The 45,062-nt window shown below is 69.9% G+C and carries 44 protein-coding genes and 2 tRNA genes; 33 read left to right on the forward strand and 13 right to left on the reverse strand.

The window, feature by feature from the left end:
- Positions 1-83: 83 nt before the first annotated feature.
- Complete coding sequence (locus tag FS532_RS00005) at positions 84-1,412, reverse strand: glycosyltransferase (protein WP_144749268.1); 1,329 nt, start codon at positions 1,410-1,412, stop codon at positions 84-86.
- A gap of 286 nt (positions 1,413-1,698) precedes the next feature.
- On the opposite strand from FS532_RS00005, the gene FS532_RS00010 reads away from it, so the two are divergent.
- The 6 genes from FS532_RS00010 to FS532_RS00035 all read left to right on the forward strand — a co-directional run bounded on the left by FS532_RS00010 (position 1,699) and on the right by FS532_RS00035 (position 7,187).
- Positions 1,699-2,982 carry an ABC transporter substrate-binding protein gene (locus FS532_RS00010; protein ID WP_144749270.1) on the forward strand — a complete coding sequence of 428 codons (1,284 nt, stop codon included), beginning with the start codon at positions 1,699-1,701 and terminating at the stop codon, positions 2,980-2,982.
- A gap of 159 nt (positions 2,983-3,141) precedes the next feature.
- Positions 3,142-4,116, forward strand: a complete 975-nt coding sequence (locus FS532_RS00015) for a carbohydrate ABC transporter permease (RefSeq protein WP_079236366.1) — start codon at positions 3,142-3,144, stop codon at positions 4,114-4,116.
- A 44-nt stretch (positions 4,117-4,160) separates the two neighbouring features.
- Positions 4,161-5,024 (forward strand): carbohydrate ABC transporter permease, encoded by an 864-nt coding sequence (locus tag FS532_RS00020; protein WP_260852552.1) that lies wholly within the window; start codon positions 4,161-4,163, stop codon positions 5,022-5,024.
- 5 nt (positions 5,025-5,029) lie between these two features.
- Positions 5,030-5,476 carry a hypothetical protein gene (locus FS532_RS00025; RefSeq protein ID WP_144749274.1) on the forward strand — a complete coding sequence of 149 codons (447 nt, stop codon included), beginning with the start codon at positions 5,030-5,032 and terminating at the stop codon, positions 5,474-5,476.
- 20 nt (positions 5,477-5,496) lie between these two features.
- Entirely contained in the window at positions 5,497-6,498 is a 1,002-nt protein-coding gene (locus FS532_RS00030; RefSeq protein ID WP_144749276.1) for a LacI family DNA-binding transcriptional regulator, read from the forward strand.
- A gap of 53 nt (positions 6,499-6,551) precedes the next feature.
- Positions 6,552-7,187 (forward strand): MBL fold metallo-hydrolase, encoded by a 636-nt coding sequence (locus tag FS532_RS00035; protein WP_144749278.1) that lies wholly within the window; start codon positions 6,552-6,554, stop codon positions 7,185-7,187.
- A 31-nt stretch (positions 7,188-7,218) separates the two neighbouring features.
- Here the strand turns inward: FS532_RS00035 and FS532_RS00040 are convergent, their stop codons facing one another.
- Positions 7,219-8,058, reverse strand: coding sequence for a DUF72 domain-containing protein (locus tag FS532_RS00040; RefSeq protein ID WP_144749280.1), 840 nt, complete (start codon positions 8,056-8,058; stop codon positions 7,219-7,221).
- Positions 8,059-8,160: 102 nt separating this feature from the next.
- Between FS532_RS00040 and FS532_RS00045 the strand changes: the two genes are divergently transcribed.
- The 3 genes from FS532_RS00045 to FS532_RS00055 all read left to right on the forward strand — a co-directional run bounded on the left by FS532_RS00045 (position 8,161) and on the right by FS532_RS00055 (position 8,860).
- Positions 8,161-8,236: transfer RNA gene (locus FS532_RS00045), tRNA-Glu, on the forward strand.
- Between the two features lie 73 nt (positions 8,237-8,309).
- Positions 8,310-8,382: transfer RNA gene (locus FS532_RS00050), tRNA-Glu, on the forward strand.
- 64 nt (positions 8,383-8,446) lie between these two features.
- Entirely contained in the window at positions 8,447-8,860 is a 414-nt protein-coding gene (locus FS532_RS00055; RefSeq protein WP_144749281.1) for a hypothetical protein, read from the forward strand.
- A 7-nt stretch (positions 8,861-8,867) separates the two neighbouring features.
- Here the strand turns inward: FS532_RS00055 and FS532_RS00060 are convergent, their stop codons facing one another.
- The 5 genes from FS532_RS00060 to FS532_RS00080 form a co-directional block, all read right to left on the reverse strand.
- A complete protein-coding gene (locus FS532_RS00060) occupies positions 8,868-10,334 on the reverse strand; it encodes an SDR family NAD(P)-dependent oxidoreductase (RefSeq protein WP_144749283.1) in 1,467 nt (488 codons plus the stop codon).
- 17 nt (positions 10,335-10,351) lie between these two features.
- Positions 10,352-11,425 carry a threonine aldolase family protein gene (locus FS532_RS00065; RefSeq protein ID WP_144749285.1) on the reverse strand — a complete coding sequence of 358 codons (1,074 nt, stop codon included), beginning with the start codon at positions 11,423-11,425 and terminating at the stop codon, positions 10,352-10,354.
- Positions 11,426-11,429: 4 nt separating this feature from the next.
- Complete coding sequence (locus FS532_RS00070; RefSeq protein ID WP_260852422.1) at positions 11,430-12,101, reverse strand: SDR family NAD(P)-dependent oxidoreductase; 672 nt, start codon at positions 12,099-12,101, stop codon at positions 11,430-11,432.
- Positions 12,098-13,555, reverse strand: coding sequence for a DUF6421 family protein (locus FS532_RS00075; RefSeq protein ID WP_144749287.1), 1,458 nt, complete (start codon positions 13,553-13,555; stop codon positions 12,098-12,100). Before FS532_RS00075 ends, FS532_RS00070 begins: the two co-directional genes overlap by 4 nt.
- A gap of 144 nt (positions 13,556-13,699) precedes the next feature.
- The gene (locus FS532_RS00080; protein ID WP_144749289.1) at positions 13,700-14,707 is read right to left on the reverse strand and encodes a TerC family protein; all 1,008 of its coding nucleotides are present in this window, start codon (positions 14,705-14,707) and stop codon (positions 13,700-13,702) included.
- A 111-nt stretch (positions 14,708-14,818) separates the two neighbouring features.
- On the opposite strand from FS532_RS00080, the gene FS532_RS00085 reads away from it, so the two are divergent.
- From FS532_RS00085 to FS532_RS00100, 4 genes are all read left to right on the forward strand, one after another.
- Positions 14,819-15,226, forward strand: a complete 408-nt coding sequence (locus FS532_RS00085) for a RidA family protein (protein WP_144749291.1) — start codon at positions 14,819-14,821, stop codon at positions 15,224-15,226.
- Positions 15,227-15,385: 159 nt separating this feature from the next.
- Positions 15,386-15,850, forward strand: a complete 465-nt coding sequence (locus FS532_RS00090; protein WP_260852424.1) for a fluoride efflux transporter FluC — start codon at positions 15,386-15,388, stop codon at positions 15,848-15,850.
- Positions 15,847-16,221: a fluoride efflux transporter CrcB gene (crcB, locus tag FS532_RS00095; RefSeq protein WP_144749293.1), complete on the forward strand. Its 375-nt coding sequence runs from the start codon at positions 15,847-15,849 to the stop codon at positions 16,219-16,221. The genes FS532_RS00090 and crcB overlap by 4 nt, the downstream gene beginning before the upstream one ends.
- Complete coding sequence (locus tag FS532_RS00100) at positions 16,218-16,823, forward strand: histidine phosphatase family protein (RefSeq protein WP_144749295.1); 606 nt, start codon at positions 16,218-16,220, stop codon at positions 16,821-16,823. The genes crcB and FS532_RS00100 overlap by 4 nt, the downstream gene beginning before the upstream one ends.
- A 336-nt stretch (positions 16,824-17,159) precedes the next feature.
- On the opposite strand, the gene FS532_RS00105 is transcribed toward FS532_RS00100, so the two are convergent.
- The gene (locus FS532_RS00105; RefSeq protein ID WP_144749297.1) at positions 17,160-18,227 is read right to left on the reverse strand and encodes an FUSC family protein; all 1,068 of its coding nucleotides are present in this window, start codon (positions 18,225-18,227) and stop codon (positions 17,160-17,162) included.
- Positions 18,228-18,386: 159 nt separating this feature from the next.
- Between FS532_RS00105 and leuC the strand changes: the two genes are divergently transcribed.
- The 6 genes from leuC to FS532_RS00135 all read left to right on the forward strand — a co-directional run bounded on the left by leuC (position 18,387) and on the right by FS532_RS00135 (position 24,875).
- Positions 18,387-19,826: a 3-isopropylmalate dehydratase large subunit gene (leuC, locus tag FS532_RS00110; RefSeq protein WP_144749299.1), complete on the forward strand. Its 1,440-nt coding sequence runs from the start codon at positions 18,387-18,389 to the stop codon at positions 19,824-19,826.
- Entirely contained in the window at positions 19,826-20,422 is a 597-nt protein-coding gene (gene leuD / locus FS532_RS00115; protein ID WP_144749301.1) for a 3-isopropylmalate dehydratase small subunit, read from the forward strand. Before leuC ends, leuD begins: the two co-directional genes overlap by 1 nt.
- Complete coding sequence (gene murA, locus FS532_RS00120) at positions 20,422-21,789, forward strand: UDP-N-acetylglucosamine 1-carboxyvinyltransferase (protein ID WP_144749303.1); 1,368 nt, start codon at positions 20,422-20,424, stop codon at positions 21,787-21,789. The genes leuD and murA overlap by 1 nt, the downstream gene beginning before the upstream one ends.
- Positions 21,790-21,890: 101 nt before the next feature.
- The gene (locus tag FS532_RS00125; RefSeq protein WP_260852426.1) at positions 21,891-22,640 is read left to right on the forward strand and encodes a lysophospholipid acyltransferase family protein; all 750 of its coding nucleotides are present in this window, start codon (positions 21,891-21,893) and stop codon (positions 22,638-22,640) included.
- A gap of 91 nt (positions 22,641-22,731) precedes the next feature.
- On the forward strand, positions 22,732-23,745 hold the full coding sequence (locus FS532_RS00130; RefSeq protein WP_144750690.1) for an NAD(P)H-dependent glycerol-3-phosphate dehydrogenase: 1,014 nt from the start codon (positions 22,732-22,734) through the stop codon (positions 23,743-23,745).
- Between the two features lie 32 nt (positions 23,746-23,777).
- On the forward strand, positions 23,778-24,875 hold the full coding sequence (locus FS532_RS00135) for a D-alanine--D-alanine ligase family protein (RefSeq protein ID WP_144749305.1): 1,098 nt from the start codon (positions 23,778-23,780) through the stop codon (positions 24,873-24,875).
- Between the two features lie 39 nt (positions 24,876-24,914).
- Here FS532_RS00135 and FS532_RS00140 read toward each other — a convergent pair whose 3' ends face one another.
- Positions 24,915-25,400: a DUF3515 family protein gene (locus FS532_RS00140; protein WP_144749307.1), complete on the reverse strand. Its 486-nt coding sequence runs from the start codon at positions 25,398-25,400 to the stop codon at positions 24,915-24,917.
- A 24-nt stretch (positions 25,401-25,424) separates the two neighbouring features.
- On the opposite strand from FS532_RS00140, the gene thiL reads away from it, so the two are divergent.
- The gene (gene thiL / locus FS532_RS00145; protein WP_144749309.1) at positions 25,425-26,429 is read left to right on the forward strand and encodes a thiamine-phosphate kinase; all 1,005 of its coding nucleotides are present in this window, start codon (positions 25,425-25,427) and stop codon (positions 26,427-26,429) included.
- Between the two features lie 204 nt (positions 26,430-26,633).
- On the opposite strand, the gene FS532_RS00150 is transcribed toward thiL, so the two are convergent.
- The gene (locus tag FS532_RS00150; protein ID WP_144749311.1) at positions 26,634-27,197 is read right to left on the reverse strand and encodes an RsmD family RNA methyltransferase; all 564 of its coding nucleotides are present in this window, start codon (positions 27,195-27,197) and stop codon (positions 26,634-26,636) included.
- Positions 27,198-27,326: 129 nt separating this feature from the next.
- On the opposite strand from FS532_RS00150, the gene FS532_RS00155 reads away from it, so the two are divergent.
- From FS532_RS00155 to FS532_RS00195, 9 genes are all read left to right on the forward strand, one after another.
- Positions 27,327-29,516: an ATP-dependent DNA helicase RecG gene (locus FS532_RS00155; protein WP_144750692.1), complete on the forward strand. Its 2,190-nt coding sequence runs from the start codon at positions 27,327-27,329 to the stop codon at positions 29,514-29,516.
- Positions 29,517-29,556: 40 nt separating this feature from the next.
- Positions 29,557-30,051: a pantetheine-phosphate adenylyltransferase gene (gene coaD / locus FS532_RS00160; RefSeq protein ID WP_144749313.1), complete on the forward strand. Its 495-nt coding sequence runs from the start codon at positions 29,557-29,559 to the stop codon at positions 30,049-30,051.
- A 41-nt stretch (positions 30,052-30,092) separates the two neighbouring features.
- Positions 30,093-30,698: a YceD family protein gene (locus FS532_RS00165; RefSeq protein ID WP_313957225.1), complete on the forward strand. Its 606-nt coding sequence runs from the start codon at positions 30,093-30,095 to the stop codon at positions 30,696-30,698.
- A gap of 48 nt (positions 30,699-30,746) precedes the next feature.
- Complete coding sequence (rpmF, locus tag FS532_RS00170) at positions 30,747-30,950, forward strand: 50S ribosomal protein L32 (protein WP_022905230.1); 204 nt, start codon at positions 30,747-30,749, stop codon at positions 30,948-30,950.
- A 13-nt stretch (positions 30,951-30,963) separates the two neighbouring features.
- The gene (gene rnc, locus FS532_RS00175) at positions 30,964-31,689 is read left to right on the forward strand and encodes a ribonuclease III (protein WP_260852428.1); all 726 of its coding nucleotides are present in this window, start codon (positions 30,964-30,966) and stop codon (positions 31,687-31,689) included.
- 4 nt (positions 31,690-31,693) lie between these two features.
- On the forward strand, positions 31,694-32,665 hold the full coding sequence (gene mutM, locus FS532_RS00180) for a bifunctional DNA-formamidopyrimidine glycosylase/DNA-(apurinic or apyrimidinic site) lyase (RefSeq protein ID WP_144749315.1): 972 nt from the start codon (positions 31,694-31,696) through the stop codon (positions 32,663-32,665).
- A gap of 194 nt (positions 32,666-32,859) precedes the next feature.
- A complete protein-coding gene (locus tag FS532_RS00185) occupies positions 32,860-33,402 on the forward strand; it encodes a hypothetical protein (RefSeq protein WP_222121912.1) in 543 nt (180 codons plus the stop codon).
- A 10-nt stretch (positions 33,403-33,412) separates the two neighbouring features.
- The gene (locus FS532_RS00190; RefSeq protein WP_186321844.1) at positions 33,413-34,228 is read left to right on the forward strand and encodes an ATP F0F1 synthase synthase; all 816 of its coding nucleotides are present in this window, start codon (positions 33,413-33,415) and stop codon (positions 34,226-34,228) included.
- Between the two features lie 154 nt (positions 34,229-34,382).
- Positions 34,383-38,186, forward strand: coding sequence for an AAA family ATPase (locus FS532_RS00195; RefSeq protein ID WP_144749319.1), 3,804 nt, complete (start codon positions 34,383-34,385; stop codon positions 38,184-38,186).
- Between the two features lie 193 nt (positions 38,187-38,379).
- Here FS532_RS00195 and FS532_RS00200 read toward each other — a convergent pair whose 3' ends face one another.
- Positions 38,380-39,405, reverse strand: a complete 1,026-nt coding sequence (locus FS532_RS00200; RefSeq protein ID WP_144749321.1) for a TerC family protein — start codon at positions 39,403-39,405, stop codon at positions 38,380-38,382.
- Positions 39,406-39,620: 215 nt separating this feature from the next.
- Here FS532_RS00200 and ftsY point away from each other — a divergent pair, with 215 nt between their 5' ends.
- Together ftsY and FS532_RS00210 are read left to right on the forward strand one after the other, a co-directional pair.
- Positions 39,621-40,490, forward strand: a complete 870-nt coding sequence (gene ftsY, locus FS532_RS00205) for a signal recognition particle-docking protein FtsY (RefSeq protein ID WP_144749323.1) — start codon at positions 39,621-39,623, stop codon at positions 40,488-40,490.
- Positions 40,491-40,555: 65 nt separating this feature from the next.
- On the forward strand, positions 40,556-40,714 hold the full coding sequence (locus FS532_RS00210; RefSeq protein ID WP_137767577.1) for a DUF4175 domain-containing protein: 159 nt from the start codon (positions 40,556-40,558) through the stop codon (positions 40,712-40,714).
- A gap of 113 nt (positions 40,715-40,827) precedes the next feature.
- Here FS532_RS00210 and lipA read toward each other — a convergent pair whose 3' ends face one another.
- The gene (gene lipA, locus FS532_RS00215) at positions 40,828-41,811 is read right to left on the reverse strand and encodes a lipoyl synthase (protein ID WP_144749325.1); all 984 of its coding nucleotides are present in this window, start codon (positions 41,809-41,811) and stop codon (positions 40,828-40,830) included.
- Positions 41,808-42,524 (reverse strand): lipoyl(octanoyl) transferase LipB, encoded by a 717-nt coding sequence (gene lipB / locus FS532_RS00220; protein ID WP_144749326.1) that lies wholly within the window; start codon positions 42,522-42,524, stop codon positions 41,808-41,810. Before lipB ends, lipA begins: the two co-directional genes overlap by 4 nt.
- 222 nt (positions 42,525-42,746) lie before the next feature.
- Between lipB and FS532_RS00225 the strand changes: the two genes are divergently transcribed.
- On the forward strand, positions 42,747-43,394 hold the full coding sequence (locus FS532_RS00225; protein WP_144749328.1) for a VOC family protein: 648 nt from the start codon (positions 42,747-42,749) through the stop codon (positions 43,392-43,394).
- A gap of 32 nt (positions 43,395-43,426) precedes the next feature.
- Positions 43,427-44,983, forward strand: a complete 1,557-nt coding sequence (ffh, locus tag FS532_RS00230) for a signal recognition particle protein (RefSeq protein WP_144749330.1) — start codon at positions 43,427-43,429, stop codon at positions 44,981-44,983.
- Positions 44,984-45,062 lie beyond the last annotated feature (79 nt).

Below are 45,062 nucleotides of genomic sequence, written 5' to 3' on the forward strand. Positions count from 1 at the left end.
GCCCCGACCCACACGCACCCGCCGGCGGACGGGAGGCCCGCGGCGACACTGCCACGGGCCTCCCGTCCGTCGGACGGACGCGTCTAGGGCCGGAAGCGCCCCTCCTCGACGTCCCGCCAGAACCGACGGCTCCGGAAGTACGCCGCCGGGCCAGCCGGGAAGCCACGGAACTCGTGGTACGCCAGCGAGCGGGGGATCTGGGTCGTCGACGCCTCGGTGATGGTCTCCGCCGCCGCGTCCCGCTTCCCGCGCAACCGGGACACCAGCTGGGCGAGCTTGATCTTGCCGGCACGCGGCATCAGGCGCGCGAGCACGAGCGCGTGCCGCCGGTCCTTCGCGATCAGCTCGCACATCAGCGCCGTGAAGCCGACGCCGTTCGAGTGCAGCTGACCGTGCAGCCCCTCGAGGTCCTGGCGGTGCCGGTGGTGCACGACCGCCCTTGGTTCGAAGCCGATCCGGCCGCCGCCCCAGAGGATATCGATGAAGATCGCCAGGTCCTCGCCCCCACGTGCGGGCACGCCGGCACCGAGCACGGGGTCGAACCCGCCGACGGCGTCGAACGCGGAGCGGCGGACCGCCCAGTTCGCGCCGGCTCCGTAGCCGCCGATGCCGTAGATCGCGAAGTGCTTGCGGACGGTGCCGTCCGGTGCGATCGCGGAGGCCTGCGCGTGCCGCATCACGCCGGGGACGTCGTCCGGGACGATCGTCACCGGGTCGAAGGTGCGCTCGCCGCTGAAGCCGCCGTAGTAGGCCTCGTACCAGATCTGCGCGGGCGTCTCGAGCTCGACGGGCAGGATCATGCCCGTGACCGCCTGGACCTCGGGCTCGCGGACGAACCGGGTGCCGATCGAGCGGAGCCACTGCGGGTCCACGCGGACGTCGTCGTCGGTGAACGCGATGATCTCGCCCTTCGCCGCGGCGACGCCGGAGTTCCGGCCGACCGAGCAACCGGGGCGTCGCTCGGTGACGAGCCGCACGTTCCGCCCCTCGAGCAGCCCCGGGAGCGCGTCGATGTCGGGCACCTTCACGCGGTTGTCGACGAGGACGACCTCGTAGTCCGGGTAGTCCAGGTGCTCGAGGAAGTCGAGCAGCTTCCCGATGTCCTCCACACGGGCGACGATGGTCGACACGACGATCGAGATCATCGGCAGGTCCGCGTCCGGCACGTGGGCCGGGAAGGCGTCGACCGCGCCCGGGTGTCCGTCGACGAGCGGTGCGAGCGCGCGGGCTGCATCGGCCGGGTCCGCCGTGAGCAGCACGTCGAGGGTCGTGACCGGGAAGCCGTCGCGGTAGCCGACGACCAGCGCTGAGTCGCCGGTCTCGTCGGCGACGAGGGTCGGCAGCGGAGCGTCGAGGTCGACGCTGACGACCCGGCGTGGGCCGGGGACGGTGACGGGGGAGAGCAGGGCCATGCAGCGGACGCTACGGGGCCGGATCAGCGCGGACAACGGCGGGCTGACCCCGTGGCGGGGATCGTGCGGGGTTCCGCACTCGGTCGCCTCGACCGTCGTGAGCGCTCACCCAGGAAGTCACCGGAACTCCGAAGGTCACGCTCAGGTCACGGAATCTTTGCAACCGGTTGCGAAACGCCATGAGCGGGCGTAGCTTCCTCCACCAGCAGGCAGCGTCGCCTGCTCCAGGCAGCGTCGTCGACACCCGATCGACGTCACCTGGTGATCTCATCGAGGAGACATCGCTGTGAAGACAACACGCGCCAAGGTGCGGTTCGCGTCGGTAGCGGGGGTCGCGGTCATCGGCCTCGTACTCACCGGCTGCTCGAGCGGGAGCTCGGCATCGAACGACGCCCAGAACGGGCAGGACAGCCGCGGCCCGATCACGTACGTGCAGGGCAAGGACAACTCGAACGTCGTCCGACCGCTCATCGCGAAGTGGAACAAGGCACACAAGGACGAGAAGGTCACCTTCAAGGAGCAGTCCGACCAGGCCGACCAGCAGCACGACGACCTCGTGCAGCACTTCCAGGCGAAGGACGCCAACTACGACGTGGTCGACGTCGACGTCGTGTGGACGGCGGAGTTCGCCGCGAAGGGCTGGCTCACCCCGCTCACCGGCAAGATGAAGATCGACACGTCGAAGCTCCTGCCGGCGACCGTCAAGACGGCGACGTACAACGACACGCTGTACGCGGCACCGCAGACCTCCGACGGCGCGCTGCTCTACTACCGCAAGGACCTCGTCAAGACGCCCCCGACCACGTGGGCCGACATGATGAAGGACTGCGACATCGCGAAGCAGGCCGGCATCGGCTGCTACGCCGGACAGTTCGCCAAGTACGAGGGCCTGACCGTGAACGCCTCCGAGGCGATCAACGGCTCGGGTGGCTCGGTCCTCAACAAGGGCGGCACCCCGGACGTCGACACGTCCGACGCGAAGGCCGGTCTGCAGAACCTGGTCGACGCCTTCAAGGACGGGAACATCCCCGCCGAGGCGATCACCTACCAGGAGGAGCAGGGCCGCACCGCCTTCGAGGCCGGCAAGCTGCTGTTCCTCCGCAACTGGCCGTACGTGTACAGCCTCGCGAAGACCGACGGCTCGTCGAAGGTCAAGGACACCTTCGGCATCGCTCCGATCCCCGGCAAGGACGGCACCGGCGCCTCGACGCTCGGTGGTCACAACGCGGCGATCAGCGTGTACTCGAAGCACAAGGCGACCGCGCACGACTTCCTCGAGTACCTGGAGTCGAACGAGACGCAGAAGTTCTTCGCGACCCAGGGCTCGCTGGCCCCGGTCGTCGGTGACCTCTACACCGACTCCGAGCTCACCGCGAAGCTGCCCTACCTGCCCACGCTGCTCAAGTCGATCGAGTCGGCCGAGCCGCGCCCGGTCACGCCGTTCTACCCGGCCGTGACGAAGGCCGTCCAGGACAACACGTACGCCGCCCTCAAGGGATCGAAGAGCGTCGACGAGGCCCTGAAGGACATGCAGGCGGCCCTCAAGACCGCCACCAGCAGCGGCAGTTAGCCCGGAAGTACGCGGCGTTCGCCGCATCGGACTGGAGGCGCGGGTCGACCCCGCCCCGCGCCTCCAGTCCGCCCCATCCTGCGTTCCGACACCCGGCAAGGAGGCCGTCACGTGTCAGCAGCAACCGAGATCCCCGCAGCCATCCCCAACCCGACGGGGATGGAGCCGCAGAAGCGGCGCAAGGGCGGACTCAACGCCGAGCACGGCCGGTGGGCCGTGTACCTCATCGGCCCGACGATCGTGCTCCTCGCCATCGTCATCGGCTACCCGGTGGTCAGCGCGATCATCCAGTCGTTCCAGCTCGACGCCGGACTCGACAAGGCGACCGGCCTGTTCGTGCAGGGCGGCTTCGCCGGCGTCACGAACTACGTGCACTGGCTCGCCCAGCAGTGCGGCAACACGACGTGCCCGCCCGGCAGCATCGGCAGCCAGTTCTGGGTGTCGATGGGCAACACGTTCTTCTTCACCGTCGTGACGGTGCTCGCCGAGACGCTCATCGGCGTCTGGATGGCGATCATCATGAACCGCAACTTCAAGGGCCGCGCGCTCGTCCGTGCCGCGATCCTCGTGCCGTGGGCCATCCCGACCGCCGTGACCGCGAAGCTCTGGTACTTCATCTTCGACGCGAACGGTGTCCTCAACCACGTGCTCGGTCAGCAGATCCTCTGGACGAGCGGCGAGTGGGCGTCCCGGTGGGCGGTCATCATCGCGGACACGTGGAAGACCACGCCGTTCATGGCGCTGCTCATCCTGGCGGGCCTGCAGCTCATCCCGGAAGAGGTCTACGAGGCCGGCAAGATGGACGGAGCCTCCACCGTCCAGCGCTTCATGCTCATCACGCTCCCGCTGCTCAAGCCGGCGCTCATGGTCGCCGTCCTGTTCCGCGTGCTCGACGCGCTGCGCATGTACGACCTCCCCGCGATCCTCACCGGCGGTGGCGGTGGTTCGGGCAACGCGACCACCACGCTGTCGATCCTCGTGGTCGACCAGATCCGGCAGGGGTTCAACTCCGCGTCGGCACTCTCCACGATCACCTTCCTCGTGATCTTCATCGTCGCGTTCGTGTTCGTCCGGTTCCTCGGGGCGAACGTCGTGCAGACGCAGGCAGCCCAGCAGAAGGGTGAGCTCAAGTGACCCTCGCAGCCGACCGCCCCCGGTCCAACGCCCGTGCACGCGACATCGCCGTCGACCGTTCCGACGTACGGGTCCAACGTCACACGGGCTCGAAGCTCCGCACCGGGATCCAGGCCACCGTCATCGCGGTGTGGTGCCTGCTGCCGTTCTACTGGATGGTGGTGACGAGCTTCCGCGACGTCGGGTTCACCTTCGACGCCACGCCCTGGCCGACGCACGTCACGCTCGACAACTACGCGACGGCGTTCTCGACGGCGCTCGGCAACCACCTCGGCCGGGCGCTCGCGAACAGTCTGCTGATCGGCGGCGTGGTGACGATCATCGCCCTGCTCGTCGGCACGAGCGCGGCGTACGCCCTGGCCCGCCTGGAGTTCAAGGGCAAGTCGCTCATCGCCGGTGCGATCCTCGCCGCGTCGATGTTCCCAGGTGTCGCGCTCATCTCCCCGCTGTTCCAGCTGTTCACGGACATCGGCTGGATGGGCACGTACCAGGCGCTGATCCTGCCGAGCATCTCGTTCGTGCTGCCCCTCACCGTCTACACGCTCGCGAGCTTCTTCCGCGAGATGCCGTGGGACCTCGAGGAGGCCGCACGCATCGACGGGTGCACCCGTGTGCAGGCGTTCCGGCGGATCATCATGCCGCTGGCCGCCCCCGCCGTGTTCACCACCGCGATCCTGGCGTTCATCTCGTCCTGGAACGAGTACCTCATCTCGTCCCAGCTCTCGAGTGACGCCACCCAGCCGGTGACCGTCGCCATCGCGTCGTTCGCCGGGACGCAGCCGCACCAGGAGCCCTACACGGCGGTGATGGCGGCGGGGACGATCGTGACGATCCCGCTCGTGATCCTCGTGCTCGTCTTCCAGCGGCGCATCGTGGCCGGCCTCACCGCCGGTGGCGTGAAGGGCTGACGGCCATGGCACAACGTGCTCCGTCCCGCCCCACCGCCCGCATCGAGGAGGCGATCGGCTTCGTCGGGATGTTCGGGGTCCTGTTCCTCGGGGTCACGGTCTTCTGCGAGGTCACCGGGCGTCCGGCCCTCGGATGGGCGCTCACCCTGCTCGTGTGCGTGCTCGGCATCGTCGCCCTCGACCGGTGGCGGGTGTCGGTGCTCCGGCGCACGGCGTCGGTCGACGGCATCGGCGGCGCACCCGCGGCACCGGCATCCACGGCACCGGCACGGGCACCCCGGTCCGCCGTGGTCCCGTCGACGGCGCCCCCCGTCGGCGCCCGCGTCCACCGGCACGTCGGCTGGGACGAGCTCGCACCGGCCGGCCGGCGGCAGACCCGCGCGACGCGACCCGTCGTCGCGCCAGCGCGGACCGGCCCCGCGGCCGACGTGACCCGGTCGTCGGACGGCTGACGGGCCTCCAGACAGTGGCCATGGGGATCCAGGAGATCGCGACCGTCACCGGCCTGTCCAAGTCGACGGTGTCCCGCGCACTGCGGGGCATGTCGACGGTCGCCGACTCCACCATCGACCAGGTGCGGCGGGTCGCCGACGAACTCGGGTACGTCCCGAGCTCGGCGGCGGCCGGCCTCGCCACCGGACGGCAGCGCGCCGTCGGGGTCGTCGTGCCGGTCATCGACCGGTGGTTCTACGTGAAGGCGCTCGGCGGGGTCGACGCCGAGCTGCGGCGGGCCGGGTACGACCTCGTGCTGTACAACCTCGGCGGACCGGGGGGCGACCGGGACCGGGCGTTCCGACGGTCCATGCTCCGACACCGCGTCGACGCCCTCGTGCTGCTCTCGCTCGTGCTCGACGAGACCGAGCGCGCCGAGCTCGAGCTCGCCCGGCACCCGATGATCGTGATCGGCGGGCCGGCCGCAGGCCTGCGGAACGTCGGGGTCGACGACGTCGTCGTCGCCGGGATCGCCGTCGACCACCTCTGCGGACTCGGGCACCGGGACGTCGCCTACGTCGGTGGGCAGGACGAGGCCGGGATGAACGTCGCCGTGCCCTGGCTCCGACGCGACGGGTTCGTCGACGCGATGGCCGCCCGTGGTCTCGGCGTGCGGGACGAGTGGGTGCTCGACGGACGGTTCTCGTTCGCCGGTGGTGTCGACGCCGGCGCAGCGCTCTTCGGGGGTGGGCCGCGACCGACCGCGGTGTTCTGCGCATCCGACGAGATGGCGCTCGGTGTGGTGCTCGCCGCCCGCCGCGCCGGACTCGCGGTACCGGAGGACGTGTCGGTGATCGGCATCGACGGCCACGAGTACGGCGAGGTCGTCGGGCTGACCACCGTCGCCCAGGACCCCGAGGCCCAGGGCCGGACAGCCGCCCGGGCCGTGCTCGCCGAGGTGGACGGGGCGGCTGCGCGGGCACTGCCGGCGGCGCCGGCGCACCTCGTGGTCCGGGCGACGACGGGGCCGCCGCGGGCGTGAGGTGTCGCGCGCGCCCGGCGCCGCGGGCCCGCAGCCCGCGTAGGGTCGGCCGCATGGAGGTCACCAAGCTCGAACACGCCTGCCAGATCGTCACCGAGGGAGACGCTCGCCTCGTGATCGACCCCGGCAACTTCACCCGCCCGGTCGAAGCCGAGGGCGTCGTCGCCGTCGTCCTCACCCACGAGCACCCGGACCACGTCACACCGGAGCAGCTCGCCGGGATCGTTTCGCGCAACCCCGACGCGGTCGTCATCGGCCCGGCCGGGGTCGCCACAGCGATCGCCGAGACCGGGATCCCGATCGACGTCGTCACGGACGGTGACCAGCGCACGGTCGGCCCGTTCGACCTGACCTTCCACGGCACCCGCCACAACGTCATCCACTCGAGCATCCCGGTCATCGACAACACCGGCGTCCTCGTGAACGGCAGGCTCTTCTACCCGGGCGACTCGTACACCGACCCGGGCGTCCCCGTCGAGGTGCTCGCCGCGCCCGTCGGCGCCCCGTGGCTCAAGGTCGCCGAGATGATGGACTACGTCACCGCGATCGCGCCCCGTCGCGCGTACCCCGTCCACGAGGCCACGCTCTCCGAGATCGGCTACGGCATGCACACCGGTCGACTGCGTGAGGTGGTCGAGCCCGACGGCGAGTTCGTGCTGCTCGCGCCCGGCGAGCCGCTCACGGTCTGAGCGGGTGCGGCGGACTCCCTGGAGGCACGGATCACCCGCCGCCGTCGGCCCGCCTGCGCAGACGGTCGGCGACGAGGCGGTCGAGCGCGAGCGCGTCCCACGGCGCGTGCCGCTCGGCGTCGTTGTCGAAGTACACGAACGTGTCCCGCCCGGCGTCGAGGTGATCGACGATGGTCGTCGCCCACCGCCCGAGAGCCTGGGGAGAGTACCCGTCGTGGTAGGTCCGCGGCGCACCGTGCAGGCGGAGGTACGCGATCGGAGCGCCGGTGTCCGCCCGGAACCGCGGGAAGTCGCCCGCGTGTGAGTCGACCAGGGCGACACGGTGGCGCCGGAGCACGTCGAGGTGGTCGTCGCCGAGGCCCGCGGCCCGGACCTCGAGCGCGTGATCGATCCGTCGGGACGGTTCCTCGGCGTGGACCGACGGGTCGGCCACCTTGTCGTCGTGGCGTTCGGCGAGTTCGGCGGCGGAGCCCTGGGTCCGGGGAAGCAGCGCGAGGAACTCGTCGAGCACCTCGGGCGTCGGCAGGAGGGCTTCGGGGAGCTGCCAGAGGACCGGTCCGAGCGTCGCACCGAGCTCGAGCGGGCCGGACGCGAAGAAGTTCGCCAGCGCCGTGTCGACGTTCCGGAGCCGCAGCATGTGGGTGACGTACCGCCCACCCTTCAGCGCAAAGCGGAACGAGGGCGGCACCGATGCCCGCCATGCGCGGTACCGCTCCGGGCGCTGGAGCGAGTAGAACGACCCGTTGACCTCGACCGTCCGGAACCGTTCGGCCGCGTACTCGAGCCGGCGTCGCTTCGGCACTCCGGCCGGGTAGAAGTCGCCGCGCCAGGAGTCGTACTGCCAGCCTGACAGACCGATCCGCAGCGTCATCGATCCACCGTATTCCGACCGCGGCATGACGGCACACCCGGGCGACACGCCTCGTTTTGGCAGGGCGAGGGGCTTGTGCAATACTTGTCGAGTTGTCGGAACGGCCCCATCGTATAGCGGCCTAGTACGTCGCCCTCTCACGGCGGTAACGCGGGTTCGAATCCCGCTGGGGTCACCACAGGTGGCTTGCCTCCGACTCCGGCAACGAGCACGAGACCCCCGCTCCAGGGCGGGGGATTCGCATGTGTGACGGCCCCATCGTATAGCGGCCTAGTACGTCGCCCTCTCACGGCGGTAACGCGGGTTCGAATCCCGCTGGGGTCACACCGACACGAAAGCCCTCCGGTCCGCCGGGGGGCTTTCGTCGTTCCTCGGCTACCGTGGCCGCATGAGCGACTTCTTCATCGCGGGGAGCTGGCGCAACCGGGATGCCGTCCTCCAGGTGGTGGGAGCACTCGAACGCACCGGAGCATCGACCTACAGCTTCGTCCGAACGCAGTACGACGACGACGCGTCTGCGTTCGCAGCGCCGGGCGGAGCGGACGAGGCGGCACTCGACGACCCGGGGATCCGGGAGCTCTTCGCGCAGGACCTCGAGGCCCTCCGCGAGGCCGATCAGTTCGTCCTCGTACTCCCGGCCGGTGCCGCGGCGCACATCGAGGCAGGGATCGCGTTCGGCCTCGGGAAACGGTGCTTCGCGGTGGGCCCGGTGGACCGATCTGAGACCCTCTACCGGATCTTCGACGCGATGACGGCGGACGCTGCGGGGCTCGTCCGACACCTCGACGCCGCGGAGCGCTGACGATCGGTCACCACGAGCTCGGCCGGTAGTCCTTCAGGAACACCCCGAACAGGTCGTCGCCGGACTCGCCCCGGACGATCGGGTCGTACACGCGGGCGGCGCCGTCGACGAGGTTGAGCGGGGCGTGGAAGCCCTCTTCTGCCAGCCGGACCTTCGTCGGGTGCGGGCGTTCGTCGGTGATCCAGCCGGTGTCGACGCTCGTCATCAGGATGCGGTCCGTCTCGAACATCTCCTGGGCGCTCGTGCGGGTGAGCATGTTCACGGCGGCCTTCGCCATGTTCGTGTGGGGGTGCCCCGGTCCCTTGTACGCCCGGCCGAACACCCCCTCCATGGCACTGACGTTCACCACGTACGTCCGGTCCGCAGGGCTGGCCGCCAGTGCGGGCCGGAGCTTGGAGATGAGGATGAACGGCGCCGTGGTGTTGGCCAGCTGGACCTCGAGCATCTCGAGGGGGTCGACCTCGTCGACGTGCTGCGTCCAGGAGTTCACGTCGTGCAGGTCCGGGACGAGACCGCCGGCGTCGATGGCGGTGCCCGTGGCGAGGCGTTCGAGCGAGCTCGACCCCGGAGCCATTGCCAGCTCGGTGAGTTCGTCGGCCCGGGCGGCGGCCGCGGCCAGGATCGGGTGCGCCGAGACCGAGCGGGCGAGCGCCTGCGGGTGCTGGTCGTTCGTGTGGCCGAAGGTCACGAGCTCGGGCAGTGGTCCGTCCGGCAGCGGCGCGAGTTCGGCGTCGACGAGGGGCTGGTACGCGCCGGTCGACCGGCGCACGGTCTGGGTGGCGTTGTTGATCAGGATGTCGAGCGGGCCGGCCGCGGCGACGTCGTCGGCGAGACCGATGACCTGAGCGGGGTCGCGCAGGTCGATGCCGACGACCTTGAGGCGCGAGATCCACTCGGCGGAGTCGGGGAGGCTCGTGAACCGGCGGACCGCGTCGCGCGGGAACCGCGTGGTGATGGTGGTGTGCGCACCGTCCCGCAGGAGCCGGAGCGCGATGTACATGCCGATCTTCGCGCGTCCGCCGGTGAGCAGGGCGCGCTTGCCGGTCAGGTCGGTCCGGGCGTCGCGCTTGGCGTGGCTCATCGCCGCGCACGAGGGGCAGAGCTGGTGGTAGAAGGCATCGACGACCGTGTACTGCTGCTTGCACATGTAGCACGGGCGCGACTTGAGCAGGGTGCCTGCGGTCGACGCCGTGGTCGAGGAGCTGATCGGGACCCCGCGGGTCTCGTCGTCGATCCGGTCGGCGGCCCCGGTGGCGGTGGAGGCGATCACCCGGCGGTCGGCTTCGGCGATGACCGCCCGCTTCTCGAGTCGGTGTGCTCGCTTGACCGCCTTGAACATCTTCGCCGTCGCCTGGCGGACCCGCACGAAGTCGGGGTGCGTCTCGTCGATGGACGGCATCTGCTCGAGGACCCGGAGCGTGACGATCAGGTCCTCGGGGAGGATGCCGCTGGGTCCAGGGGTCTCGGAGATCACACGAGATTCTACGTGCGTCAGACCGCGTCGAGCTCCCGCGTCAGTGCGGCCACGAAGTCGTCGATGTCCTGCTCCGACGTGTCGTACGCGCACATCCACCGCACCTCGTTGCGGCTGGCGTCCCAGTCGTAGAACCGGAAGTGCTTGCGCAGGCGTTCGGCCACCCCCGCGGGCAGCGTCGCGAACACCCCGTTGGCCTGGGTCTCCTGGCTGAACCCGACGCCCTGGATGCTGCCGTCCGCGATCCCGGCCTCGAGTGCACCGCGCAGTCGTGTGGCCATCGCGTTGGCGTGGCCCGCAGACCGGAGGTACAGGTCGTCGGTGAGCAGCGCGATGAGCTGCGCTGAGACGAACCGCATCTTCGACGAGAGCTGCATGTTCATCTTCCGGAGGTAGTGCAGGCCCTCGGACGCCGCCGGGTTCAGCACGACGATCGCCTCGCCGTAGAGCATCCCGTTCTTCGTGCCCCCGAAGCTCAGCACGTCGACGCCGGCGTCGGTCGTGAAGTCGCGGAGGGGAAGGCCCAGGGTCGCCGCGGCGTTCGAGATGCGGGCGCCGTCCATGTGCAGCGTCATGCCGAGCGCGTGGACGTGGTCGGCGATCGCGCGGATCTCCTCCACGGTGTACGCGGTGCCGAGCTCGGTGGTCTGGGTGATCGACACGACGAGCGGCTGGGCACGGTGCTCGTCACCCCAGCCCCAGGCCTCCTTGTCGATGAGCTCGGGGGTGAGCTTGCCGTCGGGTGTCTCGACGGGCAGGAGCTTGATCCCACCGATGCGCTCGGGTGCGCCGGCCTCGTCCGTGTGGATGTGCGCGGTCGTGGTGCAGACGACGGCACCCCAGCGGGGGAGCATCGACTGCAGGCCCACGACGTTCGCGCCCGTGCCGTTGAACACCGGGAAGGCTTCGGCCTGCGGACCGAAGTGCTCCTGGACCACCTCGCGCAGCCGTGCCGTGTAGACGTCCTCGCCGTACGCGATCTGGTGGCCGTCGTTGGCCGCGGCGATCGCGTCGAGGATCTCGGGGTGGACGCCGGCGTAGTTGTCGGAGGCGAAGCCCCGCAGGTCCAGGTCGTGGAGTCGAAGGGTCACGGATTCATCCTAGGGAGGGTGGGGAGAGGGGGATGCGGGCGCCGTTCACGTCCGCCGGTGACGCCGACCAGAGCCGGACGACCTCGTCGGCGAGGCGGTCCTCGAGGCCGGCCAGGGACCGGACGACGAACACCGTGGCGGCGGCGTTCGGTGCGTCCTTCCGGAACCCCTGGGCGACGGCGCGCACCCAGGCGTCGCCCGCGGCCTTCGCGGCGGCGTAGTTGGCGGCCCCTGCGGTGGGGGAATCGACGGCGGTGGACGACACGAAGGCGAGCCGGCCGGCCGGGGACGCCACGAGGTCGTCGACGAACACCCGCGTGGTGTTCCGGAGCGTGCGGAACGCCCGGTCGAAGAACGCCCAGTCGTCGTCGGACTGCCCCGCGATGTCGCCCCCGCCGCGCCAGCCACCGACCAGGTGGACCAGGCCGTCGATGCGGCCGGACTCGGCGTGGACGGCCGCCGCCAGCGCGGTGACCGCACCGAGGTCCGAGAGGTCGCACGTGTGGGTGGTGACGCCCGGGACGGACGCCTGCAGTGCCTCCAGGGCGTCGGGTCTGGTGCCGACCGCGACGACGGCCGCACCGGCGGCGGTGAGTGCGCGCGCGACCGCTGCGCCGCTGGCGCTGGTCGCACCGGCGACCAGCACCAGGCGGCCGGCGAGGGAACCACCGGTCACGCGGCGACGTCCTCGACGGACGAGGCCCCGGTGATGCCGGCCGTCGACGCGATCACCGTCGCCATCTTCTTGTTGAGCGCCTCGTAGAACATCGAGAGCGGGAACTCGTCGTCGAGCACCGCGTCGGTGTAGCCCTTCGGTGGGCCCGCGAGTGTCTCGGCGGGGAGACCGCGCGCCCAGGCGGAGGCCGGGTGCGGCGTGAGCGTCCGGGTGAGCATCTCGTACGCGGCGAGCCAGTGCGCCGACTTCGGCCGGTCGATGGAACGCCAGTACAGCTCGTTGATCTCGTCGCTGAGGGCGATGATGACGTCCGGGACGGCCTGCCAGTCGATCGTGAGCCGCGTGTCCGTCCAGTGCAGGACGTCGTGCTGGTGCATCCACGCGAACAGGAGCTGGCCGCCGAGCCCGTCGTAGTTCCGAACGCGGCTGCCCGTGATCGCGAACCGGAAGATCCGGTCGAAGACGACGGCGTACTGCACCAGCCGTGCGTGGTCACGGATCGCGCGATCTGCGTCGGACAGTTCGTCGTCCGGCCGCGACGACAGTTCCCGTTCCAGACGCACCGATTCGCGGAATGCGGTCAGATCGCAACGCAGTTCTTCGAGCGAGTAGAGGAAGAACGGCATCCGCTGCTTGATCATGAACGGGTCGAACGGCAGGTCACCGCGCATGTGGGAACGGTCGTGGATGATGTCCCACATCACGAACACCCGCTCGGTCAGTTCTTGGTCGTCGAGCATTGCCGCAGCGTCGTCGGGGAGGTCCAGTTTGGTGATCTCCGCGGCGGCGCGGACGACCCGGCGGTAGCGCGCGGCTTCGCGGTCCTGGAAGATCGCGCCCCACGTGAACGTCGGGATCTCGCGCATCGCGACCGTCTCCGGGAACAACACGGCGGAGTTGGTGTCGTACCCCGGCGTGAAGTCGACGAACCGCAGAGCGACGAACAGTTTGTTGCCGTAGTCGCCGGCCTCGAGTTCGGCGATGAAGTCCGGCCAGATCACCTCGACCAGGACGGCCTCGATCAATCTCGAGGAACTGCCGTTCTGCGTGTACATCGGGAACACGACCAGGTGTCCGAGTCCGTCGACACGGTGCTGCTGGGGCTGGAATGCATTGAGGGAATCGAGGAAGTCGGGAATGCCGAACCCCTCGTCGGCCCACCGTCGGAAATCGTTTTGGACCGCCTCCAGGAACGACGCGTCGTGCGGGAAGAAGGCGGCCAGTTCGGCGATGGCCGGGAGGATCGTGGCCAGGTGCGCGGTCGCGGTCGCGTGGTCCGACTGGTCGGGGACCGAGCCGTCCTCCGTCTGCAGCGCACGGAACGACACGACGGCGGCCTTCAGCCGCAGCCATGCGGGGTGCGCGGCGAGCGCACGGACGGTCGGGTTGTCCTCGACGACCTCGGGTTCTCCGACGATGGCGTCCTGCGAGAACCTCTGGACGAACTGCGACATGTCGAACCTCCCGTCGTTGGGTTTCCCCCGAGCCTAGGGAAGATCGGCGGACGCATTCTTGCCCGTTTCCGGCGAAGTCGTGCGTGCATGTCGGTTCTACGCGCCGCCTGGAGCGCGCCGCGCAAGAAAGCGTTGCTGCGAGCGTCAGTCGGACGTGCGCGGGGCGTTCGAGGCCTTCGTCCGGGCGTCGTCACGGCGGACCCGGACGACGCTGGCGACGGTCGAGACGGCCATCGCGCCGACGATCACCAAGAGGGACACCGTCGTGCTGATCTCCGGCGCCCACTCGATGTGCTCGCCACCGTTCAGGAACGGCAACTCATTGGCGTGCAGCGCGTGCAGGACGAGCTTGACGCCGATGAAGGCGAGGATGAACGCGATGCCGTACTTCAGGTAGACGAGCCGCTCGAGCAGACCCCCGAGCAGGAAGTACAGCTGCCGCAGGCCCATCAGGGCGAAGACGTTCGCGGTGAAGACGATGAACGCGCTCTCGGTGATGCCGAAGATCGCGGGGATCGAGTCGAGCGCGAAGAGCAGGTCGGTCGTGCCGATGGCGATGAGGACGACCAGCAGCGGCGTGAAGTGCCGCACGCCGTCCTCGGTGGTCCGGAACTTCATCCCGTCGAAGGTGTCGGTGATCCGGACCCGGCGGCGCAGCACGCGGACGATGAAGCTGTCCTTATCGTCGTCCTCGTCTTCACCACGCAGCTGCTGGATCGCGGTCCACACCAGCCACGCGCCGAAGATGTAGAAGATCCAGGAGAAGTCCTCGATGAGCTGCGCGCCCACCAGGATGAAGATCCCGCGCAGCACGAGCGCGATGATGATGCCCAGCATGAGGACCTCTTGCTGGATCGTCTTCGGCACGGAGAAGCGCGCCATCAGGATGACGAAGACGAAGAGGTTGTCGATGCTCAGGCTGTACTCGGTCAGCCAGCCCGCCAGGAACTGCCCGGCCGGCTCGGTCCCGGCGAACACCAGCATCGCGACGGCGAACACCAGCGCCAGACCCACGTATATGCCGACCCAGACCGCCGACTCCCGCAGCGTCGGCACGTGCGGGCGCCGGGCCACGATGAGGAGGTCGGCGAGCAGGATCAGAACGAGCGCGATGATCGAGCCGACTTCGAACACGAGCGGGAGCTCGGGCATGCGGAGCACTCCTAGGGGCAGGGGAGGGACGGACGGCCGGAGGGTCGCCATCGTTCCAGTCTCCCGGAAAGTCCGGGCCGCTGTGACCGCGCGCTCTGTCAGGCTTGCTCCGTGACCAGTGTCGTGCAGCTCATCCGCTCCACCGCCCTCAGCGACGTCGCCGAGTACGCCTACGCCGCGACCGCCCCCGCCGATGCGCGACTGGTGTTCCTCGCCGGCGCCTGCCCCCTCGACGCCGACGGGGCGACCGTGGCGGTCGGGGACGTCCGCGGGCAGGCCACCCAGTGCGTGGAAAACCTCCGGACGGCGCTCGCTGCTGCCGGAGCCGGAATCGAGGACCTCGTGCAGACCCGCGTGCTCGTCGCGTCGTCACGCCAGGCGGACCTCGTCGCAGCGTGGGAGGTCGTGCGCGCCGCGATGGGGGACCACGACGTCCCGAGCACACTGCTCGGTGTGACCGTCCTGGGCTACGACGACCAGCTCGTCGAGCTCGAGGGCACCGCAGCGGTCGTTGACTGACCGATCGACGGCACGGTGCACCGTCGCGGTACGCTGACGGGGTCGTCAGACCCGGCAGTGGGGCCTGCCGGACCCAACCGCGGACAGCCGCCAACGGTCCCTATCCCGAGAACACCGCACGCGCGGAGACGATCCGGCGTGCTCGGCGATAGGAGCACCGTGCCCGGCGAACGCCCACCCCACCTCCGCTGGTCGATGCTCGGCCTCGTCGCGCTCGGCGGCGCGATCGGCACCGCCGTCCGTGCGCTCCTCGCCGAGGCGTTCCCCGCGCACGACGGGATCAGCTGGACGATCCTGGCGATCAACGTCGTCGGGGCGTTCTGCCTCGGACTCCTGCTCGAGGCGCTCGCCCACCGTGGCCCCGACGTCGGTCGGCGTCGCACGTTCCGGCTCGTCGTCGGCACCGGCGTCCTGGGTGGGTTCACGACCTACAGCACGCTCGCGGACGACACGGCGCAGCTCCTCGACGCGGGGCACTGGACGGCGGGTGGCGGGTACGCCCTGCTCACCGTCGTGCTCGGGCTGCTCGCCGTCGGCGCGGGCGTCCTGCTCGCCGGGGCCGTCCGTCCGAAGCGGGCCGTCCGTCCGAAGCGGGCCGTCCGCTCGAAGGGGGGCGCACAGTGAACGCCGTCGAACTGGTGCTCGTCGCGGTCGGCGGGGGAGTCGGTGCCGCGCTCCGGTTCCTGCTCGACGGCCTCGTCAAGGCCCGGGTGACCGGCTTCCCGCTCGGCACCCTCGTCATCAACGTCTCCGGATCCCTCGTCCTCGGGCTCCTCACCGGCCTCGGGCAGGCGGGAACGATCCCGCTCCAGTCGGTCGCCGTGCTGGGAACGGGCATGATGGGTGGGTACACGACGTTCTCGACGGCGAGTGTCGAGACCGTGCAGCTCCTCCGATCCGGCAAGCCCCGGCTCGCCGTCCTGAACGGCCTCGGGATGCTCGTCGTCTCGGTCGGCGCAGCCGCGCTCGGCCTCTGGCTCGGAAGGAACACATGACCTCGGAACGCCCCGGCGAACTCGTCCTCGTCCGTCACGGAGAGACGGAGTGGTCGAAGAGCGGGCAGCACACCGGCCGCACGGACATCCCGCTGACGGACAACGGCATCGAGCAGGCGAAGCGCGCCGGCCGGTACCTGGCGGACCGCACGTTCGCGTTGGCGCTGTCGAGTCCGCTGCAGCGCGCCCGGGACACTGCGGCGCTCGTCGGCGTCGATCCGGACCTCGACGAGGACCTGCTCGAGTGGGACTACGGCGCGTACGAGGGGCTCACGACGCCGCAGATCAAGGTGCTCCGGCACGGCCCGTGGGACCTCTGGACCGACGGGGTCCCGGCCGGTGACACGCCCGGCGAGAACGCCGCCGAGGTCCGGGTCCGCGTCGAGCGCATCCTCGATCGTGCCCGTCCGGTGCTCGCTGACGGGCAGGACGCGATCGTCGTCGCCCACGGGCACGTCCTCCGCGCCCTCGGTGCCGCGTGGATCCGGCTCGCGCCGCAGGACGGTGCCGTCCTGAAGCTCGGGACCGCGTCGGTGAGCGTGCTCGGGTACGAGCACGGCCGCCCGGTCATCGACACCTGGAACCTCCAGCCACGCGACTGACGCGGGCGTCGCGGCCGCACTGTGCGAGGTTCCGTGTCCCGTGGGACCCACGCGACTTCGCACACCGCGCGGAACCTCGCGCGCTGCGGAGCCCTCGCGCGGCGCGACCGTGCCGGCGCCTCGCGCGAGCGCCGCGTCACCACCTGACGGACGGGAGGCCCGTGGCGGGACCGCCTCGCGCCTCCCGTCCGACGTCCGCGCCCGTTCTCTCCCAGAACGCGCGGGATGGAAAGTGGAAACGGGCGTACCTGGTCGGAAGGAACGACCAGGTACGCCCGTTTCCACCGGGGAGACGGCGCGACGGCGCGACGGACGCGACAGACCCGATGGACGCGCTCAGACCGTGCGGATCGCGCTCGTCGCGCCGAGCGCCCGGCCCCGGCGACGCTCGATCGCCCGGCCCACCAGGAGCAGCGCGACGCTCACGAGGGCACCCAGGGTGGTCTGCGCGACGCGATCCAGTGCGAGGAGCTCCGGCGCCTCCGGCAGGCTCAGCCACGACACCGCGAGTGCGAGCGGCGTGAGGAACAGCAGCGTCACGGCGTAGTTCCGGGCGACGAAGATCTCGGCGAAGAACTGCCCGATGACGGCGATCACCACGATCCACCACGCCGAGGGCTCGAGCAGCAGGATCCCCACTGCGATGACCGTGCCGCCGATCGTGCCGATGAAGCGCTGGAACGCCCGGACGACCGTGTGCCGCTGCCGGAGCGCCGGCAGCGTCGACACCACAGCGATGACCGCCCAGTACGGGTGCCCGAGCCACGGGATGGTCTCGGCGACCGCCCCGGCCACGAGGGCCCCGACCACGTTGAGGCCGACGGTCTCCCACAGCGCGGGCGTCCGCAGCACGGCGAGCGAGCGGTGCTTGCGCGGCGCGAGCGGGCGGAAGCGGTGCGGTGCCCGCGGGTGGAACACCAGGCGGAGGACCGACCCGGACATCGCGACCAGCCAGGCCCAGACGACCGAGCACACGATGATCGTCGCGACGAGCGGCAGATCAGACTGCTTGAGCGGCACGAGGGCCGACACCACGAACGCGAACGTCGGGAAGATCGGCTGCGCGGGGATGGTCTGCAGGGCGCTCAGCGTGCACACCGCGAAGACGAGCACCGCGACGAGCCCCACCGTCTGCAACCAGAGCTGCGAGCCGGCGAGCGAGACCGCGACCCCGGCGAACATGCAGAGCGCCTGCATCACGCCGGCGACCCCGGTGGTGACCGCGCGCTGCCAGTAGGGCTCGGTGGCGCCGAAGATCGCGGTGAACCCGGCGAACATGGCGAACGCCGCGTAACCGGGCATCCCGAGGGCGATGAGCAGGGCGAGGGGTGCGCCCCCGGCGATCGCGGCGCGTGCTGCGCCTTCGAGGTTCACGGTCCGGGTCGAGTGCACAGGTGTCGTCATGTCGCGACCATCTTCCCACCGCGACAGGTGTCGCGGACTCGACCCGTGCCTCCAGGCCGACCTGTGAAGACGGACGCACGTTGGTATACCAAGCTGCTAGACTCGCCCGATCACGCCGCGACAGCGGCGCCGGACGACGAGAACGAGGAGGTCGAGGTCATGGGAAAGACGCTCGCCGAGAAGGTGTGGGACGACCACGTCGTGGTCAAGGGCGAGGATGGGAACCCGGACCTCCTCTACATCGACCTCCACCTCGTGCACGAGGTCACGAGCCCGCAGGCGTTCGACGGCCTGCGTCAGGCCGGCCGTCCGGTGCGGCGCCTCGACCTGACCATCGCGACCGAGGACCACAACACCCCGACCCTCGCGATCGACCGCCCCATCGCGGACCCGACCAGCCGCATCCAGATCGAGACCCTCCGTCGCAACTGCGAGGAGTTCGGTGTCCGCCTGCACTCGCTCGGCGACAAGGAGCAGGGCATCGTCCACGTCGTCGGTCCGCAGCTCGGCCTGACGATGCCCGGCATCACGGTCGTCTGCGGCGACTCGCACACCAGCACCCACGGCGCGTTCGGCGCGATGGCGTTCGGCATCGGCACGTCCGAGGTCGAGCACGTCCTCGCGACGCAGACCCTGCCGCTCAAGCCCTTCAAGACGATGGCCATCACGGTCGAGGGCACGCTGCGCCCGGGCGTCACCGCGAAGGACATCATCCTCGCCGTCATCGCGAAGATCGGCACCGGCGGCGGGCAGGGCTACGTACTCGAGTACCGCGGCTCGGCGATCCGTGCGCTCTCGATGGAGGGGCGCATGACGATCTGCAACATGTCGATCGAGGCCGGTGCCCGCGCTGGCATGGTCGCCCCCGACCAGACCACCTACGACTACGTCCAGGGTCGCGACCACGCCCCGACCGGCCAGGATTGGGACGACGCCGTCGCGTACTGGGACACCCTGTCGACCGACGACGACGCCGTGTTCGACGCCGAGGTCTTCATCGACGCCGACGAGCTCGAGCCCTTCGTGACCTGGGGCACCAACCCGGGCCAGGGCGTCTCGCTCTCGGAGAACGTGCCGAACCCCGCCGACTACAGCGACCCGAACGACCAGGCCGCCGCACAGCGCGCGCTGGAGTACATGGACATCGCCGCCGGTACCCCGATGAAGGAGATCGCGGTCGACGCGGTGTTCATGGGGTCGTGCACGAACTCACGGATCGAGGACCTCCGGGCCTTCGCGTCGATCATCCAGGGCCGCAAGAAGGCCGACGGGGTGCGGGTCATGGTCGTGCCGGGGTCCGCCCGGGTCCGGCTCGAGGCCGAGGCCGAGGGGCTCGACGTCGTGATCAAGGAGTTCGGCGCCGAGTGGCGGTTCGCCGGGTGCTCGATGTGCCTCGGCATGAACCCCGACCAGCTCGCACCGGGGGAGCGCTGCGCGAGCACCTCGAACCGCAACTTCGAGGGGCGCCAGGGCAAGGGCGGGCGCACCCACCTGGTGTCGCCGCTCGTCGCCGCCGCCACCGCGATCCGCGGCACGCTGTCCAGCCCGTGGGACCTCGAGAACTCCGAAGTGGAAACCGTCCTGGAAGGGGCCATCTGATGGACAAGATCACCACCGTCACCGGCATCGCCGCGCCCCTGAAGCGGTCGAACGTCGACACCGACCAGATCATCCCCGCGGTCTACCTCAAGCGGGTCACGAAGACCGGCTTCGAGGACGCCCTGTTCTCCGGCTGGCGGCAGGACCCGGAGTTCGTGCTGAACCAGCCCGAGTACCAGGGCGCGAAGGTGCTCGTCGCCGGTCCGGACTTCGGCACTGGGTCAAGCCGCGAGCACGCCGTCTGGGCGCTCCGTGACTTCGGCTTCGCGGTCGTCATCTCGCCCCGGTTCGCCGACATCTTCAAGGGCAACGCGGGCAAGCAGGGCCTGGTCACCGCGATCGTGACCGAATCGGAAGTCGAGGCGCTCTGGGCCGAGATCGAGCGGAACCCCGGGGTGTCCGCGACGGTCGACCTCGTGGGCCAGCGCGTGTCGCTCGGCGATGTGGACATCCCGTTCGAGATCGACGCTTACACTCGTTGGCGGTTGATGGAAGGGCTCGACGACATCGGGCTCACCCTCCGTGACGAGACCTCGATCACGGAGTTCGAATCCCGCCGCTCCAGTTGGCGGCCGAAGACATTGCCGGTGAAGTAGTGAACTCTCTCGTACAGGACGCAGCAGCCGCCGGGGCGCGCGTGGGCCTCAAGTCGGACGAGATCGTCATCCGCGGGGGCAAGCCGCTCGTGGGGCGGATCGAGGTCCGCGGGGCGAAGAACCTCGCGACCAAGGCCATGGTGGCGTCGCTGCTCGGTGACACCCCGTCGATCCTCAAGGACGTCCCGGACATCTCCGACGTCAAGGTCGTCCGCGGGCTGCTCGAAGTGCACGGCGTGCGCATCACCGATCCTGCACGAGGCGAACTCATCCTCGACCCGTCGAACGTCGAGTCGGCGCACTTCGCCGAGATCGACGCCCACGCGGGTTCGAGCCGCATCCCGATCCTGTTCTGCGGCCCGCTGCTGCACAAGCTCGGCGAGGCCTTCATCCCCGACCTCGGCGGCTGCCGCATCGGCGACCGTCCGATCGACTTCCACCTCGACGCGCTCCGCGCGATGGGCGCCGTCGTCGACAAGCAGGTCAACGGGATCCACCTGACCGCGCCGAACGGCCTCAAGGGCGCGTACATCGAGCTGCCGTACCCGAGCGTCGGCGCGACCGAGCAGGTCCTGCTCTCCGCGACCCTCGCCGAGGGCGTCACGGAGCTGCGGAACGCCGCGATCGAGCCCGAGATCATGGACCTCATCGCGATCCTGCAGAAGATGGGCGCCATCGTCTCGGTCGAGCCGAACCGCGTGATCTTCATCGAGGGCGTCCAGTCGCTCCGCGGCTACACGCACCGCGCGATCAACGACCGCAACGAGGCCGCCAGCTGGGCCTCCGCCGCGCTCGCGACCAACGGCGACATCTTCGTCGAGGGCGCGAAGCAGCAGGAGCTCATGACGTTCCTCAACGTCTTCCGCAAGGTCGGCGGCGGGTTCGACATCCAGGAGGACGGCATCCGGTTCTACCGGGAGCTCGAGACCCTCAAGCCCGTCGTCATCGAGACCGACGTGCACCCCGGCTTCATGACGGACTGGCAGCAGCCGCTCGTCGTCGCCCTGACGCAGGCCGAGGGCCAGAGCATCGTGCACGAGACCGTGTACGAGAACCGCTTCGGCTTCACCGACGCCCTCAACGAGATGGGTGCCGACATCGTCGTGCACAAAGAGGGGCTGCCCGGTCACGACCGTCGCGTCGCCCGCCGTCCGTTCGAGCAGGCCGCGGTCGTCACCGGCCCGACGACGCTGCACGCCGCGAACGTCCGGGTCCCCGACCTGCGCGGCGGCTTCAGCCACCTCATTGCGGCGCTGACCGCTGAGGGCGAGTCGCACATCACGAACGTCGGCATCATCAGCCGCGGCTACGAGCACTTCATCCCGAAGCTGCGGAAGCTCGGGGCCGACTTCGACTTCGCTGGTTGAGCGCGGTGTCGGCTCCGCAGTCGGGTGACGGTCCGTCGCGTCCTGGTGACGGCCTGGAGGCGCGTGGTGCGTCCGGCACGTCGGTCGCGACCGGCTTGCCGGTGCCTGGGCGACGATGGAAGCGCGGGGAACTCAACCGCGCGTTCCGCATCACCGCCTCGGTCGTGATCCCGGTCTTCCGGTTCTCGTCGAACTACCACTGGGTGGGCCCGAACCGCCTGCCGGAGGACGGTGCGTTCGTGCTCGCGCCGAACCACTTCACGAACATCGACCCGCTCGTGGTCGGCACCGCCGTGTACCTCAGCCGACGTGCGCCGCGGTTCCTCGCCAAGGCGTCGCTCTTCAAGGTCCCCGTCTTCGGCAAGCTCATGTCCGGCATGGGGCAGATCCCGGTCGAGCGCTCCGGTCGCACGCGGTTGAGCGACCCGCTCGGCGGCGGGCGGTCGCTCATCGAGCAGGGCGGGGCGATCATCGTCTACCCCGAGGGCACGCTCACCCGTGACCCGGACCTGTGGCCGATGCGCGGAAAGACCGGCGCGGTCCGGATCGCGCTCGAGAACGACGTGCCGCTCATCCCGATGGCCCACTGGGGCACGCAGGGGATCATGGCGCGGTACTCGAACAAGCTCCGGCTGTTCCCGCGTTCGCGCGTGGACGTCATCGTCGGCGACCCCGTCGACCTGTCCGCCTACCGCGGGCGGCCGATCGACCAGCAGATGCTCGTCGAGGCCACCGAAGTGCTCATGCAGCGCATCACGGCGCTGCTCGAGCAGCTCCGCGGCGAACAGGCACCGGCGACCCGCTGGGACCCGGCGGCGAACAACCAGAAGGAGACCGGCAAGTTTGAGTGACCAGGGACCGGGCCTCCGCCCGCACGAGGACCACCCGGACCCCGCGGTCGCCGCTCCGGGCGCGGTCGACACCGCTGCGATCCGCGTCGTCATGCAGTCGACCGACAAGCCGCGTGTCGCCGTCATCGGTGCCGGCAGCTGGGGGACCACCTTCGCGAAGGTCCTCGCCGAGGGCGGTGCGCAGACCGTGCTGTGGGCCCGCCGCCCCGAGGTCGCGCGCGAGATCACCGAGACGAAGCGGAACTCCGAGTACCTGCCCGGCATCAACCTCCCGCGCACCCTCACCGCGTCGACGTCGCTCGAGTCGGTGCTGTCCGGCGCGGAGCAGGTCTACGTCTCGGTGCCGTCGCAGTCGCTGCGGTCGAACCTCGCCGCCATCCGTGACCTGCTCGGCCCCGACGTGCCCGTCGTCAGCCTGATGAAGGGCGTCGAGAAGACGACCGGGCTGCGCATGAGTGAGGTCCTGCACGAGGGCCTCGGCCTCGACCGCGACCGGATCGCCGTGGCGAGCGGGCCGAACCTCGCCCTCGAGATCGCCCGACGGCAGCCGACCGCGGCAGTGGTGTCCTCGACCAGCTCGGAGACCGCCAGCGCCGTCGCCGCCGTCGCGACGAACCCCTACTTCCGCTCGTTCATCAACACCGACGTGATCGGCACCGAGTTCGGCGGCGTGCTGAAGAACCTCATCGCCGTCGCGATCGGGATCGTGGACGGCGTCGGCTACGGCGAGAACACGAAGGCCTCGATCATCACCCGCGGCCTCGCAGAGATGACCGACTTCGCGGCGTCGTTCGGCGCCCAGCCATCGACACTCGCCGGGCTCGCCGGGCTCGGCGACCTCATCGCCACCTGCCAGTCGCCGCTCTCGCGGAACAACACCGCCGGGCGCCTGCTCGGTCAGGGGTACCGCTTCGACGAGGTCGTGCGGCAGATGAACCAGACCGCCGAGGGTCTGGCGTCCGTCGCCCCGATCCTCGAGCTGGCCGCGGCCAACGGCGTCGACATGCCCATCGTGGGGCAGGTCGCCGAGGTCCTCGCGGGTAGGCTCGATCCGCGCAACATCGCGCCGCACCTCACCGAGACCGACGAGCCCCAGGGCGAGTGACCGGTCCGGTCCCGACCACCAGGGGGACTGCCATGCCCACGATCGCTCCCGCTCCGACGACCGTCGCCGTGCTGTTCGGCGGCCGTTCCAGCGAGCACGAGATCAGCTGCGTGACCGCCGGCGGCATCATGGACGTCGTCGACCGGTCCGTGTACGAGATCGTCCCCGTCGGCATCACGAAGGACGGCGCGTTCACGCTCCAGCCCGACGACCCGGCGCAGCTGGCGATCCGCGACGGCGCGCTGCCGACCGTCCCGGACAACGGCACGCGCGTTGCCTTCCCGACGTCGCCGGCCACGAACGAACTGGTCGTGTCGCACCCGGACGGCTCGGTCACGACGATCGCCGTGGACATCGTCTTCCCGATCCTCCACGGCCCGTTCGGCGAGGACGGCACGGTGCAGGGGCTGCTCGAGATCGCCGGCCTGCCGTACGTCGGCGACGGGGTGCTCGCCAGCGCCCTCGCCATGGACAAGCACGTCGCGAAGGCCGTCCTCGAGCACGCCGGTCTCCGTGTCGCGCCGTGGACCACGGTGCTCCGCCGTGAGTGGGCTGCCGACCCGGTGGACGTTGCCGAGGCCGTCGCGGCGCACGGCTGGCCGCTGTTCGTGAAGCCGGCCCGCGCCGGGTCGAGCATGGGCGTGTCCCGTGTCGACGAGCCGTCGCAGCTCGGTGCCGCGATGGCCCTGGCGTTCGAGCACGACTCCAAGGTGATCGTCGAGCCGCGGGTCATCGGCCGCGAGGTCGAGGTCGCCGTGCTCGAGGGTCGCGACGGCGTCCCGCGCACGAGCCTGCCCGGCGAGATCGTCGTCGACGAGGCCGGGTTCTACGACTTCGAGTCGAAGTACCTCGGCGGGGACGAGTCCCTGCTCTGCCCGGCGCCGCTCACCGAAGCGCAGACGGACGAGATCCGGTCGATCGGCGCCCGCGCGTTCGAGGCGATCGGCGGCGCCGGTCTCGCCCGGGTCGACTGCTTCCTGACCGATGACGGTTTCGTCGTGAACGAGGTCAACACCATGCCGGGGTTCACCCCGCTGTCGATGTACCCGCGGTGCTGGGCGGCCTCCGGGGTCTCCTACGCCGAACTCGTGGCGGAGCTCATCGAGCTGGGGCGCGCAGCGGTCCGCTGACCTGAGGTGGGCAGCGGTCCGCTGACCGGCGGGCTGGTGTCAGCCCTGCACCTCGGACGCGTCGAGGCACTTGTGCCCGTCCTTCGGCAACGTCGAGACAGCGTCCGTCAGGTCCTGGACGACCTGCGACGTGGTCAGGGACGTGTCGATGACCACCTGCACGGCGGGGGAGCGGCCGAACGTCGTGTAGACGATCTGCTTTCCGCGGTCGTCCCGGATCCAGTCGACGCCGCCCTGGTCGAAGCAGGGCAGGTCGGACACCGTCGGCACCGTGACGCCGCAGTGGTAGATCGCCGCCTCCGGGTCGCCCCACGCGGCGGTCGACTGCGCGTTGGTGTTGCGGAGGTCGAACTTCGTGTCGACGGCGGCCGGCAGGCGCACCTGGGCCGCGGCGCACGCGGCAGCGTTCGCGGAGGGTGCGGGAGACATCGCGACGGCGTTCGTGCAGCCCGTCAGCCCGGCGGCGAGTGCCACGACGACGCCCAAGATCGCGATCGTCCGGGAGGGTCGGCGCACGGTGTCCATCGACGTCCAGGCTACCGTTCTCGTGTGGACGCGACGTACGACGCCTGGGCCGGACCGACCGTGGGGGACCTCGGTGAACTCGTCGTCCTCGACCGCATCGTGCGACGGCTGCCCGCCGGCTCGCCGCTGCTCGGCCCCGGTGACGACTGCGGAGTCGTCGCCGCCCCGGACGGCCGGTTCGTCGTGACCACCGACATGATGGTCCACGGTCCGGACTTCCGGTGGGCGTGGTCGTCGCCCGAGGACGTCGGCTGGAAGGCCGCCGCCACTAACCTCTCCGACGTCTGTGCGATGGGCGCCGTGCCGTCCGGACTCGTCATCGCGCTCGCGGCGCCCCAGGACACCCCGGTCGCGGTCCTCGAGTCCTTCGCCGACGGGGTGCGCCTGGCCGTGGACGCCCTCTCGCCGGGCTGCGGCGTGGTCGGCGGGGACCTGTCCACCTCGGCGACGTTCACGGTGTCCGTGACGGCGTTCGGTGATCTGCTCGGACACGATCCGGTGCTCCGGTCCGGTGCCCGCGTCGGCGACGTCCTGGCCGTGTCCGGCGAGCTCGGCCGAGCGGCTCGCGGCCTGACCCGGCTGTTCCACGAGGGCGTCGACGCCGCCGGCGAGCCGTCCCGTGCCGCGACGCTCGCGAGCGGCGCCGATGCCGACCCGGACGTCGCACGACAGCGGCGCCCGGTGCCGCCCATCGCCGACGGGCCACTGGCCGCCACCACCGGTGCGACGGCGATGCTCGACCTCTCCGACGGCCTGGCGATCGACGCCGGGCGGCTCGCCCGCGCCAGCGGGGTGACGCTCTCGCTCGAGGCCGCGCTCGACGGTGCTGTCCTCGACGAGGTCGCGCTGCACGGCGGCGAGGACCACGGCCTGCTCGCGACCTTCCCGCCCGACACAGCGCTGCCCGGGGGCTTCCGACGGATCGGCGTCGTGCTCGACCGCGGCGACGCGGACCTCGTGCGCGGGGGTGTCGCCGTGCCGACGACCGGCTGGGATCCGTACGCCGACTGGGACGGCGCCGCCGGCTGACGAGCCGGCAGGCGCCGGCGCCGTCCCGGAACGACATCGTCGATGTCGTACGACAGCGGATTCGTCGCTACCGCGCGCCTGCGACTGTTGCACGGGCGTGCTTGCGACATCGCGGACGTCGTACGACAACGGAGACGTCGCTTCAGGGCGACAGCCAACAGGCGCGCGACGACCGCGCCGCGCCCCCGGCGGCGTCCGCCACGCCTACTCGGCCGAGACGACGGCCTCCCACGCCACGGTCTCGCCGTAGCTGCGCTTGCTGAACGGCTCCAGCCCCGCGGGCCACGCGGGCTCCGCCGAGCGCTTGCTCCGCTCCACGATCACCACGGCGTCCTTCGTGAGGCGCGGCACCAGGGCCTCGAGCACCTCGGCGATCTCGTGCTCCGTGACGTCGTACGGCGGATCGATGAACACCAGGTCGAACGTCCGCACGGTCCCGCGCAGGTACCCCAGCACGGGCTGCGGCTGCACGTCGATCCGCACGCCCGGCACGCGCTGCTGCACGGCCTTCGCGTTCGCACGGCACGCCTGTGCCGCCGCCGAGGCACGGTCGACGAGCACCACCTCGACCGCACCGCGCGACGCTGCCTCGAGCCCGAGCGCACCCGTTCCGGCGTAGAGGTCCGCGACCGAGGTGTCGTCGACCAGCCCACGTGCCTCGAGCGACGAGAACAGGGCCTCGCGCACCCGGTCGCTCGTCGGTCGGGTGCCGGACTTCGGCACCCGGAGCGTCGTGGAACCGGCGGCGCCGGCGATGATGCGGGTCATGCAGCCACCGTAGCGGGCCGCCGGGTGCTCCAGCAGTTGTCCACAGGCCTGCCTGGAGGCGCGGGGCACGTCGGTCCTGCCGGGTACCGTTGACGTGTGGTCACGACCGGAACGACAACCGAGCCGGCGGTGCCGGACCTCGGTCCCGCACCGCTCGACGCGCGGTTGGCGAACGTCCTCGGCGGCCGGACGGCGGCCGCCGTCGAGAAGGCGTTCGGGTACCGCACGGTCGGCGAGTTCCTCGAGCACGCGCCACGCAGGTACGCCGAGCGCGGGGCCCTGACGGCGCTCGACTCGTTGGCGATCGGCGAGTCCGTGACGATCGTGGCCGAGGTCGTCGACGTGCGCGAACGGACGATGCGTGCCCGGCGCGGGTCGATCCTCGAAGCGAAGATCGGCGACGGCAAGGGGTTGCTGACCCTGACGTTCTTCAACCAGGGCTGGCGGACGAAGGACCTGGTGCCCGGTGCCCGCGGCATCTTCTCCGGCAAGGTCGGCGACTACCGGGGTGCTCGACAGCTCGCGCACCCGGACTACGAGCTGTTCGACCGTGACGACCCCCGGGCCACCGCTGACCCCGAGTCCGAGGAAGCGATCCGCTTCTCGCGCCAGCCGATCCCGATCTACCCGGCGACGTCGACGTTGACCTCGTGGCAGATCGCCAAGTCGATGGCGATCGTGCTCGACACCCTGCCCGACGTCCCCGACCCGATCCCCGGTCGCGTGCGGACGCGGCTCGACCTCGTGCCGTTCCGTCGCGCCCTGGAACTGCTCCATCGCCCCGAGAAGGTCGCGGACTTCAAGCGCGCTCAGGACGCGCTGCGCTACCGCGAGGCGTTCGTCCTGCAGACCGCCCTCGTGCAGCGCCGCATCGCCGCGCGGGCGACGGCTGCCACTCCTCGGACGGCGTCGCCTGGCGGCACCCTCGCGCGCTTCGACGCCACCCTGCCGTTCACCCTCACCGAGGACCAGCAGTCGGTCGGCGCCGAGATCGCGCACGACCTGGCGGCGGACTGGCCCATGCACCGCCTGGTGCAGGGCGAGGTCGGTTCCGGCAAGACCCTCGTGGCGATCCGCGCGATGCTCACGGTGGCAGAGTCGGGCGGGCAGTCCGCGCTCATCGCCCCGACCGAGGTGCTCGCGGCGCAGCACCTCCGGTCGATCGTGAAGTTCCTCGGCCCCGACCTCGCGGCGGAGCTCCGACCGGTGATCCTCACCGGCTCGCAGTCCACCGACGAACGCCGCCGTGCCCTGCTCGCCGCGGCGTCCGGCAGCTCCCGGCTCGTCGTCGGGACGCACGCGCTCCTCGGCGACCGGGTCGACTTCGCCGAGCTCGGGCTGGTGGTGGTGGACGAACAGCACCGCTTCGGTGTCGAGCAGCGCGAGGCGCTCCGCACGAAGGGCGTGACGCCGCCGCACGTGCTGGTCCTCACCGCGACGCCGATCCCGCGCACGGTGGCGATGACGGTGTTCGGCGACCTCGACGTCTCGACCATCACGGGCCTTCCCTCCGGGCGCGCCGGCGTCGAGACCTTCACGGTGCCGCTCGCCGAGCACCCGGGCTGGGAGTCCCGCATCTGGACCCGCATGGCCGAGGAACTCGCCGACGGGCGGCAGGCCTTCGTGGTGTGCCCCGCGATCGACGACGCCCACACCGAGGACGACGGCGAGCCCGACCCCGAGAGCGACGACGCCCCCAAGCGTGCCCCTGCCACCGTGCTCGCCACGGCGGAACGGATGCGGACCATGCCGGTGCTCGCCGGCCGCCGCATCGAGGTGCTGCACGGCCGTATGACCTCGGAGGAGAAGGACCGCGTCATGACGTCCTTCGCCGCGGGCGACGTCGACGTCCTCGTCGCGACGACCGTGATCGAGGTCGGCGTCGACGTGCCGAACGCCTCGATGATGGCGGTCCTCGACGCCGACCGGTTCGGGGTCTCGCAGCTCCACCAGCTCCGCGGACGCATCGGTCGCGGGCAGTGGGCGGGCGTCTGCCTGCTCGTGACCGCGGCCGAGGCCGAGACGACCTCGCGGGAACGGGTCGACGCGGTGTCGGCGTCCGACGACGGCTTCGAGCTGGCGCGGGTCGACCTCGAGCTCCGGCGCGAAGGCGACGTCCTCGGTGAACGGCAGTCCGGCGGTCGGTCGTCGCTCAACCTGCTGCGGGTGGTCGAGCACGCCGACCTGATCATCGACGCGCGCGAAGAAGCCGAGCGCGTCCTCGAGCCCGACCCGCAGCTCGAGGGCCACCCGGCGCTGCGCGAGGCCCTGGCCCGGCGGCTCGACGAGTCGGACGCCGCGTTCCTCGGCAAGAACTGATCGAGCCGGACGCCCGGGGACGACCGGTATCGTCACTGCCATGGCGCAGATCGCGGTGGTCCCCGGTTCGTTCGATCCCGTGACCCTCGGGCACCTCGACGTGATCGGGCGTGCGGCGGGATTGTTCGACGAGGTGCACGTGCTCGTCGTGCACAACCCGGACAAGAAGCCCGCCATGTTCGACGCCGTCGACCGGGTGCGCCTCATCGAGGAGTCCTTCGTCGAGACCGGCGTCCCCGACAACGTCCGGGTCGGGGAGTGGACCTCCGGTCTGCTCGTCGACTACTGCCGGCAGGTCGGCGCGACGGTCCTGGTCAAGGGTGTCCGTTCCGGCGAGGACGTCGCGTACGAGACCCCGATGGCGATCATGAACCGGCACCTCGCCGACGTCGAGACGGTGTTCCTGCTGCCCGAGGCGTCCCGTGCGCATGTGTCGAGCTCGCTCATCCGTCAGGTCGCCTCGCTCGGCGGCGACGTCGCCCCGTACGTCCCGGCCGTGGTGGCCGCGGCGTTGCACGAGCACACCGGCCGCTGATCGCCGGACGGAACGGGACACGCCCGCCCCTGCCTCGACTCGTGGGCCGGAGCGATGTAGGCTTGTCGACCGTGTCTTCCCACGTGAACAGCCCCTACGCCCTGCGCGTGCGCGATCTCGCGCACCGGCCGGGTGAGATGCGCGAGCACACGCTCGACATCGAGGTGCCGGACGCGATGGGGGCCGGCGTCATCGCCGTCCGACAGGGCGCGTCGATGCAGATCGACCTCCGCCTCGAGGGCCTGCACGAGGGCGTCCTGGTGTCCGGGCACGCGAGTGCCGAGGCTGCGGGGGAGTGCTCGCGCTGCCTCATCGAGATCAGCGAACCCGTTGAGGTCGATTTCGCCGAGCTGTTCGCGTATGATGCCTCGGAGGATTTCGACTTCTTCGTTCACGATGACCACGTGGATTGTGAACAGGTCGTTCGAGATGCGGTGGTGCTGGCGCTGCCGTTCCAGCCGGTCTGTCGACCGGACTGCCCAGGACTCGACCCGGTGACGGGTGAGCGACTGGCCGACATCGGCGAGCAGCGCGCTCACGAGGTCCTGGACCCGCGATGGGCTGCCCTGCAGTCCTTGACGTCCGACAGCACCGACACCCAGACCACCGAGGGTCAGGAGCGGTCCGAAGCCGACCAGGCCGACTGACCGCCCGTCCCTCGACACTGACCACCGACCAACCGAAAGAGAACCACCATGGCCGTTCCCAAGCGCAAGCAGTCCCGTGCCAACACGCACGCCCGTCGTTCGCAGTGGAAGGCCGCGCCGGTCCAGCTCGTGAAGACGATCGAGAACGGCAAGGTCACCTACAGCCTCCCGCACCGTGCCAAGGTCGTCGAGGACTCCGCCGGCACCCCCCTGTACATGGAGTACAAGGGCCGCAAGGTCGCCGACGTCTGATCGGACCGCACGCATGACAGCGACGTCCGGCGTTACGGGGTCCCGCCCCGTGGGGCCGGACGTCGTTCGTCTGCGGGAGCAGCTCGGGGCCGACATCGACCTCGAGCTGCTCCAGCTCGCCCTGACGCACCGTTCGTTCGCGTACGAGCACGGTGGCATCGGGCACAACGAACGCCTCGAGTTCCTCGGGGACTCCATCCTCGGCCAGGCCGTGACCGTGAAGCTCTACCGGTCGTTCCCCGAGCTCGACGAGGGTGACCTTGCCAAGCGGCGGGCGAGCCTGGTGTCGACGGTGGCCCTCGCCGAGATAGCCCGCATGATCGGGCTCGGCGCGTACCTCCGCCTCGGCAAGGGCGAGGAACAGACCGGCGGTCGCGACAAGTCGTCGATCCTGGCCGACACCGTGGAAGCCGTCATCGGCGCCACGTACCTGTCCGCCGGCCCGGACCCGGCGACCGACCTCGTGCTCCGGCTCGTCGAACCGCTGCTGGTCGACCCGGACCGGTTCGGTGCCGCGATGGACCCCAAGACCAGCCTGCAGGAGCTCGCGTCGAGCCTGTCGCTCGGCAACCCGTCGTACCGCGTGACCGAAGCCGGTCCCGACCACGACAAGACCTTCCACGCGACGGTCGTGCTGCAGGGCGAGGACGTCTCCACCGGCTCCGGGTCGAGCAAGAAGACCGCCGAGATGGCCGCCGCGCTCGAGGCGTGGACGCGGCTCTCCGGCCGGGCGGCCTGACCGCGTGCCCGAACTCCCCGAGGTCGAGGTCGTCCGCGCCGGCCTCGAACCCGCCGTCAGCGGTGCGCGTGTGCTGCACGTGGACGTCGTCGACGACCGCGCCCTCACCCGGCACGACGGGCCCGCCGAGGACTTCGCCGACCGGCTGACCGGCCGCACGATCGCCGCCGCGGTCCGCCGGGGCAAGTTCCTCTGGATGCCGCTGCAGCCCGAGCGCGACGGCGACGCTCCAGAGGCCCTCGTCGCGCACCTCGGGATGAGCGGCCAGATCCTGCTGGGTCGGGGGCGCGAGGCGGCGAAGCACCGCCGGATCCTCATCGACGTGCAGCCCGCCGGCACCGACCGCGACGGGACACCGGAGCCCCCGGTCGAGCTCGAGTTCGTCGACCAGCGCACCTTCGGGTCGATGGCGATCGACCAGATGGTCCCGACGATCGACGGCGCGCCCGCGGGCTTCGGCGGTCAGGTCGACGGCGCCGACCCCGACGCCGTGTGGCGCCGGAACATCCCGAAGCAGGTGTCGCACATCGCCCGGGACCCGCTCGACCCCGCGTTCGACGACGACCGGTTCGTCCGGATGGCACGGAAGCGATCGAGCGGCATCAAGCGGGTGCTGCTCGACCAGGGCGTGGTGAGCGGCATCGGGAACATCTACGCCGACGAGTCGCTGTGGGCCGCGAAGCTCAACTACGGCCGACCGGCCGACCGGCTGCCGCGGGCGTCGCTGCAGCTGCTCCTCGACGAGGTCCGCAGCGTCCTCGCACGGGCGCTCGAGGACGGCGGCACGAGCTTCGACGCGCAGTACGTCAACGTGAACGGGCAGTCCGGGTACTTCTCGCAGCGGCTGAACGTGTACGGACAGCAGGGGAAGGCATGCCCGCGTTGCGGGACGACGATCGTCCGTGAGGCCTTCATGAACCGGTCGAGCCACATCTGCCCCGTGTGCCAACCCGCCCCTCGGTCGCGCAGGCGTTAGCAGAACTGGAACTCTCGACGGCTCGGAACACCTAACGACATACACGCCTGGTTCATTGAACTAGCGCCCCGAAAGTCGTTGGTGGCACCGCTACGATATAGCGTCCCGTAGTTATCCACCTTGACTGCCGTATCCGCGCTTGCGAGGCGCAGCGCTTGACGTCGGGCGCACGTTCTTATAGCTTTACGAGGGACTTGGGGGTACTCGACTTGTTGATTCTGCTGCGCGCATTGCTGACCTTCAACGCAACATCGCTACTGTTAGTCATTTATTTCGTCAAGAGCGTGAGTTTTGACGCAGACTCACCCAATCCTTGGGGCTATGCGTTGCCGGTCAGTCTCGTTCTGGTACCGCTACTGTCGACGGGGGTCAGTGTTAAACTTGCGGGTCGATTGACCGCTGATAATTTCCCAGTGGGAAGTGTTACATCACTGTCTCATGCGAGTAATGTTTTTCTGCCAAGTTACTTAGGGTACTTTTTTGTGGCGCTGAGTGTCCCGAATTGGCCAACGTTGATCTTTGTTTACGCGATACTGTCAGTGTTCACTTACTTCTCTCAAGCGCTTTACTTCAATCCCCTATTTCTACTGTATGGTTACCGCTTTTATTCGATCCGGACGATCGATGGGCTGGAAGCGTTCCTTATAAGCAAGGCCGATTGGCGGACGCCGGCACAGGTGTATGTGAAGTTTGCGCATCGCGTCAATGGCTTCACGTTCATTCATGGAAAGGCTTGAAATGGATCACGTGTACGCGAAGCTGCAAAGGCAGCGCGTAGCACCCTACCGCCGCATTATGTCGAATTCGACGCTATTCGATGAGGCCGACCTGGGACTGAGTGCTCGCGCGCCGTACGATCCGAACACGCTTCTGGAAGAGGGAGAGTGGTTTGCACTCCAAGACTTCCGCGACCAAGATTTTTCCTTGGACGTACTGCGTGATGGCCTTGCTTCGACGAGTGTGGCAGAGTTGAAAAAGGATGAGTTCCGCAAGATCTCTTATGTGATGTCGGTCCAGGGTGGTAATTTCCACTTTCAACGTGTCCGTCCGGCTGCCTTCATACGCAGGCGGTCCATAGTTTTCGGCGATGTTGCCTTGGTTGAGGAGCCTCGCAACAGGATCGTTCTCAACGAGCGTCCGGATGCAGTGTTTGTTGCCTCCGAGAACACCCTTCTTTTCCGGGATCTGGTAGCAATCTCGGCTATTTTCAAAGGTATTGACGTCCTTTATCAAGAGGCAACATCCGCGGAGGTGGAAACCTTCTTAGGGCAGAGTTTTGTCGCCAGCGATCTCGCGGTCAGTGGCGTGTCGAAACCAAACAGGAAGCGTATCGCGCTCGCTGCCGCGTCTCTCGACCAGATGACTGATGATGAGAAGAAGGAGATCTTCGATTATATCAGTGAGTACGGCGACGGTCGTCTCGACTATGACGAGGCAGCGCAAACCTTCCTCATTCAGACTGATGAAGAGTTGAAAATGCTGCTGTTCGGGATTGAGCAGCGCTTCTACACGACACAGGTAGGGGCTGAACGTCGTCTTGCAAACTCTGTAATCAAGCTTTAGGGGCGAAGGGTGATGTGTGCAGGAAGGATCCCAGTGCCGTAGCGAGGTTCGATATGTTCTCGGCGCATGGAGCGCCTGCCGACTCTCGATGCGCTCGGGCGTTACGCTGGCGCGGACCGCAATCGCCGCACGAGCGAGCACACCCGGAGACCGCATGTACTTGAAGAGCCTGACCATCAAGGGGTTCAAGTCCTTCGCGCAGCCAACGACGTTCGCGTTCGAGCCCGGCGTGACGTGCATCGTCGGTCCGAACGGCTCCGGGAAGTCCAACGTGGTGGACGCCCTCGCCTGGGTGATGGGGGAGCAGGGGGCGAAGACCCTCCGCGGCGGCAAGATGGAGGACGTCATCTTCGCCGGCACCTCGACGCGTGGGCCGCTCGGGCGCGCGCAGGTGCTCCTGACGATCGACAACGCCGACGGCCTGCTGCCGATCGAGTACTCCGAGGTGACGATCTCGCGCACGCTCTTCCGCAACGGTGGCAGCGAGTACGCGATCAACGGGGAGAACTGCCGGCTGCTCGACGTCCAGGAGCTCCTGAGCGACACCGGCCTCGGCCGCGAGATGCACGTCATCGTCGGGCAGGGGCAGCTCGACAAGGTCCTGCACGCCACCCCGGAGGACCGCCGCGGCTTCATCGAGGAAGCAGCGGGCATCCTGAAGCACCGGCGCCGCAAGGAGAAGACCCTCCGCAAGCTCGACGCGATGCAGACGAACCTGACGCGGTTGTCCGACCTGGCGGGGGAGATCCGCCGGCAGCTGAAGCCGCTCGGTCGCCAGGCCGAGGTCGCTCGCAAGGCGCAGTCCGTCGCCGCGGTCGCCCGTGACGCCAAGGCACGCATCCTCGCCGACGACGTGGTCCGGCTCCGCCGTGAGCTGCACGAGCACCAGGAGGTCGAGGCCGGCCGCAAGTCCGAGCGCATCGTCCTGCAGGAGCGACTCGACCAGACGCGGGTGCGACAGCAGCACGTCGAGCAGAGCATGGTCGGCGACGACGTCGACCGCGCCCGGACCGTGGTGCACCGGCTGGAGAGCGTGCAGGAGCGGCTCCGCGGGCTGTCGAGCCTGGCGAACCAGCGCCTGATGTTCCTCGCCCAGCAGGCAGACGCACCACAGCAGGGGCCCACGATCACGCCCGAGCGGGTGCAGGGCGTCCGGAACGAGGCCGACCGGCTCGAGGCCCAGGCGGCCGCGATGACGGGCGGCATGGCGACCGCGGCGCAGCAGGTCCAGGAGGCCCGGGCCGCGCTCGACGCCCTCGACGAGCGGATCGCCGCCCAGGCAGCCCTCGTCTCCCAGCACGACCTCGAGGCCCAGCGGCTCGCGTCCGCGGTGGACGTCGCCCGGTCGAAGCGCGGTTCGGCGGTCGCGGACCGGGAGCGCCGGGAACGGGCGCTCACCGAGGCCGGGGAGCGCGCCGAGCGTGCTGCTGCGGCCCTCGCCGAGCTCGGGACCGACCCGTCCGAGGGCGTGGACGACGCGGCGCTCGCCTCGGCGCTCGAGGCCGCCCGCGAGCAGCAGGAGGCAGCCCAGACCGCTCGCGACGAACGCCGCGACCGGCTGCACGCCCTGGAACGCGAACGGGACGCCCTCGACGCCCGCGTGGCCGCGCTCGGCATGTCGATCGACGTGCGTGACGGTTCGCAGGCGCTCATCGACGCCGGTCGCGCCGGCATCGTCGGTCGTCTGGCCGACAGCCTGACGGTCACGCCCGGCTTCGAGGGAGCGATCGCGGTCGCCCTCGACGGCCTCGCCGACGCCGTGCTCGTCGACGACCGCACGGTCGCGCTCGACGCCGTCGCGCACGCCCGCTCGGAGGACATCGGCCGCATCGACGTGGTCGTCGCCGATGCCCCCGGCCCGACGAGCGCGCTGCCCGATCGGCTGCCCGCCGGGGTCCGTCGCGCCCTCGACGTCGTGCAGGGGCCGCCGGCCCTCGCCGCGATCCTGCGGGACACGCTCATCGCGGACGCCTCCGCTCACGCGGACACGGACGATGCGGTCGACCTGGAGGCAGTGCTCACCGCCGCCCCGCAGGCGACGGTCGTCACGCGGTCCGGTGACCTGGTCCGTGCGGTCCGCGTGACCGGCGGCGGTGCGCGGGTGACCTCCCGCATCGAACTCGTCGCGGAGCGCGACGACGCCGTGACCCGGCGCGAGGCCATCGCGAGCGACGCGGAGGACGCGGCCACGCGCCTCCAGGCCGCTCGCAGCGCCGTCGAGGACGCACGCCGCCGGGCGGACGAGGCCGACGCCGCGTCCCGCGCGTACGCGAAGGCGACGGCCGAGTACGACCGGGCGAGCGCGTCGACGCGTGCGAAGGCGGAGAACGCCGCGGCCGAGGTGGAGCGGCTCAGGGCTGCCCTCGTCGAGACGGACGGTGCGGTCGAGACGGCCCAGGCGACGCTCGACGAGGCGGAACGCACGCACCGCGAGTTCACCGAACGGCCGCGACCCGTGGTCGACGCGTCCGGACGCCCGGGCCTCCAGGACGCGCTCGAGGTGGCGCGTGCGGCGGAGATCGAGCAGCGGATCCAGGTCGAGACCGTTCGCGAACGGGTGCGCTCGGAGCGCCGCCGGGCCGACCAGTTGGAGCGCCAGCTCGAGGCCGAACGCGCCGCCGCCGAGGAAGCCGCTCGCCGCGCGGTCGTCCGACGCGGGCAGATCGCCGTGGCCGAGGGCGTGCTCGCCGACCTGCCGGGGCTGCTCGGCGCGGTGGACCGTTCGCTCGCCGAGGCCCGCGTACAGCTCGCGACCGAGGAGTCCGAGCGGTCGAAGCGGAACACCGAGCTGCAGACGATCCGGAACGAGGAGCGCGAGCTCCGCGACCGACTGCAGACCATCACCGACGGGGTGCACTCGCTCGAGATGGAGATCTACGAGAAGAAGCTGCACGTGTCCGGCGTGCTCGACCGGGCGCAGAGCGAGCTCGGCCTGGTCGAGGCCGTGCTCGTCGCGGAGTACGGGCCGCACGTGCCGGTGCCGGTCGACGTGCTCGTCGACCCCAGGGTCCTCGCCCGGAAGCACCGCGAGGCCGAACGGGCCGCGGCCGCCGCGGCGGCGGAGGCCGCGGGCGTCGAGCCCGAGACGGACGCGACCGACACCGAGACCGAGACCGACACCGAGACCGACGCTTCGACGGACGCCGAGACCGTGACGGACGCCGACGACGTGCCCGAGCTCGTCGACGCCGAGTCCACCCTTCCCGGCGGCCCGGCGCTGCCCGAGTTCGACGCCACGGACGAGGTCGACCCCGCCGACGTCGAGACCGTGCCGTACAACCGGGCCGAGCAGGAGCGCCGGCTCAAGTCCGCCGAGCGTGACCTCGGGCAGCTCGGCAAGGTGAACCCCCTCGCGCTCGAGGAGTTCCAGGCGCTCGAGCAGCGGCACGCGTTCCTCGCCGAGCAGCTCGAGGATCTGCAGAAGACCCGCACGGACCTGATGACGATCATCGACGAGCTCGACACGAAGATGCAGACGATCTTCGAGTCGGCGTTCGACGACACCAAGGAAGCGTTCGACGTCATCTTCCCGATCCTCTTCCCGGGCGGGACGGGGTCGATCACCCTCACGAACCCGGACGACCTGCTGAACACCGGTCTCGAGGTCCAGGTGAAGCCCGCGGGCAAGAAGATCGACCGCCTGACGCTGCTGTCCGGTGGCGAGCGGTCCCTGGCGGCGGTGGCGCTCCTCGTGGCGATCTTCACGGCCCGACCGTCGCCGTTCTACATCATGGACGAGGTCGAGGCGGCACTGGACGACGCGAACCTCGGGCGCCTGCTCACCGTGTTCGAGCGGCTCCGGGCGTCGTCGCAGCTCATCGTCATCACGCACCAGAAGCGCACGATGGAGATCGCCGACGCGCTGTACGGCGTCTCGATGCGGCAGGACGGCGTCTCGGCGGTCGTCGGGCAGCGCGTCCAGAAGCGCGAGCCGGAGCCGGTGGACGCGGTCGCGTAGCGCGGTGCCGCCCCTGCCCCACCGCGAAAGCGACAGATCTCCGCGAACGTTCCGCAGCGATCTGTCGCTTCGGCGGACGGGACCGGGGCCGCAGCCGCGATGAGTCGCTTTCGCGACATGGCCGCGACCGGCAGACGGACGGGAGGCGCGGTGCCAGCTGGCACCGCGCCTCCAGTCCGAGGAGGGGTCGCGACTACTTCGCGTCGGCCTCGACCGTCTTCTGCGAGCCCGTCGGGGTGAGCCCGCGCTCGGCGCGCTTCTTCGAGACCACCAGCGACGCGACCGTCGCGACGGCGATCGTCAGCATGATGAAGCCCAGCGAGAACCAGATCGGGATCTCGGGAGCCCACTCGATGTGCTCGCCACCGTTGATGAACGGGAGCTCGTTGACGTGCATGGCGTGGAAGACGAGCTTCACGCCGATGAAGCCGAGGATGACGGCGAGCCCCTGGCCGAGGTAGATGAGCCGCTCGAGCAGCCCCGCGATGAGGAAGTACAGCTGGCGGAGGCCGAGGAGCGAGAACGCGTTCGCGGTGAACACGATGAAGGCGTCCTGCGTGAGGCCGAAGATCGCCGGGATCGAGTCGAGGGCGAACAGCACGTCGGTCAGGCCGATCGCGACCATCACGAGCAGCATCGGGGTGAAGAGCCGCTTGCCGTCGACCTTGGTGGTCAGGCGGTCGCCGTCGTAGTCCTTCGAGGTCGGGATGACGCGGCGGAGGATCCGGATGAGGCGGGAGTCGCCCTCGGACGCGTCGTGCTCACCGCTGCTGCGGGCCTGGGACCAGGCGAGCCAGAACAGCAGTGCGCCGAACAGGTAGAACACCCACGAGAAGTTGTCGATGATCGTCACGCCGAGGGCGATGAACACGCCGCGGGCCACCAGGGCGATCGCGACGCCGACGAGCAGCACCTTCTGCTGGAACTCCTTCGGCACCGCGAAGCTCGACATGATGATCAGGAACACGAACAGGTTGTCGACCGACAGCGCCTTCTCGGTGAGCCAGCCGGCGAAGTACTCGCCACCGGCCTGACCGCCACCGAAGACGAGGATTCCGATGCCGAACACGATCGCCAGGCCGATGTAGAACACCGACCAGAACGCGGATTCCCTGATGTGCGGCACGTGCGGCGTGCGCACGTGCGAGAAGAAGTCGAACACCAGCAGCGCGAGGATGCCTGCGATGGTGAGGAGCCAGACGTAGAGAGGGACGTCCACGGAATTCCTTCAGGTGAGGGCGCAACCAGGTGGTGGGTACGCCGAGGCCTGAAGGTCTCTTCCGCCGGCGGGCTGTGCTGCTGCCCGACCGACCGGCGCCCCGGGTCCGGATCGTTCCGGACCGTACTGACGGGGACACCGAGGAGGAATACTCCCCTTCGTGTCCCCGAGCATACCGGGCACAGGAGACATGCGCCGCGCTCTAAGCTGGGAGCATGGCGAGTTCCTGGTCACTGTCCTCCCGGCTGCGCGGGCTGTTCCAGCGCAAGACGATCGACGAGACGACGTGGGACGACCTCGAGACGGCCCTCATCGGTGCGGATTTCGGCCCGGACATCGCGGACGAGATCATCGAGGACCTCCACGCCCGCGTCGACCGGTACGGCACCACCGACCCCGCCGACCTGCAGCGCATGCTCCGCGAGGTCCTCGAGGAACGGCTCTCCAAGCTCGACACCACCCTGAAGCTCAGTGCGCGCCCGGCCGTCGTGCTCGTCGTCGGGGTGAACGGCGTCGGCAAGACGACCACGATCGGCAAGTTCGCCAAGTTCCTGAAGACCTACGACCGCACCGTGCTGGTCGGCGCGGCGGACACCTTCCGTGCCGCAGCCGTCGAGCAGGTCGCGACGTGGGCGCAGCGTGCCGGCGTCGACGTGGTGCGGCCGTCACAGCCCGGCCAGGACCCGGCATCGGTGGCCTACCAGACGGTCGAGAAGGCCATCCGCGAGGGCACCGAGATCGTCGTCATCGACACCGCGGGTCGCCTGCACACCAAGGCCGGGCTGATGGACGAGCTCACCAAGATCAAGCGCGTGGTCGAGAAGCAGACCGAGATCAGCGAGGTCCTGCTCGTCCTCGACGCCACGACCGGGCAGAACGGTCTGGCGCAGGCCCAGGCGTTCATCGAGGGTGCCGGCGTCACGGGGCTCGTCATCACGAAGCTCGACGGGTCGGCCAAGGCCGGGTTCGTGCTGAGCGTGCAGGAGAAGACCGGCATCCCGATCAAGCTGATCGGGCAGGGCGAGGGCATCAACGACCTCACCGGTTTCACCCCGCACGTGTTCGTGCAGAACCTCGTGGGCTGATTCCGAGTAGCGTCCCTGTCGGCCCGGGCATCCGCTCGGTCTCGTTCCAGGGATAGGAGACCCTCATGCCCGCACTGCTGATCATCGCGATCATCGTCGGCCTCGTCCTGCTCTTCAGCGGCATCTTCGTCGGTGCGCTGAAGTTCCTGCTCTGGGTGGGCATCGTGCTCATCCTGCTGGCGGTCATCGGCTGGCTCCTCCGGAGCATCCGCGGTCGCGCGTAGCGACCGGCTGTCGCGTCTCGACGCGACCACCTGACGGACGGGAGGCGCGGTGCCAGCTGGCACCGCGCCTCCCGTCCGTCGTGCTGTCGCGTCTGCGGACCGCAGGCCGCTGGTCAGACCGCCTGGCGGCCCGGCGCTGCGTCCAGCAGGTGGGACAGGTGCTCCGGCACCGTGCCGCCTCGGGCGACCGTGGCGCGTGCCCACAGGCGTCCGGCGCGGTACGACGAGCGGACGAGCGGCCCGGCCAGGACGCCGGCGTACCCCATCTGCTCCGCGACCTCGCGCAGCTCGACGAACTCCTCCGGCTTGACCCAGCGGGCGACCGGCAGGTGGCGCGGCGACGGGCGGAGGTACTGCGTCAGCGTGATGATGTCGGTGCCGGCGTCGTACAGGCGCTGCAGGGCGTCCTCGATCTCGATGCGCTCCTCGCCCATGCCGAGGATGAGGTTCGACTTCGTGACGAGCCCGGCGTCACGACCTTGCGTGATGACGTCGAGCGAGCGCTCGAACGTGAAGGCCGGGCGGATGCGCTTGAAGATGCGCGGCACGGTCTCGACGTTGTGCGCGAAGACCTCGGGCCGGGCATCGAACACCTGGCCGAGCTGGTCCGGGCGACCGTTGAAGTCCGGCACGAGGATCTCCACGCCGGTGCCGGGGGAGTGCTCGTGGATCTGACGGATGGTCTCGGCGTACAGCCAGGAGCCGCCGTCCTCCAGGTCGTCGCGGGCGACACCGGTGACCGTGGCGTACTTCAGCCCCATCGACACGACGGAGTCCGCGACCCGCCGGGGCTCGTCGCGGTCGAGCGGCTCGGGCTTGCCGGTGTCGATCTGGCAGAAGTCGCAGCGGCGCGTGCACTGGGAGCCGCCGATGAGGAAGGTTGCCTCGCGGTCCTCCCAGCACTCGAAGATGTTCGGGCAGCCGGCCTCCTGGCAGACGGTGTGCAGCTGCTTGTCCTTGACCAGGGCGGACAGCTCGCGGAACTCCGGGCCCTGGGTGGCACGGGTCTTGATCCACCCGGGCTTCGTCTCGATCGGGGTCTCGGCGTTGCGGGCCTCGACGCGGAGCATCCGGCGGCCTTCGGGGGCGAGGGTCATACGAGGGTCTCCTGTCGTGCGGTGCTGCTGATCCGGTTCCTGGTGTGCATGCCGTCGACCGCGGCCTGGGTGCGGTCGGCGACCACCGCGGCGACCTCGTCCACGGAGGTCGTGCGGCCGGCGGCTGCGCTGAGGGTCGTGACGCCGGCGTCGGCGATGCCGCACGGGACGATCGCGGCGTAGGCGTCGAGTGCGTTCGTGCAGTTGATCGCGATGCCGTGGCTGGTGACGCCTTCGGCCACGTGCAGCCCGATGGCGCCGACCTTCGCGGCGGCGCCGACCTTCGCGGTGGTGGCGGCCTCGGCGGCGCGTCCGCCACGCTGGCTGGTCCAGGCGCCGCTCCGGCCCTCGACCCGTTCGGCGTGCACCCCCACGGCGGCGGCTGCGTCGATGATCACCTGCTCGAGGTCGCGTACCCACGCCACGACGTCGAGCGGCTCGGCCAGTCGGACGATCGGGTACGCCACGAGCTGCCCTGGGCCGTGCCAGGTGATGCGTCCGCCGCGGTCGACCTCGACCACGGGGGAGCCGTCGGTCGGCAGGTCGGACGGCTCGGTACGGCGGCCCGCGGTGTACACGGACGGGTGCTCGCAGAGGACGAGGGCCCCCGGGGAGCGGCCCGCGACGACGTCGGCGCGGAGCTGCTGCTGGAGGGCAAGTCCCTCGGCGTAGTCGAGGAGACCCGGCCGTCGGACGATCTCGAGTTCCGGCATGGGCGACAGGCTACGACAGTTTCTGTACTCCGTCCAACAAAGGGCGACGGCCTGTGGGGTGAGACTGTTTCGCGCGTGGGAGGTCGTTTCGCTCGTAGGGCGCTGTTCTGCGCATAGGAGGCAGGGCGTTCCTGCCTCCTACGCGCAGTTCGGCTTCCTACAGCGCGTGCGATGGGACGGAACGGTTGACCTCAACCCCGGTTGAAGAGGTGGAGTGGGGGCATGGAGATCAGACAGGTCCAGCTCGCGACCCGGGCGCTCGACGAGACGGCACACTTCTACGAGCGACTCGGCCGCCCGGTCGTCGTGGACCGGGATGCTGCACACGTCACCGTCGGCTCGACACGACTCGCCTTCCGGGCGCACGACGACATGTCGGGCGCGCACCACCTCGCGTTCACGATCCCGACCGGTTCGTTCGCGGCGGCGAAGTCGTGGATCGCGGGCGTCGCGACGGTGCTCGGCGTGGACGACTCCGACGAGTTCGAGGGCCCGCCGAACTGGAACTCGCGCTCGGTGTACTTCGAGGGGCCGGACCGACAGCTGCTCGAACTCATCGAGCGGCGTGACCTCAGTCCCAATGGCGCTGCGGACCCGGCCCCGCTCGTCTCGGTCAGCGAGGTCGGCGTCGCGGTGCCCGACGTCTCGGTTGCCGTCGAAACGCTGCGTCGACACGGACTCGAGCCGTACGCGAACGCGCCCGGCCCGGACTTCGCACCCGTCGGCGACGTGCACGGTCTGCTCATCCTGGTGTCGCCCGGACGGAAGTGGTTCCCGACCCTCGACCGCGCGCCGTCGACCGCTCCAGTGGTCGTCGACGTCGGGCTCGGGCAGACCGTCACGGTGGCCGAAGGGGTGCTCCTGCGGTGAACCGTCCGACGCCCTTGTAGAATCGACGGATCATGGCGCAATTCGGTTCACTCTCCGATCGGCTGACCGAGACCTTCCGCAATCTGCGGAGCAAGGGTCGGCTGACTCCGTCCGACGTCGACGGCACCGTCCGCGAGATCCGGCGGGCGCTCCTCGACGCCGACGTCGCGCTCGAGGTCGTCAAGGCGTTCACTGCAGCAGTGCGCGAGCGCGCCCTCTCCGACGAGGTCAACCGCGCGCTCAACCCGGCGCAGCAGGTCGTCCAGATCGTCAACGAGGAACTCGTCGGCATCCTGGGCGGGCAGCAGCGTCGCCTCGAGTTCGCGAAGAAGCCGCCGACGGTCATCATGCTCGCGGGTCTGCAGGGTGCCGGCAAGACCACCCTCGCCGGCAAGCTCGGCAAGTGGCTCAAGAAGGACGGCCACACGCCGATGCTCGTCGCGGCGGACCTCCAGCGTCCGAACGCCGTGCAGCAGCTGCAGGTCGTCGGCGAGCAGGCCGGCGTGCACGTCTTCGCACCGGAGCCCGGCAACGGCATCGGCGACCCGGTCAAGGTCGCGAAGAACGCCATCAAGGCCGCGGTCGACCAGCAGTACGACACGGTCATCGTGGACACCGCCGGTCGACTGGGTGTCGACGCCGAGCTCATGAAGCAGGCCGCGAACATCCGCAAGGCCGTCGACCCGGACGAGGTCCTGTTCGTCATCGACGCGATGATCGGTCAGGACGCCGTCAACACCGCCCGCGCCTTCCAGGAGGGCGTCGACTTCACCGGCGTCGTCCTGTCGAAGCTCGACGGTGACGCCCGCGGTGGTGCGGCCCTGTCGGTCGCCAGCGTGACCGGCCGCCCGATCATGTTCGCCTCCACGGGTGAGGGCCTCGACGACTTCGAGCCGTTCCACCCGGACCGCATGGCGAGCCGCATCCTCGACCTCGGCGACATCCTCTCCCTCATCGAGCAGGCCCAGGGCGCCTTTGACGAGGAAGAGGCCCGCAAGGTCGCGGACAAGATCGCGTCCGACAGCTTCACCCTGAACGACTTCCTGCAGCAGATGCAGCAGCTCCGCAAGGCCGGCTCGATCAAGGGCATGCTCGGGATGCTCCCGGGCGCGAAGGGCATGCGCGAGGCGCTCGACAACTTCGACGAGCGCGAGATCGTGCGCACCGAGGCGATCATCCAGTCGATGACCCCGCAGGAGCGTGAACTCCCGAAGCTCCTGAACGGCTCCCGTCGACTCCGCATCGCGAAGGGTGCCGGCTCGACCGTGACCGAGGTCAACGCCCTCGTGAACCGGTTCGAGCAGGCCGCGAAGATGATGAAGACCGTCGCACGCGGTGGCGTCCCGCAGATGCCCGGCATGGGTCCGATCCCCGGCATGCACGGCGGCAAGAAGCAGCAGCAGGGCGGCGGCAAGAAGAAGTCCAAGGTCGGCAACCCGGCGAAGCGTGCGGCCCTCGCGGCCGGTGCAGCGGCCGCGCCGCAGCAGGCGCCGAAGGGCTCCGGCCTCGGGCTCGGCGGCGGTGCCAAGGGCGGCAAGGCGCCGACCGAGGAAGAGCTGGCGAGCCTGCAGAAGTTCCTGGGTCGCTGACGCGACCGCCAGCAGACGGGAGGCCCGTGGCGGATCCGCCACGGGCCTCCCGTCTGTCTGTGCGCACGTCGCGACGTTC

It is taken from the genome of Curtobacterium pusillum (assembly GCF_007673235.1).
Taxonomy (GTDB): Bacteria; Actinomycetota; Actinomycetes; order Actinomycetales; family Microbacteriaceae; genus Curtobacterium; species Curtobacterium pusillum_C.

Excerpts from the sequence above, each read along its gene's own strand:
- FS532_RS00105 (WP_144749297.1), bottom strand. The coding sequence starts at position 18,227 with ATGACGACACCTGTGCACTCGACCCGGACCGTGAACCTCGAAGGCGCA.
- ffh (WP_144749330.1), top strand. The coding sequence starts at position 43,427 with ATGGCGCAATTCGGTTCACTCTCCGATCGGCTGACCGAGACCTTCCGC.
- FS532_RS00150 (WP_144749311.1), bottom strand. The coding sequence starts at position 27,197 with ATGACCCGCATCATCGCCGGCGCCGCCGGTTCCACGACGCTCCGGGTG.
- ftsY (WP_144749323.1), top strand. The coding sequence starts at position 39,621 with ATGGCGAGTTCCTGGTCACTGTCCTCCCGGCTGCGCGGGCTGTTCCAG.
- FS532_RS00195 (WP_144749319.1), top strand. The coding sequence starts at position 34,383 with ATGTACTTGAAGAGCCTGACCATCAAGGGGTTCAAGTCCTTCGCGCAG.
- FS532_RS00130 (WP_144750690.1), top strand. The coding sequence starts at position 22,732 with ATGCAGTCGACCGACAAGCCGCGTGTCGCCGTCATCGGTGCCGGCAGC.
- FS532_RS00210 (WP_137767577.1), top strand. The coding sequence starts at position 40,556 with ATGCCCGCACTGCTGATCATCGCGATCATCGTCGGCCTCGTCCTGCTC.
- leuC (WP_144749299.1), top strand. The coding sequence starts at position 18,387 with ATGGGAAAGACGCTCGCCGAGAAGGTGTGGGACGACCACGTCGTGGTC.
- FS532_RS00030 (WP_144749276.1), top strand. The coding sequence starts at position 5,497 with ATGGGGATCCAGGAGATCGCGACCGTCACCGGCCTGTCCAAGTCGACG.
- coaD (WP_144749313.1), top strand. The coding sequence starts at position 29,557 with ATGGCGCAGATCGCGGTGGTCCCCGGTTCGTTCGATCCCGTGACCCTC.
- FS532_RS00080 (WP_144749289.1), bottom strand. The coding sequence starts at position 14,707 with ATGCCCGAGCTCCCGCTCGTGTTCGAAGTCGGCTCGATCATCGCGCTC.
- FS532_RS00015 (WP_079236366.1), top strand. The coding sequence starts at position 3,142 with ATGGAGCCGCAGAAGCGGCGCAAGGGCGGACTCAACGCCGAGCACGGC.
- FS532_RS00075 (WP_144749287.1), bottom strand. The coding sequence starts at position 13,555 with ATGTCGCAGTTCGTCCAGAGGTTCTCGCAGGACGCCATCGTCGGAGAA.
- FS532_RS00135 (WP_144749305.1), top strand. The coding sequence starts at position 23,778 with ATGCCCACGATCGCTCCCGCTCCGACGACCGTCGCCGTGCTGTTCGGC.
- FS532_RS00040 (WP_144749280.1), bottom strand. The coding sequence starts at position 8,058 with ATGACGCTGCGGATCGGTCTGTCAGGCTGGCAGTACGACTCCTGGCGC.
- lipB (WP_144749326.1), bottom strand. The coding sequence starts at position 42,524 with ATGCCGGAACTCGAGATCGTCCGACGGCCGGGTCTCCTCGACTACGCC.
- FS532_RS00005 (WP_144749268.1), bottom strand. The coding sequence starts at position 1,412 with ATGGCCCTGCTCTCCCCCGTCACCGTCCCCGGCCCACGCCGGGTCGTC.
- FS532_RS00100 (WP_144749295.1), top strand. The coding sequence starts at position 16,218 with ATGACCTCGGAACGCCCCGGCGAACTCGTCCTCGTCCGTCACGGAGAG.
- FS532_RS00055 (WP_144749281.1), top strand. The coding sequence starts at position 8,447 with ATGAGCGACTTCTTCATCGCGGGGAGCTGGCGCAACCGGGATGCCGTC.
- FS532_RS00025 (WP_144749274.1), top strand. The coding sequence starts at position 5,030 with ATGGCACAACGTGCTCCGTCCCGCCCCACCGCCCGCATCGAGGAGGCG.
- rnc (WP_260852428.1), top strand. The coding sequence starts at position 30,964 with ATGACAGCGACGTCCGGCGTTACGGGGTCCCGCCCCGTGGGGCCGGAC.
- FS532_RS00035 (WP_144749278.1), top strand. The coding sequence starts at position 6,552 with ATGGAGGTCACCAAGCTCGAACACGCCTGCCAGATCGTCACCGAGGGA.
- lipA (WP_144749325.1), bottom strand. The coding sequence starts at position 41,811 with ATGACCCTCGCCCCCGAAGGCCGCCGGATGCTCCGCGTCGAGGCCCGC.
- FS532_RS00225 (WP_144749328.1), top strand. The coding sequence starts at position 42,747 with ATGGAGATCAGACAGGTCCAGCTCGCGACCCGGGCGCTCGACGAGACG.
- rpmF (WP_022905230.1), top strand. The coding sequence starts at position 30,747 with ATGGCCGTTCCCAAGCGCAAGCAGTCCCGTGCCAACACGCACGCCCGT.
- leuD (WP_144749301.1), top strand. The coding sequence starts at position 19,826 with ATGGACAAGATCACCACCGTCACCGGCATCGCCGCGCCCCTGAAGCGG.
- FS532_RS00140 (WP_144749307.1), bottom strand. The coding sequence starts at position 25,400 with ATGGACACCGTGCGCCGACCCTCCCGGACGATCGCGATCTTGGGCGTC.